The sequence below is a fragment of the Catellatospora paridis genome, assembly GCF_009720365.1.
Classification (GTDB): Bacteria; Actinomycetota; Actinomycetes; order Mycobacteriales; family Micromonosporaceae; genus Catellatospora; species Catellatospora paridis.
The window spans coordinates 1-55737 of the sequence record NZ_ML769322.1 but is presented as its reverse complement, the minus strand read 5'-3'; the positions used below and the strand labels follow the sequence as shown (position 1 = coordinate 55737).

The 55737-nt window shown below is 72.2% G+C and carries 53 protein-coding genes and 3 pseudogenes (1 of these 56 only partly in view); 27 read left to right on the top strand and 29 right to left on the bottom strand.

What is annotated here, in order from left to right; genetic code table 11:
• Together F9C41_RS25120 and F9C41_RS25115 are read left to right on the top strand one after the other, a co-directional pair.
• Positions 1 to 220, top strand: the final stretch of a protein-coding gene (locus F9C41_RS25120; RefSeq protein ID WP_230689997.1) for an alkaline phosphatase PhoX. Its footprint begins 1187 nt before the window's first position; only the last 220 of its 1407 coding nucleotides appear in the window; its start codon lies off the left edge, out of view; it ends in the stop codon at positions 218 to 220.
• A 137-nt stretch (positions 221 to 357) separates the two neighbouring features.
• Positions 358 to 1203 carry an NAD-dependent epimerase/dehydratase family protein gene (locus F9C41_RS25115; RefSeq protein ID WP_155389305.1) on the top strand — a complete coding sequence of 282 codons (846 nt, stop codon included), beginning with the start codon at positions 358 to 360 and terminating at the stop codon, positions 1201 to 1203.
• 121 nt (positions 1204 to 1324) lie between these two features.
• Here F9C41_RS25115 and F9C41_RS25110 read toward each other — a convergent pair whose 3' ends face one another.
• Positions 1325 to 2722, bottom strand: a complete 1398-nt coding sequence (locus F9C41_RS25110; RefSeq protein WP_155389304.1) for a glycosyl hydrolase family 18 protein — start codon at positions 2720 to 2722, stop codon at positions 1325 to 1327.
• 299 nt (positions 2723 to 3021) lie between these two features.
• Here F9C41_RS25110 and F9C41_RS25105 point away from each other — a divergent pair, with 299 nt between their 5' ends.
• Genes F9C41_RS25105 through F9C41_RS25085 form a run of 5 tightly spaced genes read left to right on the top strand, consistent with a single transcriptional unit; the run spans position 3022 to position 8133 of the window.
• Complete coding sequence (locus F9C41_RS25105; protein ID WP_155389303.1) at positions 3022 to 3945, top strand: STM4015 family protein; 924 nt, start codon at positions 3022 to 3024, stop codon at positions 3943 to 3945.
• Positions 3946 to 5022, top strand: coding sequence for an STM4014 family protein (locus tag F9C41_RS25100; RefSeq protein ID WP_155389302.1), 1077 nt, complete (start codon positions 3946 to 3948; stop codon positions 5020 to 5022).
• On the top strand, positions 5019 to 5834 hold the full coding sequence (locus tag F9C41_RS25095; RefSeq protein ID WP_230689996.1) for an STM4013/SEN3800 family hydrolase: 816 nt from the start codon (positions 5019 to 5021) through the stop codon (positions 5832 to 5834). The genes F9C41_RS25100 and F9C41_RS25095 overlap by 4 nt, the downstream gene beginning before the upstream one ends.
• A complete protein-coding gene (locus tag F9C41_RS25090; protein ID WP_230689995.1) occupies positions 5831 to 7222 on the top strand; it encodes an STM4012 family radical SAM protein in 1392 nt (463 codons plus the stop codon). Before F9C41_RS25095 ends, F9C41_RS25090 begins: the two co-directional genes overlap by 4 nt.
• On the top strand, positions 7219 to 8133 hold the full coding sequence (locus F9C41_RS25085) for an STM4011 family radical SAM protein (RefSeq protein WP_155389300.1): 915 nt from the start codon (positions 7219 to 7221) through the stop codon (positions 8131 to 8133). The genes F9C41_RS25090 and F9C41_RS25085 overlap by 4 nt, the downstream gene beginning before the upstream one ends.
• Here F9C41_RS25085 and F9C41_RS25080 read toward each other — a convergent pair.
• Genes F9C41_RS25080 through F9C41_RS25070 form a run of 3 tightly spaced genes read right to left on the bottom strand, consistent with a single transcriptional unit; the run spans position 8096 to position 10460 of the window.
• On the bottom strand, positions 8096 to 9274 hold the full coding sequence (locus F9C41_RS25080; RefSeq protein ID WP_230689994.1) for a DUF6745 domain-containing protein: 1179 nt from the start codon (positions 9272 to 9274) through the stop codon (positions 8096 to 8098). The two genes, F9C41_RS25085 and F9C41_RS25080, sit on opposite strands and share 38 nt — an antisense overlap.
• A gap of 7 nt (positions 9275 to 9281) precedes the next feature.
• Entirely contained in the window at positions 9282 to 9602 is a 321-nt protein-coding gene (locus tag F9C41_RS25075) for a hypothetical protein (protein WP_155389299.1), read from the bottom strand.
• 39 nt (positions 9603 to 9641) lie between these two features.
• Positions 9642 to 10460 carry an HAD family hydrolase gene (locus F9C41_RS25070; RefSeq protein WP_196279934.1) on the bottom strand — a complete coding sequence of 273 codons (819 nt, stop codon included), beginning with the start codon at positions 10458 to 10460 and terminating at the stop codon, positions 9642 to 9644.
• A gap of 115 nt (positions 10461 to 10575) precedes the next feature.
• Here F9C41_RS25070 and F9C41_RS25065 point away from each other — a divergent pair, with 115 nt between their 5' ends.
• Positions 10576 to 11115: a hypothetical protein gene (locus F9C41_RS25065; RefSeq protein ID WP_155389298.1), complete on the top strand. Its 540-nt coding sequence runs from the start codon at positions 10576 to 10578 to the stop codon at positions 11113 to 11115.
• Positions 11116 to 11146: 31 nt separating this feature from the next.
• Here F9C41_RS25065 and F9C41_RS25060 read toward each other — a convergent pair whose 3' ends face one another.
• Both F9C41_RS25060 and tnpA read right to left on the bottom strand, forming a co-directional pair.
• Positions 11147 to 12484: a hypothetical protein gene (locus F9C41_RS25060; protein WP_155389297.1), complete on the bottom strand. Its 1338-nt coding sequence runs from the start codon at positions 12482 to 12484 to the stop codon at positions 11147 to 11149.
• Between the two features lie 106 nt (positions 12485 to 12590).
• A pseudogene (gene tnpA, locus F9C41_RS25055) lies at positions 12591 to 12824 on the bottom strand (IS200/IS605 family transposase); the annotation flags it as partial.
• A gap of 13 nt (positions 12825 to 12837) precedes the next feature.
• Between tnpA and F9C41_RS25050 the strand changes: the two are divergent.
• Positions 12838 to 14046, top strand: coding sequence for an RNA-guided endonuclease InsQ/TnpB family protein (locus tag F9C41_RS25050; RefSeq protein WP_155389295.1), 1209 nt, complete (start codon positions 12838 to 12840; stop codon positions 14044 to 14046).
• 9 nt (positions 14047 to 14055) lie between these two features.
• Here the strand turns inward: F9C41_RS25050 and F9C41_RS25045 are convergent.
• Positions 14056 to 15578 (bottom strand): annotated as a pseudogene (locus tag F9C41_RS25045) (alkaline phosphatase D family protein).
• Positions 15579 to 15747: 169 nt separating this feature from the next.
• On the opposite strand from F9C41_RS25045, the gene F9C41_RS25040 reads away from it, so the two are divergent.
• Positions 15748 to 16155 (top strand): VOC family protein, encoded by a 408-nt coding sequence (locus F9C41_RS25040; protein WP_155389294.1) that lies wholly within the window; start codon positions 15748 to 15750, stop codon positions 16153 to 16155.
• Between the two features lie 76 nt (positions 16156 to 16231).
• Here F9C41_RS25040 and F9C41_RS25035 read toward each other — a convergent pair whose 3' ends face one another.
• From F9C41_RS25035 to F9C41_RS25020, 4 genes are read right to left on the bottom strand one after another with little or no spacing between them, the layout of a single operon-like run.
• Positions 16232 to 16945, bottom strand: a complete 714-nt coding sequence (locus F9C41_RS25035) for an ABC transporter permease (RefSeq protein WP_155389293.1) — start codon at positions 16943 to 16945, stop codon at positions 16232 to 16234.
• A gap of 11 nt (positions 16946 to 16956) precedes the next feature.
• The gene (locus tag F9C41_RS25030) at positions 16957 to 17868 is read right to left on the bottom strand and encodes an ABC transporter ATP-binding protein (protein WP_196279932.1); all 912 of its coding nucleotides are present in this window, start codon (positions 17866 to 17868) and stop codon (positions 16957 to 16959) included.
• Between the two features lie 55 nt (positions 17869 to 17923).
• Positions 17924 to 18775 carry an ABC transporter permease gene (locus F9C41_RS25025; protein ID WP_155389291.1) on the bottom strand — a complete coding sequence of 284 codons (852 nt, stop codon included), beginning with the start codon at positions 18773 to 18775 and terminating at the stop codon, positions 17924 to 17926.
• Entirely contained in the window at positions 18768 to 19700 is a 933-nt protein-coding gene (locus F9C41_RS25020; protein ID WP_155389290.1) for an ABC transporter ATP-binding protein, read from the bottom strand. The genes F9C41_RS25025 and F9C41_RS25020 overlap by 8 nt, the downstream gene beginning before the upstream one ends.
• Positions 19701 to 19886: 186 nt before the next feature.
• Here F9C41_RS25020 and F9C41_RS25015 point away from each other — a divergent pair, with 186 nt between their 5' ends.
• Both F9C41_RS25015 and F9C41_RS25010 read left to right on the top strand, forming a co-directional pair.
• Positions 19887 to 20849, top strand: a complete 963-nt coding sequence (locus tag F9C41_RS25015; protein ID WP_196279931.1) for an ATP-binding cassette domain-containing protein — start codon at positions 19887 to 19889, stop codon at positions 20847 to 20849.
• Positions 20846 to 21601, top strand: coding sequence for an ABC transporter permease (locus F9C41_RS25010; protein ID WP_155389289.1), 756 nt, complete (start codon positions 20846 to 20848; stop codon positions 21599 to 21601). The genes F9C41_RS25015 and F9C41_RS25010 overlap by 4 nt, the downstream gene beginning before the upstream one ends.
• Before the next feature lie 65 nt (positions 21602 to 21666).
• On the opposite strand, the gene F9C41_RS25005 is transcribed toward F9C41_RS25010, so the two are convergent.
• From F9C41_RS25005 to F9C41_RS24995, 3 genes are all read right to left on the bottom strand, one after another.
• Positions 21667 to 22842, bottom strand: coding sequence for a phosphotransferase (locus F9C41_RS25005; RefSeq protein ID WP_155389288.1), 1176 nt, complete (start codon positions 22840 to 22842; stop codon positions 21667 to 21669).
• Between the two features lie 185 nt (positions 22843 to 23027).
• On the bottom strand, positions 23028 to 23468 hold the full coding sequence (locus F9C41_RS25000) for a hypothetical protein (RefSeq protein WP_155389287.1): 441 nt from the start codon (positions 23466 to 23468) through the stop codon (positions 23028 to 23030).
• 70 nt (positions 23469 to 23538) lie between these two features.
• Positions 23539 to 23952, bottom strand: a complete 414-nt coding sequence (locus F9C41_RS24995) for a group III truncated hemoglobin (protein ID WP_230689993.1) — start codon at positions 23950 to 23952, stop codon at positions 23539 to 23541.
• A gap of 43 nt (positions 23953 to 23995) precedes the next feature.
• On the opposite strand from F9C41_RS24995, the gene F9C41_RS24990 reads away from it, so the two are divergent.
• From F9C41_RS24990 to F9C41_RS24975, 4 genes are all read left to right on the top strand, one after another.
• Positions 23996 to 24709 (top strand): helix-turn-helix transcriptional regulator, encoded by a 714-nt coding sequence (locus tag F9C41_RS24990; RefSeq protein WP_196279930.1) that lies wholly within the window; start codon positions 23996 to 23998, stop codon positions 24707 to 24709.
• Positions 24706 to 25167, top strand: a complete 462-nt coding sequence (locus tag F9C41_RS24985) for a hypothetical protein (RefSeq protein WP_230689992.1) — start codon at positions 24706 to 24708, stop codon at positions 25165 to 25167. Before F9C41_RS24990 ends, F9C41_RS24985 begins: the two co-directional genes overlap by 4 nt.
• 27 nt (positions 25168 to 25194) lie before the next feature.
• On the top strand, positions 25195 to 25995 hold the full coding sequence (locus F9C41_RS24980; RefSeq protein WP_155389284.1) for a RibD family protein: 801 nt from the start codon (positions 25195 to 25197) through the stop codon (positions 25993 to 25995).
• Positions 25996 to 26104: 109 nt separating this feature from the next.
• Complete coding sequence (locus F9C41_RS24975) at positions 26105 to 26842, top strand: class I SAM-dependent methyltransferase (protein ID WP_155389283.1); 738 nt, start codon at positions 26105 to 26107, stop codon at positions 26840 to 26842.
• A gap of 66 nt (positions 26843 to 26908) precedes the next feature.
• On the opposite strand, the gene F9C41_RS24970 is transcribed toward F9C41_RS24975, so the two are convergent.
• Positions 26909 to 27244, bottom strand: a complete 336-nt coding sequence (locus tag F9C41_RS24970) for a winged helix-turn-helix domain-containing protein (RefSeq protein ID WP_155389282.1) — start codon at positions 27242 to 27244, stop codon at positions 26909 to 26911.
• The gene (locus F9C41_RS24965) at positions 27241 to 27897 is read right to left on the bottom strand and encodes a hypothetical protein (protein WP_155389281.1); all 657 of its coding nucleotides are present in this window, start codon (positions 27895 to 27897) and stop codon (positions 27241 to 27243) included. Before F9C41_RS24965 ends, F9C41_RS24970 begins: the two co-directional genes overlap by 4 nt.
• A 189-nt stretch (positions 27898 to 28086) precedes the next feature.
• Between F9C41_RS24965 and F9C41_RS24960 the strand changes: the two genes are divergently transcribed.
• A complete protein-coding gene (locus F9C41_RS24960) occupies positions 28087 to 29352 on the top strand; it encodes a hypothetical protein (RefSeq protein ID WP_155389280.1) in 1266 nt (421 codons plus the stop codon).
• 36 nt (positions 29353 to 29388) lie between these two features.
• On the opposite strand, the gene F9C41_RS24955 is transcribed toward F9C41_RS24960, so the two are convergent.
• From F9C41_RS24955 to F9C41_RS24930, 6 genes are all read right to left on the bottom strand, one after another.
• Positions 29389 to 31284 (bottom strand): ABC transporter ATP-binding protein, encoded by a 1896-nt coding sequence (locus tag F9C41_RS24955; protein ID WP_155389463.1) that lies wholly within the window; start codon positions 31282 to 31284, stop codon positions 29389 to 29391.
• A gap of 121 nt (positions 31285 to 31405) precedes the next feature.
• Positions 31406 to 33139, bottom strand: coding sequence for an ABC transporter ATP-binding protein (locus F9C41_RS24950; protein WP_155389279.1), 1734 nt, complete (start codon positions 33137 to 33139; stop codon positions 31406 to 31408).
• Positions 33133 to 33738 carry a TetR/AcrR family transcriptional regulator gene (locus F9C41_RS24945; RefSeq protein ID WP_230689991.1) on the bottom strand — a complete coding sequence of 202 codons (606 nt, stop codon included), beginning with the start codon at positions 33736 to 33738 and terminating at the stop codon, positions 33133 to 33135. The genes F9C41_RS24950 and F9C41_RS24945 overlap by 7 nt, the downstream gene beginning before the upstream one ends.
• A gap of 161 nt (positions 33739 to 33899) precedes the next feature.
• Positions 33900 to 35159 carry a hypothetical protein gene (locus F9C41_RS24940; protein WP_155389278.1) on the bottom strand — a complete coding sequence of 420 codons (1260 nt, stop codon included), beginning with the start codon at positions 35157 to 35159 and terminating at the stop codon, positions 33900 to 33902.
• Between the two features lie 90 nt (positions 35160 to 35249).
• The gene (locus tag F9C41_RS24935; RefSeq protein ID WP_196279929.1) at positions 35250 to 36923 is read right to left on the bottom strand and encodes an NAD-binding protein; all 1674 of its coding nucleotides are present in this window, start codon (positions 36921 to 36923) and stop codon (positions 35250 to 35252) included.
• Positions 36924 to 36993: 70 nt separating this feature from the next.
• Positions 36994 to 37458, bottom strand: coding sequence for a hypothetical protein (locus tag F9C41_RS24930; RefSeq protein WP_155389276.1), 465 nt, complete (start codon positions 37456 to 37458; stop codon positions 36994 to 36996).
• 149 nt (positions 37459 to 37607) lie between these two features.
• Here F9C41_RS24930 and F9C41_RS24925 point away from each other — a divergent pair, with 149 nt between their 5' ends.
• From F9C41_RS24925 to F9C41_RS24915, 3 genes are all read left to right on the top strand, one after another.
• Complete coding sequence (locus F9C41_RS24925; protein ID WP_155389275.1) at positions 37608 to 38252, top strand: M15 family metallopeptidase; 645 nt, start codon at positions 37608 to 37610, stop codon at positions 38250 to 38252.
• Positions 38253 to 38325: 73 nt separating this feature from the next.
• Entirely contained in the window at positions 38326 to 39117 is a 792-nt protein-coding gene (locus tag F9C41_RS24920) for a maleylpyruvate isomerase family mycothiol-dependent enzyme (protein ID WP_155389274.1), read from the top strand.
• Between the two features lie 107 nt (positions 39118 to 39224).
• The gene (locus F9C41_RS24915; protein WP_155389273.1) at positions 39225 to 41051 is read left to right on the top strand and encodes a hypothetical protein; all 1827 of its coding nucleotides are present in this window, start codon (positions 39225 to 39227) and stop codon (positions 41049 to 41051) included.
• A 35-nt stretch (positions 41052 to 41086) separates the two neighbouring features.
• On the opposite strand, the gene F9C41_RS24910 is transcribed toward F9C41_RS24915, so the two are convergent.
• From F9C41_RS24910 to F9C41_RS24900, 3 genes are read right to left on the bottom strand one after another with little or no spacing between them, the layout of a single operon-like run.
• Positions 41087 to 41953: an alpha/beta hydrolase gene (locus F9C41_RS24910; protein WP_155389272.1), complete on the bottom strand. Its 867-nt coding sequence runs from the start codon at positions 41951 to 41953 to the stop codon at positions 41087 to 41089.
• 11 nt (positions 41954 to 41964) lie between these two features.
• The gene (locus F9C41_RS24905) at positions 41965 to 42462 is read right to left on the bottom strand and encodes a cupin domain-containing protein (RefSeq protein ID WP_155389271.1); all 498 of its coding nucleotides are present in this window, start codon (positions 42460 to 42462) and stop codon (positions 41965 to 41967) included.
• Positions 42463 to 42489: 27 nt separating this feature from the next.
• Positions 42490 to 42861: a DUF4267 domain-containing protein gene (locus F9C41_RS24900; protein WP_155389270.1), complete on the bottom strand. Its 372-nt coding sequence runs from the start codon at positions 42859 to 42861 to the stop codon at positions 42490 to 42492.
• 89 nt (positions 42862 to 42950) lie between these two features.
• Here F9C41_RS24900 and F9C41_RS24895 point away from each other — a divergent pair, with 89 nt between their 5' ends.
• Positions 42951 to 43523, top strand: coding sequence for a TetR/AcrR family transcriptional regulator (locus F9C41_RS24895; protein ID WP_155389269.1), 573 nt, complete (start codon positions 42951 to 42953; stop codon positions 43521 to 43523).
• A gap of 61 nt (positions 43524 to 43584) precedes the next feature.
• Here the strand turns inward: F9C41_RS24895 and F9C41_RS24890 are convergent, their stop codons facing one another.
• Entirely contained in the window at positions 43585 to 44760 is a 1176-nt protein-coding gene (locus F9C41_RS24890) for a damage-control phosphatase ARMT1 family protein (RefSeq protein ID WP_230689990.1), read from the bottom strand.
• Between the two features lie 131 nt (positions 44761 to 44891).
• On the opposite strand from F9C41_RS24890, the gene F9C41_RS24885 reads away from it, so the two are divergent.
• Complete coding sequence (locus F9C41_RS24885) at positions 44892 to 45326, top strand: GNAT family N-acetyltransferase (RefSeq protein WP_155389268.1); 435 nt, start codon at positions 44892 to 44894, stop codon at positions 45324 to 45326.
• Between the two features lie 17 nt (positions 45327 to 45343).
• Here the strand turns inward: F9C41_RS24885 and F9C41_RS24880 are convergent, their stop codons facing one another.
• Positions 45344 to 46204: a hypothetical protein gene (locus F9C41_RS24880; protein ID WP_155389267.1), complete on the bottom strand. Its 861-nt coding sequence runs from the start codon at positions 46202 to 46204 to the stop codon at positions 45344 to 45346.
• A gap of 127 nt (positions 46205 to 46331) precedes the next feature.
• Between F9C41_RS24880 and F9C41_RS24875 the strand changes: the two genes are divergently transcribed.
• Positions 46332 to 47300 carry a hypothetical protein gene (locus F9C41_RS24875; RefSeq protein WP_155389266.1) on the top strand — a complete coding sequence of 323 codons (969 nt, stop codon included), beginning with the start codon at positions 46332 to 46334 and terminating at the stop codon, positions 47298 to 47300.
• Between the two features lie 13 nt (positions 47301 to 47313).
• On the opposite strand, the gene F9C41_RS24870 is transcribed toward F9C41_RS24875, so the two are convergent.
• Both F9C41_RS24870 and F9C41_RS24865 read right to left on the bottom strand, forming a co-directional pair.
• Positions 47314 to 49089: an ABC transporter ATP-binding protein gene (locus F9C41_RS24870; RefSeq protein WP_155389265.1), complete on the bottom strand. Its 1776-nt coding sequence runs from the start codon at positions 49087 to 49089 to the stop codon at positions 47314 to 47316.
• Positions 49086 to 50885 (bottom strand): ABC transporter ATP-binding protein, encoded by a 1800-nt coding sequence (locus F9C41_RS24865; RefSeq protein ID WP_155389264.1) that lies wholly within the window; start codon positions 50883 to 50885, stop codon positions 49086 to 49088. The genes F9C41_RS24870 and F9C41_RS24865 overlap by 4 nt, the downstream gene beginning before the upstream one ends.
• 57 nt (positions 50886 to 50942) lie before the next feature.
• Between F9C41_RS24865 and F9C41_RS24860 the strand changes: the two genes are divergently transcribed.
• From F9C41_RS24860 to F9C41_RS24845, 4 genes and pseudogenes are all read left to right on the top strand, one after another.
• Positions 50943 to 52043, top strand: a complete 1101-nt coding sequence (locus F9C41_RS24860) for a hypothetical protein (RefSeq protein WP_155389263.1) — start codon at positions 50943 to 50945, stop codon at positions 52041 to 52043.
• 161 nt (positions 52044 to 52204) lie between these two features.
• Positions 52205 to 53518, top strand: a complete 1314-nt coding sequence (locus tag F9C41_RS24855; RefSeq protein WP_155389262.1) for a condensation domain-containing protein — start codon at positions 52205 to 52207, stop codon at positions 53516 to 53518.
• Entirely contained in the window at positions 53511 to 54746 is a 1236-nt protein-coding gene (locus tag F9C41_RS24850; protein ID WP_155389261.1) for a macrolide family glycosyltransferase, read from the top strand. Before F9C41_RS24855 ends, F9C41_RS24850 begins: the two co-directional genes overlap by 8 nt.
• A gap of 195 nt (positions 54747 to 54941) precedes the next feature.
• A pseudogene (locus F9C41_RS24845) lies at positions 54942 to 55737 on the top strand (SGNH/GDSL hydrolase family protein); the annotation flags it as partial.

Genomic DNA, 55737 nt, shown 5'->3' with positions numbered 1-55737 from the left:
CGCCGAGGACGGCGAGGGCCTGTCGCACCTGGTCGGCGTCAGCGACAAGGGGGTCACCTACCCGCTGGCCCGCAACGAGATCAGCGACAGCGAGTTCACCGGCCCGACGTTCAGCCAGGACGGCCGGATCCTGTTCGCCGGCATCCAGGCCGACGGCCTGGTCGTCGCGATCACCGGCCCGTGGGGCCGCCGGGGCCGCGACCACGGCCACGGCCACTGACCCCTCCCCAGCCGCGCCCGCTCCGGATGTGCCACCGGGGCGGGCGCACCCGTGTTCGGCGAACCCGGCCTTGCCGCGCCGGCGGTCGCGGTGCGGTCGGATACGTTGGCAGCGGATCTTCGGGAGAGGTGTGGGCGATGACATTGGTGGCAGTGACCGGCGGCAGCGGCAAGCTGGGCCGGGCGGTGGTGCGCGACCTGCTCGACAACGGATACGACGTGGTGAACCTGGACGTGGCCCCGCCGCGCGAGCAGCTGTGCCCGTACACCCGGATCGACTTCACCGACTACGGCCAGGCGGTGGAGGCGTTCAGCGCGATCGACAGCCGGTACGCGAAGGTGGACGCGGTGGTGCACCTGGCGGCGATCCCCGGGCCGGGGGTGACCGGCAACGCGGCGACGTTCGCCAACAACATCACGGTCAGCTACAACGTGTTCGCCGCGGCGCGGGCGGCGGGCGTGCGCAACGTGGTGTGGGCGTCCAGTGAGACGGTGCTCGGGCTGCCGTTCGACACCCCGCCGCCGTACCTGCCGGTGGACGAGGAGTACGCGGGGCGGCCGGAGACGGCGTACTCCCTGGCCAAGCACCTTGACGAGCAGATGGCGGCACAGTTCTGCCGGTGGGACCCGCAGCTGAAGATGATCGGGCTGCGCTTCTCGAACGTGATGGAGCCCGGCGACTACGCGAAGTTCGCCTCGTGGCAGGACGATCCGCGGGCGCGCATGTGGAACCTGTGGTCCTACATCGACTGCCGCGACGGCGCGCAGGCGGTGCGCCGCGCCCTGGAATACCCCCAGCCCGGCCTGGAGGTCTTCATCATCGCCAACGCCGACACCGTGATGCACCGCGAGACGGCGGACCTGGCCGCCGAGGTCTTCCCCGACCTGCCCTGGCAGCGCCCCGTCTCCGGCAACGAGACCCTGCTCTCCATCGACAAGGCCCGCCGCCTCCTCGGCTACGACCCCACCCACGGCTGGCGCTGACCCACCCACGACAGCAGGCCCGCACCTGTCCGGTGCGGGCCCGCTGCGTATTCAGTGGTCGATCATGAAGTTATGGCGGGGACACGCCGGTGAACCGTGCCATAAGTTCATGATCGACCGGCTAGGGGAGGGTCCAGATCTGGTTGCCGGAGGCGGCGCAGGTCCAGATCTGGAGGCGGGTGCCGTCGGCGGTGCCGAGGTCCTTGGCGTCGAGGCACTTGGCGGACGCGGGGTTGCGGAGGTTGCCGTTGGACTGGGGTTGCCAGACCTGGGCGCCGGAACCGTTGCAGTCCCAGAGCTGGATCAGGGCGCCATTGGCGGTGGAGGCGCTGGTCACGTCCATGCACTTGCCGAGGGCGCGGACGGTGCCGTCGGTGCCGATGGTCCAGGTCTGGGCGTTGGTGCCGTTGCAGGTGTAGAGCTGGATCGCGGCGCCGTTGGCGGTGCTGGCGGCGGCGACGTCGACACACTTGCCCGAGGCCTGGCCGACGATCCGGCCGGTGCGGCCGCCCGGGGGCGGCGACGACGGCGGCGTGGTGCCGCCGATGGCGACCTCGTAGATCGCGCTGACCAGCGACCTGGAGTCGTTCTTGTCCTGGGACAGCTCCCAGTTCATGATGCCGCCGGCGTTGGCCTTGGCCCACGCGGTCTTGCTGCGGATGGTCGGCAGGCCGTTGTAGCACTGCTGCACCCCGCCGACCGTGGTGCAGTCGCGGTTGGCGTTGGCCGGGTCCATGTCGACGAGCTGGCTGTACGTGTAGTACGTCGGGCGGCTGTAGAACGGCACGCCCAGCACGGCCTTGCTCGCGGGCAGGCCGCGGGACTTCCACGAGTTGACCGCGTTGATCGACCAGTTGTAGTTGGCGTGCGGGCTGCCGCCGTCGTACGCCATGATGTTCAGCCAGTCGACGGCGCTGAAGACCGCGGGCTGCACGAAGTTGGCGGTGCTGCCCTCGGACACCACGGCGGCGGTGAGCAGCTTGCCGCGGGTATGCATGGCGGTGCTGAGCTGGTTCATCAGCGCCGTGAAGTTGTTGCTCTCGGCGGTGGTGTCCGGGTATTCCCAGTCGATGTCGACGCCGTCGAGGTTGTACTGGTTGACGAGATTCACCAGGTTGTTGACGAACGCGGTGCGGGCCGTGGCGTTGGCGGCCAGGTCCTCGAAGGCCTGGTCGTTGCCGTCGTTCCAGCCGCCGACGGCGATGGAGACCTTGGTGTTGTTGGCGTGGCCCAGTGAGACCAGCGAGGACAGCTTGGACGGGTTGTCCAGGCCCTGCAGGCTGCCGTTGGAGTTCGGCAGGATGAAGGCGTAGTTGATATGCGTCAGCTTGCTGTACTGGACGGCGTTGACGTCGCCTGCCCACGAGGGCATGTAGCCCACGCTCTTGAAGCCGTTGGGCAGCACGACCGCCTGGGCCGTCGCCGGGGCCAGCGCGACGGCGATGCCGACGGCCGCGGTGGCCAGGGCGATGCCGGCCGCGGCCCAGCGGGCTCGGCGGGATGTGGGGGTGTCGGACATGGGGATCCCTTCGGTGTCCGGTGCCGTGGCGGCGCATCGTCACGGCACATCGACTGACCGGCTGGCGGGTGCGCCCCTCCCCGGCGCGGCCTGGGGGCAGGCGGCGGCCGGGGGCACGCGACGGTCCGGTCGGGTGCGGTTTCGGACGAGGAAGCGGCTCGCTCCGAGTGGTGCGGATGGAGTTTAGTAAACTTAACTATCTAATGCAATGAATGACAGTCGAGCGCTTGGCGGGAGCGTCGGTGGCGGGTGTTAATCTCCCTCGTCCCAGACCCGATGCGGCCCGGCGGAGGCAGCGCATGACGATCGGCTCCCACATCACGACGTTCGCCGGCCGACCTGTCGCGGAATACCCCGCCGACCTGGGCGAGGCTTCCCGCGCCGGCACCGCGTGGCGGCTGGAGGACCCGGACTACGAGGGCGGCGACGAGTTCCTGGCGCGGCTGGACGCGCTGGCCGCCGAGGACTGGGTGGACCGGGTCGGCGCGCTGATCATCGGCAACTGGGGCAGCGCCTACGAGAGCGCCCCGCCGATCGGCCGCATCGCCGAGGTGCTGCCGCGGTTCACCGGCCTGACGGCGCTGTTCCTGGGTGAGATGACGTTCGACGAGTGCGAGATCTCCTGGATCCAGCACACCGACGTCACCCCGCTGCTGGAGGCGCTGCCGCGGCTGGAGGTGCTGACCGTGCGCGGCGCGACGGATCTGAGCCTCAAACCGGTGCGGCACACGTCGCTGCGCGAGCTGACCATCGAGTCCGGCGGCCTGCCCGCCGACGTGGTGCGCGCCGTCGCCGAGTGCGACCTGCCCGCGCTGACCCACCTGGAGCTGTGGCTCGGCACCGAGAACTACGGCGGCGACGCCGACGTCGACGACCTCGCCCCGATCCTGGCGGGCACCCGGCTGCCCGCGCTGACCTCGCTGGGCCTGCGCGACGCCGAGATCGCCGACCTGGTCGCGGTGGCGCTGGCGGGCGCGCCGGTCGTGGCCCGGCTGCGGGAGCTGGACCTGTCCCTGGGCATGCTCAGCGACGAGGGCGCGGCCGCGCTGCTGGCCGGCCAGCCGCTCACCCACCTGCGCAAACTGGACCTGCACCACCACTTCATCGGCGCGGCGGTGCTGGAGCGGCTCACCGCCGAACTCGGCGCGGCCGGTGTGGAGCTGGACGTCTCCGGGGCCGACGAGCGCGACTGGGCCGACCGCTACATCGCGGTGTCCGAGTAGATGCACGTCACCGTCGTCGGCAATCCCGGCAGCCGCCGCGTCACCCTGTTCGCGGCGGCGGCGGTGCGCGCCGGGCTGGCCGAACCCGAGATCGTGTCCTGGCGGGACGTGCTGTCCGGCGTCCCGCTGCGGTTGCGCCCCGGCACCGCCGTGCGCGTCGAGTCCCCGGGCGAGGACGCCGAGGTGGACCGGTTGCTGCGCGGTGCCGCCGTGGCGGCCGAGCCGGGCGAGATCGTCGGCGGGCGGGCCTGGTACGCGGGCTTCGCCGCAGCCCTGGACCGGATCGCCGCCGCCGCCCGTGACCAGGGCGCGCACCTGCTCGCCGACCCGGCCGAGATCCTGGTGATGTTCGACAAGGCGGCCTGCCACGCCCGGCTGCTCGCGGCCGGGATCCCCGTTCCGGCGGCGCTGCCCGGTGCCCCGGCGGACTGGGCGCAGCTGCGGTCGTGGCTGGACGAGGCGGGCTGGCGGCGGGTGTTCGTCAAGCCGTGCCACGGCTCGTCGGCGTCCGGGGTGATCGCGCTGCAGCTCGGCAGCGGCGGCCGGATCCTGGCCACCACCTCGGTCGAGCTGTCCGGCGAACGGCTGTTCAACTCGCTGCGGGTGCGGCACTACCGCGACGAGCGCGATGTCGCCGCGATCGTGGACCAGTTGGCTCCGGACGGGCTGCAGGTGCAGCGCTGGCTGCCCAAGGCCGGTCTGGACGGTCGTGTCGTGGATCTGCGCGTGGTGACCGTGGCAGGCGAGCCGTCGCATGTGGTGGTGCGCGGCAGCCGCTCGCCGATGACGAACCTGCACCTGGGCGGCGTACGCGGCGACCTGCGCGCGCTGCGGGCCGCCGCCGGACGGCACTACGCCGAAGGCCTGGCGACCTGCCGAGCCGTGGCCGCCTGCTTCCCCGGCAGCCTGCACACCGGTGTCGACCTGATGTTCGCGGCGGGCTGGCGCTCGCACGCCGTCGCCGAGGTCAACGCCTTCGGCGACCTGCTCCCGGGCCTGCACGTCGACGGCCGTGACACCTACGACGCCGAGGTCGCGGCCCTGCTCGCCTGCGAACGCACCGGAGCCCCGGCGTGAGCGTCGACATGGCGTCCATGGTCGGGACGTATGACATCGCGCTGGTCACGGTCGACACGTTGCGATACGACGTCGCCGCGGCGGAGGCGGCGGCCGGGCGCACGCCGAACGCGGCGCGGGTGCTGCCCGGCGGGCAGTGGGAGGCACGGCACACCCCGGCGAGCTTCACGTACGCGGCGCACCACGCGTTCTTCGCGGGGTTCCTGCCGACGCCGGTGACGCCGGGACCGCATGAGCGGCTGTTCGCGGCGCGCTTTCCCGGCAGCGAGACCACCGCCGAAGGCACCTGGGTCTTCGACGCGCCCGACCTGGTCACCGGGCTGGCCCGAGCCGGCTACCACACGCTGTGCCTGGGCGGCGTCGGCTTCTTCAACCGGCTCTCGCCGCTGGGCAGCGTGCTGCCGGACCTGTTCGCCGAGGACCACTGGCGGCCCGAGTTCGGGGTGACCGAACCGGACTCGCTGGGACACCAGCTCGACCAGCTCGAAGTGAGCGTGGTCGCCGCACCCGCGGCCCGGCCGCTGTTCACGTTCCTCAACATCTCGGCCCTGCACCAGCCCAACCGGCACTACCTGCCCGGCGCGGCGCAGGACGGCCCGGACAGCCACGCGGCCGCGCTGCGGTATGTCGACACCCTGCTGCCGCGCCTGTTCACGCTGCTCACCTGGCGTCGGCGGCCGTGCTTCGTCGTGCTCTGCGCCGACCACGGCACCGCGTACGGCGAGGACGGGCACCAGGGGCACCGGGTCGGGCACGACGTGGTGTGGACGGTGCCGTACGCCGAGTTCACGCTGTCGCCCGGGGAGTGGTGACGGTGCTGGACGGTTCGCCGTACCAGGGTTACCTGTACGCGTACCCGCACAAGACGGCATACCAGCCGCTGCGCCCGCGTCCGGCGCTGCGCGACGTGTGGGCCGGGCAGCCGCGCGACGCCCTGTTCCTGTACCTGCACATCCCGTTCTGCGAGATGCGGTGCGGTTTCTGCAACCTGTTCACCCGCGCCCAGCCGCCCGCCGAGCAGGTCGGCGCGTACCTGCGGCAGCTGCGGGTGCAGGCCGAGCAGGTCTCGGCGGCGCTCGGCCCGGCCCGCTACGCGCGCGCCGCGATCGGCGGCGGCACCCCCACCCACCTGACCGCCGACGAGCTGGCCGAGCTGTTCGCGATCACCACCGGTGTGCTCGGCCTGGACCCGGCCGCGGCGCAGCTGTCCGTGGAGACCTCGCCCGCCACGGCGACCCCGGACCGGCTGGCGGTGCTCGCCGCGCACGGCACCCACCGGGTCAGCATGGGCGTGCAGAGCTTCCTCGACGCCGAGGCCCACGCAGCCGGGCGGCCGCAGCGCCGCGCCGAGGTCGACCGGGCCCTGACCGAGCTGCGCGACGCGGCGTTCCCGCTACTCAACGTCGACCTGATCTACGGCATCCCGGGCCAGACCCGCGACACCTGGACCTACTCGCTGCGCGAGGCGCTGACCTGGCAACCCGAGGAGATCTACCTCTACCCGCTGTACGTGCGCCCGCTGACCGGCCTGGGCCGCCGGGAGGGCGTGCTGCCGCCGTTCGGCCCGGCCGCCGCCGTGCGGGATCACGACCTGCCGCCAGAGCTGGCTCCCGTGCCGGATCGCGACGCGCCCTGGGACGCCCAGCGCCTCGACCTCTACCGGCACGGCCGCGACCTGCTGCGCGAGGCCGGTTACCGGCAGCTGTCCATGCGCCAGTTCCGCCGCGCCGACGTGCCCGACCCCGACGGCGCCGACTACTGCTGCCAGGACGACGGCATGGTCGGCGTCGGCTGCGGGGCCCGGTCCTACACCGCCGACCTGCACTACTCGTTCGACTACGCGGTCAGCGTGCGCGAGGTGCGCGCCATCATCGACGACTACCTGTCCCGGCCCGCGGCCGACTTCGCGTACGCCGAGTTCGGGTTCGCGCTGGACGGGGGCGAGCAGCGGCTGCGCTGGCTGGTTAAGTCGCTGCTGCGGGCCGAGGGCGTCGACCTGCCCGGCTACACGAAGCGGTTCGCGTCCACGGTGGACGAAGACTTTCCACACCTGGCCGAGCTGGCCGTGCGCGGCTGGGCGGTCGGTGACGGCGACCGGCTGGCGCTGACCGAAGAGGGCCTGGCGCACGGCGACGCGATCGGGCCGTGGCTGGTGTCGGGGCCGGTGCGGGCGGCGATGGCGCGGGCGGTGCTGCGGTGAACCTGCTGCTGCTGTATCGCGGCCCGCTCGCCAGCTGCAACTACGACTGCCCGTACTGCCCGTTCGCGAAGCGGCGCGACAGCCGGGCGCAGCTGACCGCCGACCGGGCCGCCCTGGCCCGGTTCACCGACTGGGTGACCGCCAACCCCGCCGGCGACACGCTGTCGGTGCTGTTCACGCCGTGGGGAGAGGGCCTGACCCGATCCTGGTATCGCGACGCGCTGGTGCGGTTGTCGCACCTGCCGCATGTCGCCAAGGTCGCCATCCAGACCAACCTGGCCGGACGGCTGGGCTGGCTGGCCGACGCCGACCCGGCCCGGCTCGCGTTGTGGGCCACCTACCATCCGGGCCAGGTCAGCCGCGAACGTTTCCTCGCCGCCTGCGCCACGCTGCGCGGGCACGGGATCCGGCACTCGGTCGGCATGGTGGGATTGCCGGAGCACCACGCCGAGGCGGTCGCGCTGCGGGCCGAGCTGCCGGAGGCGACGTATCTGTGGATCAACGCCGCCGACGGGCACTCCTACGACGCGCCCGCCGAGGCGGCGTGGACGGCGATCGACCCGCTGTTCGGCTACAGCGTGCGCCCGCACGTCTCCGCCGGGCACGAGTGCGGCGCGGGCGAGACGTCGCTGTCGGTGCTCGGCGACGGCACGGTGCGGCGCTGCCACTTCCTGCCCGAGCCGCTGGGCAACCTCTACGACGGCAGCTACCGCACCGCGCTGCGGCCACGCCCGTGCGGCAAGCCAACCTGCGACTGCCACATCGGGTACGTGCACCTCAAGCGCCTCGGCCTGCACCAGGTCTTCGCCGGCGGGGTGCCCGAACGCATCCCCGCCGGGCCCCCGCCGACCTGGGGCGTGCCGCCGTCTGTGCTCAGGTCTGCTGCTCCGGCCGGTACTCCCGCGAGGTGAGCCCGAACGACCAGGCCACGCCCTGCCGGGCGGTCTGCGTGTCCGGCGGCACGCGCAGGAAGTAGGTCCGGAAGCTGCCGTCGGGTTCGGCGGTGGCGTTGACCACCTCCACCATCACCAGCGGCTCGTCGCCGGGCAGCTCGACCCGCCACAGCTTGCCGAAGGTGTCGGACTGCGTCTCGACCGCCCCGGACTCGCGCAGGTAGCGGTCGAATCCGAAGTGCTCCAGCATCACCCGGCGCATCTCGGCGTTGGACTCACGGCGGATCCGCTCGACGGTCAGCGTCGGCAGCTCGGCGGCGATCTCCGCGGGCATCGGCATGCCGCTCCACGCGTGCAGGCCGAACCCGTCCGGGTAGGACAGCGCCGGGCCGTCGCCATGGTGCAGCCGGCCCAGGTTGTCCCGGTGCACCGCGCGCGGGCGCTCGGTCAGGATCGCGACGTGCTCGAACGCCCACCACCAGCCCGCGCTGCCCGCCACCCTGGCCAGGCCGTCCACGTCAGGGTGGCTGTCGAACGCGCCCAGCCACGCCGCATCGTGCTGGCCGTAGACCACGTCGAGCAGCGCGTCCTGCTGCGCCTGGGCGAACTCGCCGCTGCCGGTGCGGAACTGCTCCGTCAGCCTGGTGCGCAGCGGCGTCGCGAGCTGGTCCACGAGTTGCTGCCAGGGCCGCCGGGCGGTGGCGGCCCAGTGCCGGGCGAAGCCGACCGCGCCGCGCTGCTCGGCCAGCGCGGCCCGCGCCTGTGCCCAGGGCCTGGTGCGCACCTGCGGGCGCACGCTGCGGCCGAGCTGAAGGTCGCCGGGCCGCACGCCCTGCGCGGCCAGTGCCTCGCGGACCTCCGGATCGTCCGCGAGGCCCGTGCGCAGCATCGCCACGGCCGTCGCGCCCGCCGCGGGCGAGCCCAGCCACAGCATCCGCTGCGGCGCGGGCAGTCCCGCCAGGGCGTACGCGATCCGCACGCCCGCCTCGGCGCCCGCGCGGTCGGCTGGTTCGGTGCTCAGGCCGGTCGCCATCCAGCGCTCGGCCCGCGCGGCCAGGGCCATGTCCTCGTTCCTGCGGGCCTCGCGCCGGTTCGGCCGCTGGTCGCCGCTCGCGGCCGGGGCCTGCGTGGTCGCCGTCATCTCCGTGCTCCCGTCCATGCCGCGCTCAGTCCGCGACCGGGCGGATCGCGCCGGGGAAGTACTCGCGCTGGCGGACCACCCGGTAGGCCCCGGCGGTCAGCGAGATCGGCCCGTGCTCCTCGTGCACGAGGCGGCCGTAGCCCTCGATCAGCAGGAACAGCCGGCCCGGGTCGTCGGGCGGGCACAGCATCGCCACGCGCTCGCCGGTCACCACGTGCGCGTGCCCGGTCGCCTCGCCCAGCGCCAGCACCATCCGGTTGCGCCGGTCCCGCGGCGCGGGCATCAGATCCGGCGGCAACTCCTCCCGCGCGATCGGGACCACCAGCACATCACCCTGCCGAAACATCGCCACACTCCACAGCCGACCGTCGTGTCGCGGGCGACGCTAGCGGGCGGGTACGACACCGCCTTCGGCGCCGAACAGCTCCTCCAGCACCACGGCCACGCCGTCGTCGTCGTTGCCGGCGGTGACCCGGTCGGCCCCGGCGAGGGCCTGCGGGTGGGCGTTGGCGACGGCGACACCGGTGCCCGCCCAGCGCAGCACCGGTACGTCGTTGGGCATGTCCCCGAACGCGATCACCTGCTCGGCGGCCACGCCCCAGCTCGCGCACAGCCGGGCCAGCGTGTCCGCCTTGGACACCGCCGCGGCGCTGATCTCCAGCATGCCCCGGCCGCCGGAGTAGGTGACCGTCACGTCCGGCACGAGCGCCTGCAGCCGGGCCATCAGCTCGTCGGTGACCGGGGCGGGTGACCAGACCAGCAGCTTCACGCAGCTCTCCGCCTCGGCCCACAGCGCGGCCAGGCTCGCTACCGTCACCCGGACGATGTTGCGCGAGCTGACGTGGTCGAAGCCGGGGCCGATCAGCGCGCGGTGCCCGGTCTCCACCGCGAACCCCACGCCGTCCAGCGCCGGGGCGAGCACGGCCGCGACGCGTTCGGCCACCTCCAGCGGCAGCGGGCCGACGATGCTGATCTCGCCGGTGGCCAGGTCGTACGTGACCGCCCCGTTGGAGCACACCGCGACTCCCGTGATGCCCGCTGCCACCGCGAGCTCGTGGACCTCCCGCGGCGGCCGCGCGGTGCAGATGACGACCCGCGCACCGGCCGCGGTGGCCCGGCGCAGGGCGGCCGACGTGCGGGCCGAGACGGTGCCGTCCGAGCGGAGCAGGGTGCCGTCAAGGTCGACGGCGACGACGCGGATCACCGCAAGAGGCTACCGCCCACCCTCGTGCCCGCCGCCGACGGACGGGTCCGGATCCGACAGCAGCGCGGTCCGTCCAGGGCCTGGCGCGCGTGGCCGTTCGTGGGAGACTCGGGGCATGTCGATGTCCGGGCTGCGCATGGTCGTGTTCCTGTGCGCCGGTGTGGCCAGTGCGGCGATCGGACTGCTCGCCCTGGTCACGAGCGTAGGGGTCGCCTATTACACGATCTTCGGGATGGTGCTCGGCTGCGCCGGCGCGGTGCTGGCCTGGCTCGGGCTGGCCGACCTGCGCCCCGGCCCGATCGTGTGGGCCGCGGTGGCGGTGCTGGCAGTGGCCGGTCTGCTGGCGAGTCTGCTGGTGGTACGCGAGGACATCTGCTGCATGTTCGGCTACCACCGCGGGCTCGGTTACCCCTGGGGGTGGCTGGACAGCGGGGCCGACGCCGCGACCCTGGACGAGATCGAGGAGATCGCCGCCGCCCCCGAGCGCCTGCCGCTGCACCTCGATCCGTTGAAGCTGCTGCTCGACGCCCTGTTCTGGACCCAGGCCGCGGTCCTGGCGGTGATCCCCGCGGTGCTGGTGCTGCGCGGGGCCCGGCCCGACCGCCCGGATGACCATGAGGTTGTGCCGCCGACACGCCGTCGAGCCGTGCCATAGGTTCATGATCACCCGGGTGGGTGGGGCAGGGTCACCAGTCGGAGTTGGCGGCGCCCAGGCCGAGGCGGATCTGGTCGAACTGGTTGCCGTCGTTGTCGTCGGTGAAGGTGAGGGCGATCTCGCCCCAGGGCGAGACGGCCACGGCGGGTTGTTCCTGGCGGCCGGCGGTGACGTCGGTGTAGAACTGGGCGGGCAGGCGACCGGCGGTGGTGCCGTCGGGGTTGAAGCCGCGGGCCCAGACGTCGAGGCCGTTGGCGGGGATCGACCAGCCGACGACCACGTTGGCCTGGTCGTCGATGCCGGTGGTGGGCGCGGTCGCGCCCGGTTGCGGGGACACCTCGACGTCGGCGTGGCGCGGTGCGCCGGCCGACGTGAACGAGCGGGTCCAGACCGTCGGGGCCGCGGTGTGGTCGGACTCCCAGGCGACGGTGAACTCGCCCGTCATGTTGGCCGCCACGGACGCGTTGCGCTGCTGGCCGTCGGCGGTGGCGTTGGCGGTGCGCCGGGACAGGGTCACCGCGCCGTTGGCCTTGGCCAGCCGCACCAGGCCGATGTTGTCGAAGCCGTTGCCGTCGCCGTCCTCGTTCCACACGATGGTCGCGTCGCCGGCGGCGGACACCGCGACGTCGGGCCGGTGGTGTGCGCCGGTGGTCTGGCTCGCGGTCACCTCGTACGCCTTGGTGGTGACGTTGGTGAACCCCGCGGCCTTGACCGTGGCCGGGTTCGGGTCCTGGATGTCCTCCCAGACCACGGTGAACGCCACCGCGCTGGGGCTGCCCGGCGTGCCGTCGGGGTCGACCGCGACCGCGGGCTGGATCTGCTGGCCGGTGGCGGAGGCGTTGGCGTTGCCGGAGCCCAGCACCGTGCCGGTCGGGGAGACCACCCGGTAGGGGATGTTGTAGAAGCCGTTGCCGTCCGGGTCGTCGGCCCAGACCACCACGGCGTTGCCCTTGTCGTCGAGGCCGACGTCGGGCGACAGGTGCCGCCAGGCGGTGCCGGCCGTGCCGCCCGCGGAGAGCTTCAGCTCGTACACGGCGACGCCGTCGCGGAACAGGCGCAGGAAGATCTCGGAGTGGGCCGCGTCCTCCGGGCCGGTGCTGTCGCGGTCGTCCTCCCAGACCACGGCGACGTGGCCGGAGCGGTTCGCGGCCACGGCCGAGACGTCCTGGTCACCGGTGGCGGTGCTGTTGGCGGTGGTCCAGGTGACCGAGGTGGGCGTCAACGCGGCCGCGGCGCGCACAGCGGAGGCGGGCACGGCCGAGGGCGCGGCGACCCTGCCGGGGGGCGCGGCGGCTGCCGCCGGGGTGGCGGCGGCGACGGCGGCCAGTGCCGCAGTCGCGGACAGGGCCAGGGTGGTGAGGGACTTCATCAAGAGCCTTCCGTGAAACCCCCGGCTTTGGCCGGGGGATGAGGTGGAACACCTGCGGAGCAGGTCAGGGATAGCCGATCCGCCGTCAGGGCGGATGGGCGTCGGGTTAGGCGTCGCGCTGGTGCTCGGCATACCTGTTTACGATCTCCTGTGTTGCGCCGCCGACGGTGGCGACGAAGCACGAGTTGGTCCACAGGGTCGGCATTCGGGACTTGGGGTGCGGGAAATCGGTGCGCAGCAGGCGCGACAATCGGCTCTTGATCTGCTCGACCAGCCGGTGGATGCCGTACCTGAGGTTGCAGGTGACCAGCAGGTGCACGTGGTCGGGCTGGGTCTCCACAGCTTTGGCATATATGGTGATCGACGTGTTCGAGACGGTGCGCTACACCTACCGTTTGCGGCCCGGCCGCACGGCAGAGGCGGCACTGCTCGACGAGTGGGGCCGCTGCCGGTGGCTGTGGAACGAAGCGGTCCACCAGCAGAGGACCGGCCGCAAGCCGACGTTCGTCAGACTGTCGAAGTTGCTGACCGAGGCCCGGGGTCGTAACGCCTGGCTGCGGGCCGGTTCCCAGGTCGCCCAGCAGCAGAGCCTGCGTACCTATGCCATCGCTCTGGACCACTCGTTCAAGGTCAAGGGACGGGGTCGGCCGAAGGTCAAGCGTCTCAAGGACGCGCGGGCGAGCCTGGAGTACACCACCCGGGGCTTTCGGATCAAGGCCGGGGTCCTGTGCCTTCCCGGCAGGGTCACCGTTCCGGTCGTCTGGTCCAGGGATCTGCCGTCCGAGCCGACCAGCGTCCGCGTCTACCGGGACAACCTCGGGCACTGGTACGCCTCGTTCGTGGTCCGCCGCGGCCGTGCCGACGCCACCGAAGCGGACCTGCCTGCCATCGGCGTGGACTGGGGCGTGAAGACCACCGCCGTGACCACCGACCCCGCCTTTGACCTGCCGTACCTCGGGCACCGCAAGCGCTGCGCCGCCGAACGTGGCAAGGCTCAGCGCAAGATGGCTCGCCGTCGCCGGGCGAAGGGGCAGGTCCCGTCGAAGGGCTACCTGAGGGCCAAGCGGCTGGCCGCCCGGATCGAGAAGAAAGCTGCCCGGCAGAACACCCACGACGCCCGTGTCTGGGCCAAGAGTGTCACCGACCGCCACGCCCTGATCGCCGTCGAGGACTTCAAGCCGAAGTTCCTGGCCAAGACCCGGATGGCCCGTAAGGCCGCCGATGCCGCGATCGGCGCGTGCAAACGAGAACTGATCGACCGTGGTACGCGGGCGGGCCGGAAGGTGGTGCTGGTGCCGCCCGCGTACACCACGATGACCTGTTCCGAGTGCGGCGCGAGAGCCAAGCTCCGCCTCGGCTTGGGTGTCCGCATCTTCGAGTGCGCGGCCTGCGGGTATATCGCCGACCGCGATCTCAACGCCGCGAGGACGATCCTCGCCACGGCTGAGCGCAACCGTGCCAGTGCCGACGACATCAGACATGCGATCGCCTCCTTCCGGGACGGTGGATCGGATGCGGTCCGAGCTGGGAATCCCCCGGATTCATCCGTGGGGAGCCGTTAAGTGGATCTCCTAGACCTGCTGGAGGCCGGGCAGGCCGTCCTGGATGACATACGAGCGCAGCGTGGACACCGCGGCCCCGTGCTCGGTGACCGCGCCGACCGCGCGGAAGTCGGCCCGCACCTGGGCCTGGCTGATGGTGGTGCGCACGTAGCCGCGCCGGTCGGAGTAGAACTTCAGGTGCGGGTTGGTGGCGGCGTTCGGGACGGTCGTGGTGGTGCTGCCGTCACCGCCGGAGCTGATCGAGGTGCAGACCAGCTCGGTGCCGATGGTCGCCGAGTTCGGGTTGGCGTAGTCGGCCTTGAGCTCGTTGGCCCAGGACTTGTGCACGTCACCGGTGAGCACCAGCGGGTTGCGCACGGCGCGGTCGCGCCAGCCCTGCTGGATGCGGGCGCGCGAACCCCGGTAGCCGTCCCAGGAGTCCATGCTGGCGGCCCCGGCCGCGTCGAACTGGCGGGCGAAGAACACCTGCTGGCCGAGGATGTCCCAGGTGCCGTAGTGCTGGGCGAGGCCGTCGAGCAGCCACGCCTCCTGCGCCGGGCCGGTGAGGCTGCGGGCGGGCAGGTCGGCGTCGGCGCACACCTTCCAGCCGTCGCCGCAGGCCTGGTCGTCACGGAACTGGCGGGTGTCGAGCATGTGGAAGGTGGCCAGTCGGCCCCAGCGGATGCGCCGGTACAGCGGGATGCTGTTGCCGTTGGGCAGGGAGGCCGGGCGCAGCGGCAGGTTCTCGTAGTAGGCCTTGTACGCGGCGGTGCGGCGCGCGGTCCACTGGGCGGCGGTCAGCGCGGGGGAGCTGTCGGCGCGCACGTTGGTGGCGTAGTTGTTCTCGACCTCGTGGTCGTCGGGCACCACCAGCCAGGTGCGGCGGCGTGCGCGGCCTGCAGGTCGGGATCGGACTTGTACAGGGCGTACCGGCGGCGGTAGTCGGCCAGCGAGACGATCTCGGCGCCCACGTGCTCGCGCACCGAGCCGGCCGTCGCGCCGCCCTCGTAGATGTAGTCGCCCAGGTGCAGCACCAGGCCGGGGTTGTCCTCGGCCAGGCGGCGGTAGGCGGTGAAGTAGCCGGCCTGCCAGTTCGAGCAGGACGCGAACGCCATCACCAGGTCGCGGCCGAACGTGGTCGGCGCCGGGGCGGTGCGGGTGCGCCCGACCGGCGAGATGTGGCCCTGCGCCCGGAAGCGGTAGTAGTAGTCCGCGTCGGCGGCCAGCCCGCCCGCGATCACGTGCACCGAGTGCGCGTCGGCGTAGCGGGCGGTGACCTGGCCGGAGGCGACCAGCGTGCTGAACGAGCTGCTGGTGGAGACCTGCCAGTCGACGACGACGTCGGCGTTGGCCATGCCGCCCTGCCCGTCGGCGTTGAGCGGGGTCGGGGCCAGGCGGGTCCACAGCACGACGCTGTCGGACTCGGGGTCGCCCGAGGCCACGCCGAGCTTGAACGGGTACGGGGCGGCGGCGAAGGCGCTCACGCCGCTCAGGGCGGTTCCCGCTATCGCGAGTCCGCCGAGGACGAACGTACGGCGATGGAGTGATCTCATGCGCCGGACATTCACGGACGATGATGAACGTGATCCGTTGTGCCGTTGAATGGCGGATTACGGGCGGCCGTCACTCCGTCGTGTCATGTCGTCATGTCCGACCGTTCTGCGAGGATGCAGCGTGGACCGGCGCGACCCGGGCGAACCATGACGATCAAGGAGGATTCAAATGGCTTCCCGACTCAACCCGTACATCAGCTTCAACGGCAACGCCCGTGAGGCGATGGAGTTCTACCAGGGCATTCTCGGCGGCAACCTGACGATGAGCACGTTCGGCGAGTTCGGCGACAAGGACGCGCCATACGCCGACCAGATCATGCACGCGATGCTGGAGTCCGACGCCGGCTACACGCTGATGGCCTCGGACACCCCGCCCGGCATGGCCTACCACCCCGGCGACAACATCACGGTCAGCCTCAGCGGCGACGACGGCGACAGGCTGCGCGGCTACTGGGAGAAGCTGGCCGCGGGCGGCACCGTGGGCGTGCCGCTGGAGAAGCAGATGTGGGGCGACGAGTTCGGCGCCCTGAAGGACCGCTTCGGCATCAACTGGATGGTCAACATCGCGGGTTCCTGAACCCCCTTCCGCGGCGCCCCGCAACGACGCAGGCCGACCAGGCGGGCTCGCCGGGTCGGCCTGCGTCGTGTGCAGGTCAGCTGGTCTCGCCCGCGACCGAGAACGAGCGCAGCCGCTGCGTGGCCAGCCAGGTGCCCAGCACCGTGAAGACGACCGTCATGACGGCCGCGACGGCCGTCGAGACCGTGGTCGTGAACAGCTGCGACCCGGACAGCTCGGCGGCGAACTTGATGACGAAATGCTGCACCGACACGGTGCGGGTGCCCGCCACCAGGTTGCTCAGCAGGCCCTCCCAGATCACCACGTAGAGCAGGCCGACCAGCACCGGCCGCCGGGTCACCACGCTCAGCGCCAGGAACAGCGCGCTGTACGCGATCGCACCGGCCACGCAGGCCAGCGCGAATCCGAGCCCGAGCTCGGCGCCGCCGATCATGGTGGCCGCGACGAACATCGGCACCGCGATCGTCACCGCGCTCACCGTCGCGGCCACCACCAGCTTGGCCAGGATGATCCGGCTGCGCGGGATGGGCTTGGTGAGGATGTGCACCACGGTGCCGTCGTCGATCTCCGAGCCGAGCACGCCGGTGCCGACGATCAGTGACACCAGCGGCAGGATCACGGCGACCCCGAGGCCGATCAGGACACCGTCGATGAGATCTGCGGCCGGGGCGTCGAAGCCGAGCCCGACCGCGGTGACGCCGATCAGGATGATCGGCATGGGGAGCAGCAGCCAGGACCGGCGGCGGCCGAGCAGGCCCCGGGTGGTGATCCAGGCAATGGTCATGTTCATCGCGGTGCTCCCTATGCCGAGACCAGGTAGGAGAAGACGCTTTCCAGCGACTCGTCCGAGGGGATGAGCTGGCGCACCCGCACACCCTCGTCCAGGGCGATGCGCGGCAGCGCCCTGGTGAACGTGCCGTAGTCGCCGGCGTGCACGGTCAGGCCGTCCTTGCCCAGCGTCACGCCGGCCACCGAGTCCGAGGCCATCAGCGCGACGGCGAGCCGCCGGTCGTCGCTGGAGCGGATCGCGAACACGTGCGGGCGGTGCGTCATCAGGCGGCGGATGGTCCGGTAGTCGCCGGATGCGGCCAGTCGGCCCGCGACGATCACCTGCACGGTGCCGGAGACCTGCTCGACCTCCTCCAGGATGTGCGAGCTGAACAGCACCGTGCGGCCCTGCGCGCCGAGCCGGTGCAGCAGGTCCATCATGTGCATGCGCTGGCGCGGGTCCATGCCGTTGAACGGCTCGTCGAGCAGCAGCACCGCCGGGTCGTGCACCAGCGCCGCGGCCACCCGCATCCGCTGGCGCATGCCCTTGGAGTACGTGTCCATCCGGCGGTCCTGCGCGTCGGCCATCTCGACCAGCTCGATCGCGCGCCGGGTCGCCGCGTCGGCGTCGGGCAGCCCGTGCAGCTTGGCGCTGGCCCGGACGAACTCCTTGCCGGACAGGAAGCCGTACACCGCCTCGCGCTCGTTGACCAGGCCGAGCTTGCGGTAGATCGCCGGGTTGCGCCAGGTGGCGTCGCCGTCGATCAGCACCTCGCCGCGCGACGGGGCGAGGAAGCCCGCCATCATGTGCAGCAGGGTGGTCTTGCCGGCGCCGTTCGGGCCGAGCAGGCCGGTCACGCCCGGCCCGAGGGTCATCGTCACGTCGTTGACGGCGACGACGTTGCCGTACCAGCGGGACACCCCGCGCAGGTCGAGGTCGCTCACAGGGCTGCCTTTCGTTCGCGGCTTGCGGTGCTCCACTTCGTTGCGCTCCTCGCGCTCACAGGGAAACCTTCCGGTAGCGCAGCACGAGCAGCGAGGTGCAGCCGGCCACGAGCAGCAACGTCACCAGGCCGTACACCGGCCCGTACGGCCCCACGTCGAACGAGGTGCCGAACAGCCACTGGCGGACGCCCTCGGGCAGCAGGAACGGGCTGAACATCGGCGCGATCTGGGACATCGCCCGGCCCTCGCCCAGCGCGATCAGCAGGCCGACGACCGGCGAGGTGACCATGAAGACGACCACGATCGCACCCGCGGCGAACGCGCGCCGGCTGGCGATCGAGGCGATCAGCACCGCGAGGCTGGCGAAGACCATCGCGTACACCGCGGAGATGAGCCAGCCGCCGAGCAGCCCGCGGGCCTCGGCGCCGACGCCGGACGCGTCCGCCGCGGTGAACGCCGAGCCCAGGAAGATCAGCGTCTGCGGCCCGGCCAGCAGCAGCCACACCGCCACGATCAGCGCGGCGAGCTTGGCCAGCGCGTAGTCCGAGCGCCGGATCGGGCGCGAGAAGTACAGCGGCAGGGTCTGGTTGCGCAGGTCCCGGGAGACGAGTTCCGGCGCGACGACGGCGAGGAACACCATCGCCACCACGCTGATCGTCGCGGGCAGATCCTGGTAGCTCAGCACCATCTCCCCGGTCTGCGCCTTGATCGCGACCACAATGACGGCCAGCGCGGAGACCATGCCGATCACGATCCACGGGAAGATCTTGGCCTTGGCGCTGCGGCCGAGCCCGAACGAGATGCGCAGGCCGTGCTCGAACAGCGAGCGGGCGGCGTAACCGCGGCCCAGTCGGGTGCCGGTGTAGCGCTGGTAGCCGATGTCGTGGATGACGCTCTGGTCAGACATGGCTCACCTCCAGGGACGGGGTCGGGGTGGCGGTGGAGAACAGCTCGGCCACCCGGTGGCGGCGCTGGTCGAGGCGGTGCAGCGGCAGGTCCAGTTCCGCGACGGTACGCAGGACCAGGTCGTAGGTGGCTTCCTCGGTCAGCGGCACGAGCAGCATGCGGCCCTCCGCAGTGGCGGTCAGCCCCCGCTGCGCCAGCGCCGCCGACAGCTCCGCGGTCCCCTCGGCGACCTCGATGGCCAGCACGTCGGTGCCGGTGGTCATCGCGTCGATCCGGTCGGCGCGCAGCAGCCGGCCGCCCTCGATGGCGATCAGCGAGTCGCAGATCCGCTCGATCTCGCCGAGCAGGTGCGAGCAGACCACCACGGAGATGCCGAACTCGGTGCCGATGCGGTGGATCAGCGTCAGCATCGCGTCGCGCCCGGCCGGGTCCAGGCCGTTGGTGGGCTCGTCGAGCAGCAGCAGGTCCGGGTCGTGCACCAGCGCCTGGGCCAGCTTCACGCGCTGCTTCATGCCGGTGGAGTAGCCGCCGATCTGGCGGTAGCGCTCCTCGTACAGTCCGACGTGGCGCAGCGCCTCGGAGGCGCGCTCGCGGGCGACGGTGCGCGGCAGGCCGGTCATCCGGCCCATGTGCGTGACGAACTCCGCGGCGATCATGTCCGGCGGCAGGCAGTCGTGCTCGGGCATGTAGCCGACGCGGGCGCGCACCTGCCCGCCGGCGGTGGTCGGGTCGAGGCCGAGCACCTCCGCCCGGCCGCTGGTCGGCGTCAGCAGCCCGAGCAGGGTTTTTATCATCGTGGACTTGCCGGCGCCGTTGGCGCCGACCAGGCCGATGATGCCCGGCTCGACGGACAGGGTCAGGTCGGACAGGGCGGTCACCCCGCCCGGATATGTCTTGGTCAGCGACTGGGTCGCGATGAGGGCCACGCCGTCAACCTAGACCCCGTGCCACCACCGGCAGATCAGGTGTCAACCCTGGTCTCGACCCTGAGGCTCACCTCAGGCGGCGGTCGCGGCTGGTCGCGTCGCCTGGGCCCGGCGGGACCCCGCTTGTCGACAATCGCGTACGCCGTACGGTACGGTGTACGCCGAACGAGCGGGAGGAGCCTGCACATGGCAGAGCCGGCGATATCGGCGGACGGGATCCGCAAGACCTATCGAGGAGCGCAGACCCCGGCACTCAACGGATTCGATCTCGAAGTGCCCGGGGGCATGGTGTACGGCCTGCTCGGCCCGAACGGGGCCGGCAAGACCACCGCCGTGCGCATCCTGGCCACGCTGATGCGCCTCGACGCGGGGCGCGCGGTGGTGGCCGGGCACGACGTGAGCACCGAGGCGGCCCGGGTGCGGCAGCGCATCGGACTGGTCGGGCAGTACGCCGCGGTCGACGAGATCCTCAGCGGCCGGCAGAACCTGGTCCTGTTCGGCCGCCTCAACCACCTCGGCCAGGCCCGCGCCGTCAGCCGCGCCGACGAGCTGCTGGAGCGGTTCGGCCTGGCCGAAGCAGGCGGCAAGCCGGTCGCGAAGTACTCCGGCGGCATGCGCCGCCGGCTCGACCTCGCGGCCAGCCTGATCGTCTCGCCCGAGGTGCTGTTCGTGGACGAGCCGACCACCGGCCTGGATCCGCAGGGCCGCCAGGAGGTCTGGTCAGCGCTGCGCGAGCTGGTCGCGGGCGGCACCACCATCCTGCTGACCACGCAGTACCTGGAGGAGGCCGACCAGCTGGCGCACCGGATCGCCATGCTGTGGCACGGCCGGGTGGTCAGCGAGGGCACCCCCGACGAGCTCAAGGCCACCATCGGCGGCGACTGGATCGACCTGGCGTTCGCCGACGCGGACCAGGCAAGGCAGGCACTGCCCACGGTGGCGGCGCACGCCGACGGCGAGCCGCGCACCGAGGAGCACCGGATCAGCGTGCCGGTGCGGCAGCGCACCAGGGCGCTGATCGCCATCAGCACGGCGCTGGCCGCCGACGGAGTGGAACCGGTCGAGGTCAACCTGCGCCGGCCCACGCTCGACGAGGTGTTCCTCGACCTTCACCGCAAGCAGGGCGACAAGCAGGAGGTGGCGGCGTGACGGCCGTGCTGGGGGAGACGTGGGTGCTCGCGCGCCGGGAGCTGACGCACTGGCGGCAGCAGCCCGCCGGGGTGATCGTCAACTGGCTGTTCACCGTGATGATCGCGCTGATGTTCGGCGGGCTGTTCGGCGGGGCGATCGGTGAGGACTACTTCGACTACCTGATGCCGGGCATGTTCGCCCTCACCATGTTCTTCGGTGTGGAGGCGACCATGACCGCGGTGTCCACGGACGCCGCCAAGGGGGTCACCGACCGCTTCCGGTCGCTGCCGATCCACTCGGCGTCGGTCGTGCTCGGGCGCTGCCTCGCCGACCTGATGAACTCGGCGGTCGGCCTGGTCGTGCTGGTCGGCGCGGCCGCGGCGCTGGGCTGGCGCTGGCAGGAGGGCCTGGGCCGGGCGCTCGCCGCGTTCGGGCTGCTCCTGCTGCTGCGCTTCGCGCTGCTGTGGGTAGGCATCTTCCTCGGCCTGGTCGTGAAGGGACCCGAGTCGGTGACCATGGTGCAGATCCTGGTCTGGCCGGTGGGTTTCCTGTCCGGCGTCTTCGTCGACCCGGCGACCATGCCGTCGTGGCTGGGCACGATCGCCCAGTGGAACCCGCTGTCGGCCACCGCCGCCGCGTCCCGCGACCTGTTCGGCAACCCCGGCCTGATCCCCGACCACGCCATGCTGCTGGCCGCGCTCTGGCCACTCCTGCTCACCGCGATCTTCCTTCCCCTCTCCGTCCACCGCCACCGCCGTCTCGGCTCCTGACGAAGGAAGGGCACCTTCCTATCGGTTTCCGATGTAGAAGGTGCCCTTCCCAACAGCCGCGTACGTCAGGCCGTGGCCAGCGCGGCGTCGAGGACCCGCTCGTACGTCGTCCGGGACGGCAGGTGGGTCAGCAGGTGCCGCATGTTGCGGTCCGCGTACCGGACGTCCTGCTCACCGTGGGCGGTCAGGGCCACGTCGACCTGCCCGGCGACGTAGTTCAGCAGGCCCGTCGCCGCGCCGCGGAACGTGTCGAGGCTCAACGGCGGCAGCGCACCGGCCCGGGCGCGATACCCGGCCAGCAGGGCACGGGCCCCGGCGGCGTTGACACCGCCGTTGGGGTCGACCGCCCAGGAGGCCAGCGCCGCGGACAGCTCCCAGGCCGGTGGCAGCCCAGCCGCGTGTTCCCACCCGGTGAGGATGAGGCTCCCGCCCGTGCCGAGCCGTACGTTGCCGGGGCTGACGTTGTTGTGGCACTGCACCGGCTCCGGCACCGTCGCGCCCTGCCCGACGGCCGCCAACCCGGACAGCACGGGCACCGCCGCGGCCAGCGCCGGAGCCCAGTCGACGCCCTTCGCGGCGACGACATCGGCGAGGTCCGCCCAGCTCGCGGTCCACAGCCGCACCGAACTCCACGGGCAGACGCCGCTCGCCGGGAAGCGCAGGCCGTGGATCACGGCGAGCGTGTCGCCGACCACCCGGGTGATCGACGCACTGACCGGCGCGGCCAGCGGCGGCCCCGAGTGCCGCCACTCGTAGACGCGCCACAGGCTGCCCTCCACCAGCTCGACCGCGGCACCGGAGACGCTGCGGACCGGGGCGGGCAACGTCACGCCCGCCCGTGCCGCGGCCTCCTGGAACCGGGTGTTCTGCTCGCCGTCGGTCACCGGGAACACGTCGTCGACGGTGCGCGGAGCCCACCTGCCGCGATCGGTCTCCAGCGTCCAGCGGCGGCCCATCTCGTCGGGACGCGACACCGAGCGCATCGGACTGGTCACCTCGCCCAGCCCGAACCGGGCCGCGAGCTGCCTGGCCAGCGCGGGATCGGCGACGTCGGCCTGTCCGCGCCGGTGGTCGACCTCGGCCTTGAGCTCGGCCCAGGTGCGGAACCCGTACTGCTCGGCCAGGGATGCCTGCGCGTCGGCCAGCGCCGCCCGCGGATTGCCGTCGCGCAGCCCGGCGAGCAGGTCTTTGGCCTGCCGGCGCAGGTGGTCGAGGTCGGGGTTGTCGGGCAGAGTCTTCATCTGAGCACCCTCCACGCCCGGACTCGCACAGGCGGATGAGAGCGTCGGCAAGCGTCGCCCAACCTGATGTCAGGCGGGGTGGCTTCGAGCCTTCCGGCGAGTCTCGGCGCGTACCCGAACGCGCTGGATCGAGGCTAGCCGAACCCACCGCGGCATTGTCAAGTGAAACGACGGCGTCGGTGCGGTCACGGCAGCACCTCGACGACGTCCCGGGGCAGCCGGGGCCGCACGTCGTCCAGGATGGCGCGGTAGTACGTACCGGTCGGGTCGGCGAGTTTCCGGTAGGCGCCGTCGCGGACCGCGTACACCGTGTCCTGGGTGACGCGGAGCACGGGGTGGGGACCGGGACCGCTACCCGGCGTGACGACGAATCCGCGGAAGCCGAGCGGGGCGGCCGGCTCGGGCACGTCCTGGAACTCGGCGGCCCGGCTGTCCAGGTCCCGGTGGATCCGCTCGGCGACGGGGGAGCTCAGCGAGGTTTCGGGGTTCTCCCGGCCGGAGAACAGATCCACCGACACCTGGTACGCGGTCGGCTCCGGTGGGCTTGTCGCCGGTGAGCACGCGGTCGTGCCGGCCGCCAGGGCCAGCGCGAGCAGGCCTACGGTGATCGTCTTCGAGCCTGACATGGGCCGGGTTCCCCTCACTGCGCTCCTGCCGACTCCGTCCAGTATGGGAGTTCGGTGCCGCGAACGCAGGTCACGGTCTGACGGTCGCGATGGTGACGTGCTCGCTGCCGGTCGCCCCGGCCAGGCGTCGCCCGATCGCCCCGGCGATCCGGCCGGCCTGCGTCTTCGCCAGCTCGGCGACAGGGCCCGCGTGACGGTCGTCGACGGTCGCCCGCCACAGCAGCAGCCAGCGGTCGAAGTGGACCTGCTCCAGCCGCACCAGCCGGTTGAGGTCGAAGTGCACCTGCAGGGCGTTGCGACGGTAGCTGCCGGTCCGCAGCAGCACCGTCTCCCAGAAGTCGGACATGATCGGCAGGTGCGCAGGGAGGTCCATCCGGGCGATGTCGATGAAGATCGGGCCGAGCAGGTCGTCGGCGTACACCCGGGTGTAGAAGTCGGTCACGACGCCGGTGACGTCGGCGCGGTCGGTGATGTCGGTGCGCACGGGCTCCTCCTTTTTTACTATGGCCATCGTATATATTCGGATCGTGGGTGACGATATGACCTACGGCGCACTCGCGGTGGCCAGCCGCCGGCGCGTGCTGGACATGCTGCGCCAGGCTGACGCGCCGCAGGACGCGGTCGCGCTGGCGCAGGCCACCGGGTTGCACCCGAATACGGTGCGTTTCCACCTGAAAGTCCTGATCGAGGCCGGTTATGTGGTGCAGGCCAGCGTGCCGCGCGGCGGTCCCGGCCGCCCGCAGGCGGTGTACGCCGGTGTGACGCCCGCCGCCGGGGCAGGCGGCTACGCGCTGCTGGCGGAGATGCTCGCCGGTCAGCTCGACGACCGCGACGGCTCCGCGCTGGCCCAGCGTGCCGGCCGCCGCTGGCTGCACCGCGCGGCCCCCGCCGGCGCGGGACCCGCAGACACGGCGGCCGCGCCGACCCGCGCGGTGGACCCGGCCACCACGGGCGCGACGGCCACGCTCGACGAAGCCGCGGTACGGGCCACCGCCTTGTTCGCCGAACTCGGCTTCGATCCCGTGCGCACGCCGCACGACGAGGCCGCCCGGATCGAGCTGCATGCCTGTCCGTTCCTCGACGTGGCACGGCGGCACCCCGACGTGGTGTGCGGCGTGCACCTGGGGCTGCTGCGCGGCACCGTCGACGGGCTGGCGCCGCAGGCGTTCGACGCGGAGCTGTATCCGTTCGTGCGGCCGGGCGTGTGCGCCGCCGAGATCAGGCACAGGGAGTCGCGGTGAGCAGGGTCCGTGCCGTCGCGCAGGTGGCGGTGCCGTTCGTGTGGTTCGGGATGGTCGCCGCCATCTCATTGCTGGAGGCGCCGCTGAAGTTCCGCGTTCCCGGCGTCACGACCGCGCTCGGACTGGGCATCGGCCGGCTGGTCTTCCAGGCGCTCAACATCGCCGAGTTCGTGCTGCTCGTCGTGCTCACCGTGGCGCTGCTGGGGGTCGCGATCGGACGTTGGCGGTGGGCCGTCACCGGTGGACTATGGGCGCTGCTGGTCACGCAGGCGCTGGTGCTGCGCCCGCTGCTCGATCAGCGCGCCCAGCTGATCATCGACGGCGGCCAACCGCCGGAGTCGATGCTGGACCTGGTCTACATCGCACTGGAGGGGATCAAGCTGATCGCGCTGCCGGTGCTGGGCGTCGGGATTCTCCTGCGGATCATGCCGACGGCAGGTCGAAGCATCGCCGAATGAGTCGGTGGTGCTTGGTAGAACGCCGGAATGGATGTCACGAGAGGTGAACCGGCACGACCGCGCGTGGTGGTGTCGTCGGTGGTGTCGGTGGACGGCCGGCTTGCGCTCAGCGGCGATCAGCTGCTCCTGCACGAGGGGGCGGGTCGCGTGTGGCGTTCGCTGCAGCCACCGAGCACTCCTATGGTCGAGCAGTCCCGTGCGGCGCTGCTGGAGCGGCTGTACCAGCCACAGGTCGTGCTCGAAGGCAGCGGCACCTTCGTCACCCCCGACACCGGTCCGGTGACCGGGCTGCCCGCCGCCGACCCGGCGCTGGACCTGCACACGGACTTCCTCCCGGACGACGTGGCCGGCGATCCGGCCGGTGGCAGGTGGTTCGCCGTCGTGGACAGCCGGGGACGCGTGCGCTGGAGCGTGAAGAGCAGCGGCGGTCACCGGCTCCTGATCCTGGTGGCCATGACGACGCCCGCGGACTACCTGGCCTTCCTGCGGCGGGAGGAGATCCCGTACCTCGTCGTGGGCGAGGACCGGGTCGATCCCGCCACCGCGCTCGGCCACCTGGCCGCCAAGCTCGGCGTCACCTGCGTCGTGTCCAACGCGGGCGGCGAACTCAACGGCGCACTGCTGCGTGCCGAACTCGTCGACGAGTTGCACGTCGTCATGCTCCCCGCCCTGGTCGGCGGGAAGGGCACGCCTGCCCTGTTCGACGGAGCTCAGCTGATGCCCGGCGAATTGCCGACGTCGCTGCGGCTGCTGTCGGTCCAAGCCGAGACCGACGGCCTGATCTGGCTGCGTTACGAGGTCGACCGGGCGGCCAGGTCAGCAGACTGAGCGCCGGGCCGCTCGCGTCGGACCGGGGGGGGTGGCGTCGCGTCGGACGCTGCCGTCCGCCCTGCTTAATTCCGTTGGCCGCACCAGGTGAAGCGCCGATACTGTCGCGATGTTCTCCGATGCCGACGCCGCTGCCCTGTATGACCTGCTGAACCCATGGGACGGAACGAGGTTCGCCAGCGACGCGTTCTACGACGACCTGGTGATGTCCGCGGACGCGGTGCTGGACGTGGGCTGCGGCACGGGCGGCATGCTGCACCGGGCCCGCGAGGCCGGCCATCGCGGCCGCCTGGTCGGGCTCGACCCGGACCTCGCGGCGCTGGACCGGGCCCGGCGGCGTACCGACATCGAGTGGGTGGCTCGGGTGGCCGCCGAGGCGCGGTGGGACCGCGAGTTCGAGCTGGCGACGATGGTCAGCCACGCGTTCCAGTTCCTCGTCGGTGACGACGAGCTGCGCGCGTCGCTGCTCGCCATCCGGGCGGCGTTGCGCGACGGCGGCCGGTTCGCCTTCGAGACGCGCCATCCGCAGGCGCGGGCGTGGGACGACTGGAACCCGTCGAACGCGTCGGAGGTCGTGGACGCGCGGGGTCGTACCTTGCGGGTGTGGCACCAGGTTGAGCAGGTCGGCGACGTGGTGCACCTGGTCGAGACGACCAGCGGGGCAGACGGCGACGTGCTGCGGGTCGACCGGTCGAGCCTGCGCTTCCTCGACGCGCCGGCGCTGGCGGCGTTCCTGACCGAGGCCGGTTTCGCGATCGAGGCCCAGTACGGCGACTGGCAGCGGGGACCTGTCACCGACTCCAGCAGCGAGATCATTACGATCGCACGCCGGATCGGGAGGCCGTGAGAAGCGATCTGCCCTGCTGGGTGAGCCCGGCACTCGGGACTCACCCAGCAGCGCGTATCCGCCCGATCAGCGGTCGCCGGTCGTCTCCGCCGTCTCGGCCTGCTCGACCTCCTGGATCAGCCGTTTGAGGTGGGCGATCTCCTCGCGCAGGGCGGTCTGCCCGGCGGGCGTGAGGGTGACCCAGGTTCGGGGGCGCTTGCCCTCGTACCCCTTCTCGATCTGGATCAGCTCGGCCTTCTCCAGCACGGTCAGGTGCTGTCCGAGGTTGCCGGCGGTCAGCTGCAGGGTCGTGCGCAGGAAACCGAACTCCACCTGTCGGGCCTGGTGCGCGATGGCCATGATGCCCAATCGGACGCGCTGGTGGACCACGTCGTCGAGGCCGTTGGCGGGATGGTCGGTCATCGGGGCTGTGCCTCGCCGACCGGCCGGAACAGGGCGAAGGCGGCACTGCCCAGTAGCAGCACCACCGCCGGGACGAGCAGGTACGGCAGGAAGAACCACCGCGACGACGACTGGATGACCTGACCGCCCTGCACGAGCCCGATGACCAGGTAGACGGCGGTGTAAGCGAGCAGCGCCCAGTGGCGTTCCACCCACGCCAGCACGAGCAGGGCAAAGCCGATCACCGTGAGTGGCGAAGCCAGCCAGGAGACCGCGTGCATGGTCGGGGTGAACTCGCTCGGGGCGGCAGAGAAGGGCGCGAGCGGGTGATACGCCAGCCACAGCGACGCGCCCGCCAACAGGACGGCGAGGACGACGCCGACGACGACGTAGGGGCGGATGGGGGTGCCCAGACCGCGCTGCCTGGACTGGCGGACGTAGAAGACGGCGATCGCCGCATAGGCGAGCATCAGGGCGACCGGCCAGTACACGGCCGTGGAGGCGACCGAGGCGGCGCAGACGAGGGTGCCCTCCTCGGGGCCTGCCTGGCACGGGCCGAGCTGGGGGGCGTATCGCTCGACGGGGATCGCGACCAGGGTGATCACGGCGAAGACCAGCAGCGGGAACCAGGTGCCGCGTTGGGCGACACGGACGCGGCGGGTCAGGTCACTCACGGCTGTCAGCAGCTCGCGAGGGCTGTTTGCCGATGGCACAGAGTCGTGTGTCATGCAGTTAGCTTTGCATTACAGACCTTTCTGCGCAAGAGATTCGACACGACAAAGCCGTTAGGCTTGCCGCCGTGGCTGTGCAGCTGATCGCCGGATACGGGGTGCGCCTCCAAGTTGCCGGATGTCACCTTCGGCATGAGCCGCCAGGAGGTGCTGGCGGCGTGGTCGGGCGAACGCCTGTACCGTCCCTTCGTCTGCGGCATGAGCTGGTCGGGCGGCATCAATCTGACCGGGGTCGACATCGGGGTGTTCGGCGACGACGAGCACCGGCTGGGCCTGGCGCAGATCTCGCGGATGACCAGGTTCTATGAGAACTGCCGCGAAGGTCTGCTGCCGCACGAGCCGGTCGTCTTCGTCGCTAGGGTGAGCCCGGTGAGCAGCAGCGTCAATTACGTCGTCGTGCGCGACGGCGAGTTCACCGTGTACGCGCAGGGCGGTGGTGCGGGCGACGGGATCGACTACCTCTTCGCGCCCGGCCCGGAGGTCGTGCTGCGCTGGCTGGCCCATGCCGGTGACTATGTGGACGATCACTGGTTCGACGACGTCCTGTGCAAGGGCGGTGTGCTGATCGACGTCGACAGGCGGATTCTCCTGCTGTTCAACACCACGTTCAACGGGGTGGCCTATCGGGCGGCGATGCTGCAGGCGTACGCGGCGACCTGGTCCGGCTGGGAGATCCGATGGGCGTACGACGGTATCGGAAACCTGATGGCGTATGTGGGACTCGATCCGGAGTCCGCGCGTGACGAAGGTCGGCCGGAGCTGGTCGGGTGCAGCGACTTCGAGCCGGGCGACACTCTCCAGTCCGTGGTCACGATCCGGGGCACCGACGGGCTGGTGCGCCGCTACGGGTTGAGCGCCGATCTGGTGAGGCAGTGCTGGCTCATGGGGCCGGACCTGGTCGAGTTGGTCGCCGCCGGACCCGAGCTTCGGCAGGCCGCCTCCGGTGACGAGCTGACAGCCGGCCTGCACCTTGATGCGGCCACCCGGCAGGCCGGGCTGTGGAGCGTGGAGCCGTTGTGCGGCCTGCGGGAACAGTGGGCAGAGCTGTGGCCGGGGTGGACGCTCGAGTTCTGGGGAGACGACCTGGCTCGCCAAGCGGTCCATGACCCCGATCGGCGCTACGGCTCGATCGCGCCGCACGCCATCACCCGACACCGCCGCGAGCTCGCCGAACGGGTGCGGAGGTACTGGCCCGTCCGCTCCACGATGCTGGCGCATGGGGTCGACGTGGACTTCCTGTACAAACACAACTTCGCCGGCTTCCGCAGCCACCTCGACGCGAACGTCAGCGCGGAAGAGATCAAGCACATCGCGAAGCTGCTCCGGGGTCCGAAGACAACCGCACGACAGCCGGTGGCAGCGCCCAGGGCAGCCGCAGAAGGAGGGGCACTTTCTTAACGGCCGGCCGTTAAGAAGTGCCCCGCCTTCTGCCGTTCACTCGGTGGCGGCGCCCGCGAACTGGGCCTCGTAGAGGCGCGCGTACGCGCCGCCGGAGGCGATCAGCTTGTCGTGCGAGCCGTGCTCGACGATCGAGCCGTGCTCCATCACCAGGATGACGTCGGCGTTGCGGATGGTGGACAGCCGGTGCGCGATGACGAAGCTGGTCCGGCCGCTGCGCAGCGAGTTCAGCGCCCGCTGGATGAGCACCTCGGTGCGGGTGTCGACCGAGCTGGTCGCCTCGTCGAGGATGAGGATGCTCGGCTCGGCGAGGAACGCCCGCGCGATGGTGATCAGCTGCCGCTCGCCGGTGCTGAGGTTGGTGCCGTCCTCGTCCAGCACCGTCTCGTAGCCGTCGGGCAGCGTGCGCACGAAGCGGTCGACGTGCGCGGCCTTCGCCGCCTCGATGATCCGCTCCCGGGTGGGGGAGTCCGCACCGTACGCGATGTTGTCGGCGATGGTGCCGCCGAACAGCCAGGTGTCCTGCAGCACCATGCCGGTCTTGGACCGCAGGTCCTCGCGGTCCATCGCGGCGATGTCGACGCCGTCCAGGGTGATCCGCCCGCCGGTCACCTCGTAGAAGCGCATCAGCAGGTTGACCAGCGTGGTCTTGCCCGCGCCGGTGGGGCCGACGATGGCCACGGTCTGCCCCGGCTCGACGACCAGCGACAGGTCCTCGATCAGCGGCTTGTCCTCGGTGTACCGGAACGCCACGTGTTCGAAGCTGACCTGGCCGCGCAGGTCCTGCACCCGGGCCGCGGGGACCGGCTCGGGGCTCTGCTCGGTCGCGTCCAGCAGTTCGAACACCCGCTCCGCCGAGGCGACGCCGGACTGCACCAGGTTGGACATCGCGGCGACCTGGCTCAGCGGCTGGCTGAACTGGCGGGAGTACTGGATGAACGCCTGCACGTCGCCCAGTGACAGCGTGCCGGACGCCACCCGCAGCGCGCCGACGACCGCGACCAGCACGTAGTTCAGGTTGCCGATGAAGAACATGGCCGGCTGGATCATGCCGGAGATGAACTGCGCCTTGAACCCGGCCGTGTAGAGCGCCTCGTTGTGCTCCCGGAACTGCTCGGCGGCCTCCTGCTGCCGCCCGAACACCTTGACCAGCGAGTGGCCGGTGTACATCTCCTCGATGTGGGCGTTGAGCTTGCCGGTGGTGGCCCACTGCGCGATGAACTGCGGCTGCGCCTTCTTGCCGATGCGCATCGTCACCCACACCGAGATCGGCACGGTGACCAGCGCGATCAGCGCCAGCAAAGGCGAGATCCAGAACATCATCGCGAGTACGCCGACGATGGTGAGCACCGAGTTCATCAGCTGGCTCAGCGACTGCTGCATCGTCTGCGCGACGTTGTCGATGTCGTTGGTGGCCCGGCTCAGCACCTCGCCGCGCTGCTGGCCGTCGAAGTAGCTCAGCGGCAGCCGGGACAGCTTCGTCTCGACCTGCTCACGCAGCGCGTAGACGGCGCGCTGCACGACGGTGGTGATGATCCGGAACTGCATCAGCGAGAACAGCGACGCGGCGACGTACACGCCGAGCGCGATCAGCAGCACCCGGCCCAGCGCGTCGAAGTCGACGCCCCGCCCGGGGACCAGGTCCATCGCGGCGAGCATGTCGGCGAGCGTGCCGTTGCCCTGGGCGCGGACCGAGTCGACGGCCTGCGCCTTGGTGACACCCTCCGGGATGTCGCCGCTGATGATGCCGGTGAACAGCACGTCGGTGGCGTGGCCGAGGATGCGTGGGCCGATCACCGACAGGCCCACGCCGATGACGCCGAGCGCCACGGCCAGCCACACGGCGGCGCGGTGCGGCGCCAGCAGTTTCAGCAGGCGGCGGGTGGACTGCTTGAAGTTGAGCGACTTGCCCTGCGGCGGGCCGGCCATCATCGCGCCGGGTCCGAAGCGAGGGCCCGAATCACGGCGTACGGGGGTCGAAGTCACGCCGTCACCTCGCTGCGCTCGGCTCCGTCGTGATAGCCGGGGCTCATGATTCGCTCGCTACGCTCGCTCATGCCGCCTCCTCCTCGGTGAGCTGGGACAGCACGATCTCGCGGTAGGTCACGTTGCTGTTCATGAGTTCGCTGTGCGTGCCGGTGCCGACGACCTGCCCGTCGTCCAGGACGAGGATGCGGTCGGCGTCGCGGATGGTGTTGACGCGCTGGGCGACGATCACGACCGTCGCGTCGGCGGTCTCCTGGGACAGCTCCCGGCGCAGCGCGGCGTCGGTGGCGTAGTCCAGGGCCGAGAACGAGTCGTCGAACAGGTAGATCTCGGGCCGGCTGACCAGCGCGCGGGCGATGGCCAGGCGCTGGCGCTGCCCGCCGGAGACGTTGGTGCCGCCCTGGGCGATCGGCGCGTCGAGGCCTTCGGGCATGGCCTGCACGAAGTCCTTGGCCTGTGCCACCTCGAGGGCCCGCCACAGCTCCTCGTCGGTGGCGTCGGCCTTGCCGTAGCGCAGGTTCGAGGCGACGGTGCCGGAGAACAGGTACGGCTTCTGCGGGACGAAGCCGATCGCCCGGGACAGCGCCTGCGGTTCCATGTCGCGCACGTCGACCTCGTCGACCAGCACCCGGCCGCCGGTGGCGTCGAACAGGCGCGGCACCAGGTGCAGCAGCGTGGACTTGCCGCTGCCGGTACTGCCGATGATCGCGGTGGTCTCGCCCGGCCGCGCGCTGAAGGCGATGCTGCGCAGCACCGGTTCCTCCGCGCCGGGGTAGCTGAACTCGACGTCGCGCAGCTCCAGGTGGCCGCGCAGCCCGGCCGGCACGATCGGCGCGGACGGCGGGACGACGCTGGAGTCGGTGCCGAGCACCTCCTCGATGCGCTCGGCGCACACCTCGGCCCGCGGCAACATTACAAACATGAAAGTTGCCATCATCACGGCCATCAGGATCTGCATCAGGTAGCTCAGGAACGCGGTCAGCGCGCCGATCTCCATGCCGCCGCTGTCGATGCGGTGCGCGCCGAACCACAGCACGGCCACGGTCGAGATGTTGATGACGAGCATGACGAACGGGAACATCGAGGCCATCAGCTTGCCGACGGCCAGCGCGACGTTGGTGAGCTCTGTGTTCGCCCCGGCGAAGCGCTCCTGCTCGTGCCGGTCGCGGACGAACGCGCGGATCACCCGGATGCCGGTGATCTGCTCGCGCATCACCCGGTTGACCTCGTCGATGTTGGTCTGCATGGCCCGGAACAGCGGCCGCATCCGGTACACGATGAAGCCGATGCCGAGGACCAGCACCGGGATGACCGCCAGCAGCAGCCCGGACAGCTGCACGTCCAGCTGCAGCGCGAGCACGATGCCGCCGACCATCATGATCGGCGCGCTGACCATCATGGTGAAGGTCATCAGCGCCAGCATCTGGACCTGCTGCACGTCGTTGGTGGTCCGCGTGATGAGCGAGGGCGCGCCGAAGTGGCCCACCTCGCGGGCGGAGAACGACTGCACCCGGTCGAAGATCGCGGCCCGGACGTCGCGGCCCAGCGCGCTGGCGACCTGCGCGCCGACGTACACCGCGCCGATCGAGCAGATGATCTGCACCAGCGAGACGCCGATCATGGCGGCGCCGATGCGCATGATGTAGCCGGTGTCGCCCTTGACGACGCCCTGGTCGATGATGTCGGCGTTCAGGGTGGGCAGGTAGAGGTTGGCGATCGTCTGCACCAGTTGCAGGAGCACGACGAGGGATATCTGCCGCCCGTAGGGCCGCAGCTGGCGGCGTACGAGTGTGATCAGCATGCGGGCTCTTTCTTCGCCTCGGGGGAGAGCACGCCGTCCAGGACGACGTCGACGATCTGGTCTTCGGGGAGGATCTCGCTGCGGTTGTTGAAGAACACCATCGAGATGAGCAGGGACGCGACGGTCGTCGTCGGCAGCCGGAACCGGTCGGCATCATCCTTGATCAGCTCGGCGACCGCATCCGAGATTCCGGTCAGCGCCTCGCGGGGATCGAACACGGGCGTGGTGGTGACCACGGCCAGGCCGCTGCCGCGCAGCGACATCATCAGCGGGGCGTTGTCGCGGAAGCGGCGGGTCAGGATCCGCACCGCGGTCTTGAGCCGGAACCTGAGGTCGGGGTCGCCCGCCACTGCTTTGATCGACTCGATGGTGGGCGCCGGGTCGAAGGCGTGGGAGAGCGTGGCCGAGATCAGGGCGGCCTTGTCGGGAAAGGCGCGGAAGATGGTTCCCTCCGCGACGCCCGCGCACTCGGCGATCCGCTTGCTGCTGACGTGCACGCCTTCGGCACGCAGCAGGGGCAGGGTCGCCGCGATGATCGCGGCGCGCCGGTCCTCGGGGGTCAACGGGGAAACCCGGCGCCTGGGGGAGGCGTCAGTCACGCCGGCGACTCTAAATGAGTGAGCACTCACTCCGCAACGCCATTTTCCGACTGCTTCCGGACCTGCCCACCCCGCGATAGACGTTGGCCTATCTGGATGAGAAAAAAAGATCAAACTCAGCCAGATAGGCCAACGTCTATGGGAAAAGGGAGGCGTCCGGGTTAGGAGGCGACGAAGATCAGGGACGTGTGGTCGTTGAGGGCCTTGCCGAGCGTCGGGTGGTCGCCCGCCGTGAACAGGTGGCACGCGCCGACCTCGCCCGGCGTCGCCTCGTCGTGCTCGCACAGCACCGCCCGGGCGCCCTCGGCCAGGCGCAACGAGCTGATCGCGTCGTTGCCGACCCCGCCGAGGTCGGCGGCGGCGAACATGCCCGGCCCGAACGCGCCCGACGGCCCGGTCAGCCCGCCGTCGGCGTACGCGGTGAGCACCTGGCCGGTCGCGGGGCCGGCCGACACGGCCAGCAGGGAGACACCGTCGTCGAGGCCCGTCCCCGCCAGCTCGTGCACCCCGGAGCCGAACAGCGTGCACTCGCCGAGCGCGGCGGGTGCGGCCTGGTCGTCGGCGCAGGCCAGCGCCCGGTGGCCGGCCGCGACGTGCAGGGAGCTGATCGCGTCGTTGCCCACCTGCGCCAGGTGACCGGCCGCGGCCTGGTGCACGCCGGGGCCGAACGACTGGACCGCCCCGGCGAGGGCGGGCCCGTCGGCCGCGGTCACCGCCGGGCCGCCGACGGCGATCAGGGAGACCGTCCCGTCCAGGCCGACGCCGACCGACGGGTGCTCGCCGGGCCTGAAGACCCGGCACAGGCCGGGGTTGCCGCCGGCGGTGGCCGTGACGCGGTCGCTGTCGCAGAGCACGGCCTGGTGGCCGTCGGCCACCGCCAGCGAGCGGACCGCGTCGAGCCGGTCCAGGTCGCCCGCGGCCGCCTCGTACCGGCCGGGGCCGAAGCGCAGCTTGCCGCCGGACAGCGCCGGTTCGCCGTACACGGTGACGCCCTGGCCGGTCTCCTTCGCGGCGACGACGGTCAGCAGCGAGATGTGGTCGTCGAGGCCGCCGCCGACCCGGCCGTACCAGCCGGCGTCGAAGTAGCGGCAGGAGCCCAGGCCGTCGACGGCGTCCGCGCTCTGCGCCGCGGTGCGGTCGCAGGCCAGCACCCGGAAGCCCACGGCCACCCGCAGCGAGGAGACGGCGTCGTCGCCGACCGCGCCCAGGCCGCCGGAGTCGGCGTCGAACACACCCGCGCCGAACGTCTGCGAAGCCCCGTCCAGTTCCGGGTCGGCGTACGCGACCAGCGGGTACAGCGCGTCCGGCACCGCCGGTTCCGGTGCGCCGGGCACCGGAATCGGCGCGCCCGCGGCGGCGGTCAACGGCAGCAGCGCGTACGCCGTGCCCGCGGCAGCCAGCAGCGACCTGCGAATCCACATCTCAAGCTCCCCGTGTCACCCCGATGTGCAGCACCACCGGTACCAACTGACGGCGGGCCCGCTGGTGATGGACGTGACCCGATCGGGCGGTCAGCGGCGGCGGTTGCGCATGGTCAGCTCGGTGAGCCCGTCGCGGGTGGCGACCACGGTGAGCTTGTCGCGCTCGTGTACCCGCCGGGTCGGGCTCGGTTTCCACAGCGGCCGGGGCTCGCCGAACTCGGTCACCGCGACCACCCGCATCGAGCCCGCCCGGTTCACGTTCGCGGTGGTCGTGCCGGCCAGCGGCGAGCCGGTGGGCACGAACATCTCGGCGATGAGCAGCACCCGCCGGTCGACGGCGATGGTGCCGATCACCTCCCGGCCCATCAACGCCTCCGCGAACGCGGGCACCGCCATGCTGGACACGCTGCGCGACAGCGGCAGGTCGAAGGTCGTGCGCACCCGGTCGGCGAGGTCGGGGTCGAACAGGCGCAGCACCACCCGCACCCGCTGCTGCAGCTTGCGGGCGTACAGGCCGGTCTGCAGGTTGGCCATGTCGGAGCGGTCCACCGCGAGCAGCGCCTTGCACCGGTCCACGCCCGCCTGGCGCAGCGTCGTCTCCCGGCTCGGATCGCCGATGAGCAGCGGGATGTCCAATTCCCGGGCCAGCGGGACGCCCCGGGCGTTCTCGTCCTGGGCGACGGCGACCATGGTGATGCCGCGGTCGTGCAGCAGCCGCATGACGCGGGTGCCGACGCCGCCCAGGCCGACCACCACGACGTGACCGGAGCGCGGCTGGATGAGCCGCAGCTGCGCCACGGCCAGGCGCGCCCGCACCGTGCCCTCCACCACCAGCGCCGTGACCAGCGGGATGAACGCCAGCCCGGCGAGCCCGAGCAGCAGTTGCAGGGCCTGCTGCCGGGGCCGGTAGCCGGCTTCCGGCTGGGGTCCGCCGAGCACCGTGGCCGCGGCCTCGTAGAACGCCTCCCACGGCCGCAGATCCAGGCTGAGGGCCAGGGCGACACCGGCCGCGATGATGATCGCCAGCACGGCGGTGACGGCGATGCGGGTCTTGCGGGAGAACAGTGCGCCCAGGAACGACAGCACCAGGCCGGCCCAGGAGGGCCGCTTCGGCGTGAGCCGGCTCAGGCCGAGCGAGGTCTCCCACAGCGAGGCCGGACCGCGGTCCTCGGCGAGGACCAGGTCGGCGGTGCGCTCGTCGGACGGGAGCACCTGCGGCGCGTCCTCGTCGGACGTGTCGGCGAGCCCGCACACCACGTCCTGGGGCAGCACGTCGGCGCGCGGGGCGACGACCAGGGTGCGCCGGGCCACCTGCACCGGCGTCGCCGCCACCTCGCCGAGCGCGGTGGCGACCAGCTCCGGTCCGGCGATCTCGGCATCGGACAGCACCCGCGCGTTGCCGAGCAGGGACTCGACGTCCTGGCCCAGCGCGGTGTGGTACATCCGCAGCACCAGCCGCAGCCGGGGGGCGACGTCGCGGGCGAGCAAGGCCAGCGAGAGGTTGCCGACGTCGTCCTGCACGGTGAGCGCCAGCCCGGCCGCGGTGCCGACGTCGACCCCGCGCAGCGCCTGCTCGTCGATGCGCTCGGCCACCACCAGCGCGACCTCGGCCAGATCGGTGAAGTCGCGTGCCGTGGCCTGTTCCGCCTCGGTCATCAGCACCACCACCTCGGCGCGGTAGCGTTCCGAGAGCTGTTGCGCCAGGCGATAGGTCAGGTCGTCCGATCCATTGAGGACGAAGTGGTTCGTGCGGGCTGCGGGCATGCCGGAATGGTCGGCCCGTCGCATCGACGGCGGGTGACGTCCAGGTGGCTTCGAGGTGAACTGAGCCGTCTCAGCCGCGGCGCAACGTCATGAGCATCGCCGGGTACGGCCCGGCGGCTACCTCGGCCGTGGCGTGCTCGGCGGGGATCACGTTGTCCATGCGCAGCTGCAGCGTGGCGCCCGTGGCGTCGATGATGATCCGCCACAGCCACCCGCCGCCGTAGTCGGCTTCCAACTCGACCAGGTTGTCGTCGCGAAGAGTGCCCGGCATGATCCGCGCCGCGGGCTGCTGGTGCCACGAGTCGCTCCACAGTCCGGTCACGGCGCCCGGCTCCTCGCCCGCGCCGAGGGCGAGCAGGCCCTGCTGCGGGCCGTCGGTCGGGTGCGCCCAGGTGTAGGCGACGGTGGTCAGGTGGCCGCCCGCCGCGGTGGCCAGCGCCAGCGTGGCCGCAGACTCGGCGAACTGGTCCTGGGGCATCAGCCGGAAGCCGTTGGCCCCGGTCCAGGCCCCGACCGCGCCCGAGAGAATCGTCATTCGCGGATGCTAGCCGGTCGGTGCGTCATCGGCCGGTGACGCGCCTGCGGCGTCGTGTGAGCGGGGTGTGAGGACTTCCGCTCACGTCCACGTCGCAGCCGGTCGGGTGGACTGTGCGCCGTGACCGACCTGACAAGCGAGGCGGCGGCATGATCCTGCTGTCCGACCGCCGGATCTCCGCCATCGCCCTCGGCGACACCGGTGAACCCATGATCGACCTGCGCGAGGTTCCGGAGCTGCGGATCGACTCCCGGCTCGCCGACCCGGCCGGGGCGTACGCCCACCTGCGCGAGGGGGTCGCCCAGCGGCTGCTGGACGCGCAGCGGGCGCTGCCGGACGGGCTGCGGCTGCTGGTCGTCGAGGCATACCGGCCGCTGCGCCTGCAGACGACGTACTTCGAGGACTACAAGGCCGAGCTGCGGGCCGCCCACCCGGGATGGGACGACGACCGGCTGCACACCGAGGCGAGCAAGTACGTCTCGCCGCCCGACGTCGCGCCGCACAGCACCGGCGGCACGGTCGACCTGACCCTGTGCACCGAGCAGGGCCTGGAGCTGGACATGGGCACCGCCGTCAACGCGAGCCCGCTGGCCAGCGCCGACGCCTGCTTCACCGGCTCGCCGCACATCTCGCCGACGGCCCGCGAGCACCGGGACCTGCTGTCGCTCGCGCTGTCGGGGGTGGGCCTGGTCAACTACCCGACCGAGTGGTGGCACTGGTCCTATGGCGACCGCTACTGGGCCCTGCAGACGCGTTCGGCGCAGACGCGGTACGGCCCGGTCGCGTCGGTCTGAGCGAGGGCGGAACAAGCGGAGCGGGTGTGTGGTTGACCCAGCGGACGACTTTCGCCATCACCGAGGAGTACCCATGACCAGCTCCGCCGACGCCGTCATCGCCGCGCTGCGGTCCGGCCACGACACGCTCGCCGGGCACGTACGCGGCCTGCCGGAATCGGACCTGACCGGCGCGTCGGGCGCGTCCGAGTGGGACGTGTCCCAGGTGCTCAGCCACCTGGGCAGCGGCGCCGAGATCAACCTCGCGACGGTCGAGGCGGCACTGGACGGCCGGCCCAACCCGGGCTTCGAGTTCAACAAGGGCGTGTGGGCGCGCTGGGACGCGATGGAGCCCGCCGCCCGGGCCGAGGGTTTCCTCGCCGCAAACGATGCGCTGCTGGCGAAGTACGAGTCGCTCGACGCCGCCACCCGGGAGGAGCTGCGGGTCGACATGGGATTCCTGCCCGCGCCGGTCGACGTCGCCACGGCGGCGAGCCTGCGGCTGAGCGAGTACACCTTCCACTCCTGGGACGTGCGGGTCGGCGGGGACCCGCAGGCCGAGCTCGCCGGCGAGGCGGTGCCGCTGCTGACGGGCACGCTCGGCGGCATGTTCGGCTGGCTGGCCAAGTCCGACGCGCTCGACGGCCGGGAACTGACCCTGCGCGTCGAGACCACCGACCCCGACGCCGTGCACGGGCTGCGGCTGGCGGACAAGGTGGAACTGGTCGACGCGCCGGGCGACGACGACGGGGTGCTGCGGCTGCCCGCCGAGGCCTGGCTGCGCCTGATCGCCGGCCGGTTGTCGCCGCAGCACACCCCGTCCGCCGTCGAGACGGCGGGCGCGGCCGACCTGGCGCTGCTCCGACAGGTGTTCCGGGGCTTCTGACCGGGCCTGCGCAGGCCGTCCCGCCTGGTCACCGCACGGGCGGGGCGGCCTGCCGGCATGAGCCGGTTCCGGCGCTTTCCTCGCGTCCGAGCTGTGACACTACGGTGGTGACCGGCGTAGACGACCGTGCGGGACTGCTCGAGGGCGTCGACCTGCGCGCGCTGGTGCAGCGCTACGAGCCGGTGCTGTGCTTCACCGCGGGGGAGATGTTCTTCCCCATGCCGGTCGACACGTACCTGGCCGGAGCGGCGCTGTGGGCCTCGCACCACACCTCGCGGGGCGCCCCGACGCTGCTGGTCGACCACGGCGAGCTGAACCCCGAACGGCTGGCCGACACGGCCCGCGCCCATCCCGAGGCCGCGCTGTTCCTGCGCTACGCCCCGCGTGGCCTGCAACGCCGGGAGCTGCGGGAATGGCGGCGAAGGCCGGACCGGCCGAAGTTCACCGGAGTGTCCCGGCTGGCCGCGGTCGGGCTGCTCGGCCGGCTCATCGACTCGCTGCTGCGCCTGTCGCTGACGCTGCGGGGGCGGGTGCCCGGCGGGCTCACGGCCGCGGTGCAGCGCCAGTACACCGCCGCCGGTACGCAGACCGACACCTATCACGCCCACGTCAGCTCGGACGGCGGCTACGTCGTCATCCAGTTCTGGTTCCTGTACGCGATGAACGACTGGCGGTCGAGCTTCAGCGGCGTCAACGACCACGAGTCCGACTGGGAGCAGCTCACCCTCTACCTGGTGCCGTCGCCCGACGGGCCGGACGGGTTCGAGCTCGCCTGGGTGGCGCTGTCCTCGCACGACGAGGTCGGCGACGAGCTGCGCCGACGGCCCGACGACCCCGACCTGACCTGGGTCGACGGCACACACCTGGTGGCCAACGCGGGCGCGGGCTCGCACTCGGGGGCATACCTGCCCGGCGACTACCTGGTGCGGGTGCAGCCGCCGTCGCTGGAGAGCGTGCTCAACACGGTGGTCCGGATCCGGGCGCTGCTGTTCCCGTGGACCCGCGGCGCGATCGCCGAAGGCCTGGGCATCCCGTACGTCGACTACCGCCGCGGCGACGGGACGCGCATCGGACCCGGCACCGGCCGCCCCTGGACCCCGATCCTGATCGACTCCGCCACGCCGTGGGTTCGCGACTACCGGGGGCTGTGGGGCTTGGACACCGCCGACCCGTTCGGCGGCGAGCGCGCGCCCGCCGGTCCCCGCTACGAACGCAGCGGCGCGATCCGGGCCTCGTGGGGCGACCCGGTCGGCTGGGCGGGCCTCGACAAGGTGCCGCCGACACCCGCGCGGGCGCTGCGGGCCGGGGCCGACCGGGCCCGCGAGCTGGCGGAGACGATCGCCGAGCTCGACGGCCGCATCGCCGACGGGCAGGACGAGCTGCGACGCATGTCGGCCGGGCTGGAGGTGCTGCCGCCGACGGTGACCGCGAGCCGCCGCGGCGGGGACGGCGCGGCCGCCGCGCTGATCGCCCAGGAACAGGCCATGGCGCAGCTGCGGGCCCGCCGCCGCGCGGCAGTGAACGAGCGCGACCAGCTCCGGGCGGTGGGTGGCGTGCCGCCGCTGCCGCCGCCGCACGCGCACCTGCGCAACCGGGTCGTGCCCGACGTTGCCGCACCCGCGGGCGCGCTGCTGCGGTTCTGGGCCGGGGCGTCACTGTCGGTGCTGCTGCTCCTGCTCGGCTTCGCGCTGCTGCTGGAGCAGGGTTCGCTGCTGCTCGCGTGCACGCTCGCCGTGCTGGCGGTGATGGCGGTCGAGGCGGTGCTGCGCCACCGCCTGCTGCTGTTCCTGCTGAGCCTGGTCATCCTCGTCGGCGTCGGCTGGCTCACCTGGCTGCTGGTCACCAACCTGCGGATCGCGTTCGGTGTGCTCGCCGTGGCCGCGGCCGTCGCGATCGGGGTGGCGAACCTGCGCAACCTGTTCGGCCGCCGCTGACCGCCGCGCCGCCCGGCCGCGGCCGCGGGCAGCTGCTACGGGTGGGCTTCGAGCACGGGGCGGGCGAGGTCGTCGGGGCCGATCCCGGCGGCGATGCGCCGGATGTCGTCGAAGATCCGTTCGTGGGCGGCCGCCGCGTCGGCCGAGGTGAGGTCCATGTTCTGGATGAACCCGTGGACGAGGCCGGGCTCCACCCGGTGCCGGACGCGCAGTCCGGCCGCGGCCAGCCGCCGGGCGTACTCGTCACCCTCGTCCCGCAGGGCGTCGTGCTCGGCCGTGACGACGACGGCCTCCGGGAGCCCGGCGAGGTCCTCGGCGAACAGCGGGCTGGCCGCCACCCGCTGCGCCGGATCGGGAGTCCACCGCTGCACGGCCCAGCTCAGGAAGTCGGCGTCCAGACCGAATCCGGTGCCCTTCTCGGCGACACTGGGCCGGCTCAGGGTCAGATCGGTGTTCGGGCACAGCAGGATCTGCGCGCGCGGCAACGGCCGTCCGGCGTCACGCAGGCGGCTGCAGGCCATCGTGGCCAGGTAGCCGCCCGCGCTGTCACCGGCGACGAGGTGCGGACGGACCCATTCCAGGACGCTGGTCACATCGTCGATCGCCGCCGGATACGGATGTTCGGGTGCCCGGCGGTAGTCGACGGCCAGCACCTCGACGTCGCCGCCGGCGGCGATGCGGCGGCAGGTCCGGTCGTGGGTGTCGAGGTCGCCGATCACCCAGCCGCCGCCGTGCACGTAGACGAGCAGCGGCCGGTCGGCGTCGACGGGGCGGTAGTGGCGCAGGGCCAGCCCGCCGGGGCCGACGAGGTCGCGTACCCGGGCCAGCGGCGGGCCGGCCGGCCGGGTGCCGGCCCGCAGGCGGATCTGTTCGCGCAGTTCGGTGAGGTCGGGGACGGCCATAGCAGATGATCTTAGACGCGCCGCGCGTTGTCCCAGGCCGGGCTGGCCCTGAAGTAGGTGTCGTAGAGCTCCTGCACCTCCAGCAGGCTCTCCGGCGGCAGCTTGCCGAAGGCGATCCGCTCCAGGTGGCGGAAGTACTCGAACCGCTCGATGCCGGGGGTGATGACGATGAGGATGTCCGCGTCCTCACCGGACGCGGCGGCGAACGCGTGGTTCAGGCCGGGAGGCACGACGACCAGGTCGCCCCGCTCGGCGGTGACCACCTGGTCGCCGGAGAGCAGTTGCGCGACGCCGTCGAGCACGTAGAAGAGTTCGGCCGAGTTGCCGTGGTGGTGCGGTCGCGCGCCGTCGGCGCCGTCGAGGAGGGTCACGCGCTGGGTCGACAGGGCGCCGCCGGTGGCGCTGCTGTCGGCCAGCAGCCGGATGGTCGTCGGGGCCCGCCCGATCACCTCGGCTTCGGCGGAGCGGACGACGACCGACTCGGTGAACTGCGGGATGAACAGGGACATGGCGTACTCCTGACGTTGCGGGCGGGATCAGACGGCGAAGAGCAGCGCGGCGCTGAGCAGGACGATGACGGCGGTGGCGAAGTGGATGCCGAACGCGGCCGCCCTGGTGCCGCCGTTGCGCAGCACGATCAGCGTGTCGGCCAGCGGGACGAGGGCGACGGCGAGCATGAACCAGGCCTCGGCACGAGCGCCGACGAAGGCGATGAGGGCCAGTCCGATGATCCCGTAGGTGAGGTCGCGTACGCCTTTGACGGTCAGATAGGCGCGGTCTCCGTCGGGTTTGGCCAGCACTCCGTATCCGGCCGCGGCGGTGCGCGGGGCGAGGAGGAAGCGCACGCCGATGAAGGCGACGAACAGGTCGAGCACGATGGCGAGGCCGTAGGCGAGGGGGGTGAGCACGACGATTCCTCCAGAGTCTAGCGGTGCTAGGAATACGAGCGACACTAACATAGCTTTGACAGCGGTGCTAGCGGCGCTAGAATCAAGCCATGCCTCCGACGAAGCGCCGCGAGCGTGAACTGGCCGAACGCGAGCGGCTCATCGTCACCGCCGCCCGTGACCTCGCCGAAGCCCAAGGCTGGGACGCGGTCACCACCCGCCGACTCGCCGAGCTGATCGAGTACAGCCAGCCCGTGCTCTACAGCCACTTCAAGGGCAAGGACGCCATCATGGCGGCGGTCGCCGTCGAGGGCTTCGCCGAAGTGGCCGAAATCCTGCGCACCAGCCGCACCGCAGCCGCCGATGCGAGCGCCGCGCTCGACGCGGTGGCGCACGCGTACACGGACTTCGCCGACCAGCGTCCCGCGACCTACGACGCGATGTTCACCCTCGCCGTCGGGCTGCCCTTCGCCACCCCGGCCGCCCCGCCGGCGCTGCGCGAGGCGTTCGGCGAACTGCGTGAGGCGGTGCGCCCGCTCATCGGCGACGACGACCTGGACGTGCGCACCGAGGTGTTCTGGGCGAGCTTGCATGGGCTCACGACGCTCATGCGGGGCGGCCGGCTGCGCCGCGACGGCCACGAGCAGCGGCTCGCGCTGCTGCTTGAGGGTTTCGGCGGCTGAGTGCGCGACCGGCACCGGGCGGCGGCGAGTCCTCCGGCGCTGATTGCGCCGAACGAGGGGCTCAGGCCCGGACCTGGATCAGCCCGTGCGTGCCGTCCAGGCGCCAGCCGACCCCGGCGGCGTCCAGGGCCGCGACGTCCGGTGCGCCGACCAGGACCTCGGACTTGAGCGTACGCAGCGCCGCGACCGCCCCGGGGAAGTACGCGGTCACCGCGTCGAACGGCGTGGGCGCGGGCCAGTGGCGGTCCCCGACGAGCCGGCGGTAGTTCAGGTCGCCCTTCACGATCGTCAGTTTCGCCGCCCGGAACCGTGCGGCGAGGTCACCGGGCAGGTCGTGATAGCTCAGCGGTTCGCAGTAGAACGGATGGGTCACCACCTCCAGCGACCCGTCGTCCAGCGCCGTCCACAGGCGTTCGCGCAGCGCCGGCTCCGCATCGGCCAGGCGTCGCAGGCAGGACAGCAGGTCGTGGAGCATGGCGTCGGAGACGAAGTAGGGCTGGGGTTTGAGGTGCAGCTCGACCCGGTCGGCCACGCCGTTGCGCAGCAGCACGTCGACCAGCACCAGGTCGGGGATGAGTTCCCGCCCGGCGTTGTCGGCGACCAGGCAGACCGTGCCACCGGTGCCGGGCGCGAGCATGCGCCGCAGCACGGCGCTGTCGTCGGCGACCAGGTCGGAGGCCTGCTTGCGGTGCTCGGCCTCCGGGTCGGACACCCGGGTGGCCAGGTCGGCCCGGTTGCCCCAGAGCGCGGCGTCCACGGCCGCGGTCAGCTGTTCCTCGGCGAGCCGGCCGGTCAGGTCGGCCAGCGCGGCGAGGTCGGCGTCGAGCGCGGGGTCGGCCAGCTCCGCCGACTTCTGCGGGGTGAACGGGTCCAGCCCGCGCCACGGACCGGGCCGGAAGTACTCCACGGCTTCCAGCAGCCGCCGGTAGAAGTAGTTCTCCGCCCACAGGAACGGCACGTCGTACCAGCTCATGCCCAGGTAGGGCGCGCTCCAGCGGGCCCAGTCGGCGGCGTCGTGCGCGTCGGCGGGCAGCGGGTCCACCACGCCGGAGACGGCGTCCTGCGCCAGCTGCGCCAGGGCCCGGCGGATGCGCGGCGGGTACGGGAACGCCCCGGACACCTGCTTGATGATCGCCGGATGCCGGTCGTGCAGCACCCGCCAGGTGAACGAGCCGGGCACGTGGCTCAGGATCGGCGCGGCGTCGGGCAGCGCCCGCGCGTGGTCAGCCTCGGACACTCGTCCCCCCGGGTCACCCGTCAACCGATCACGGCCAGTCTAGGCGGACGCCTCGGGCCGCTCGTGGTGCAGGTGCTGCCGTCCTGCCGAATCGCGTTGACCGTGCCGGACCGATGCGGTTCGCTGCCCTCATGTCTGATCTTCACGTCCGTCCGGTGCGGAGCGACAACGAGCTCGCGGACTGGCGGCACGTCCACAACGTGATCATCCCGGGCGATCCGCTCAGCCTGGACGAGGTGCGCGAGCGCCTGGGTCGCAACCGGCTTGAGGTGGCATACCAGGGTGAGCTGCTCGTGGGATGCACCACGGTGCGGCCTCCGGGCGATAACGGGGCCGTCGTGATCGTCCGGGTGCTGCCGGAGCACCGCGGGCACGGGATCGGGCAGCGGCTCTACACCCGCGCGCTGGAGCAGGCACGGCAACTCGGCGGGGACCGGATCGAGACGATCGTGTGGGCGGCGAACACCGGCGGGCTGCGGTTCGCGCAAGCCGCCGGGTTCGTCGAGGTGTCCCGCTACCTGCCGCCGGGCGAGGATGTCCCATACCTCACCCTGCGCCTGGCTTGAAGCCCGCCGGACCGACGTCAGTCGATCTTGGCTGCGGTGATCGCGTTGCCGCCGCCGAGCTTGCTGCCGTTGACGGTGAACGTCCAGCTCCCTGAGCCCACCGGCAGGCCGCTCACCTGTACGGTCCAGGTGCTCCCGTTCTGGGTGGCGTTGGTCTGGCTGCCGGTCGGCGGGGTCTTGCCGGTGAACATGTTCGCGATCGACGAGCTGGCGTAGCGGGTCATCCGCTGCTTGTTGCCGTCGCCCCAGGCGGCCATGAAGTAGCTGACGTAAACGGCCGCGTCCGTCGGGTACTGCGTGCGGTTGAGGAACACGTCGACGGTCGCCGTCGGGTGGCCCAGCTGGGCGTCCTCCATGGTCAGCCGGGCGTCGTCGCCGTGCGCGTTGCGGTAGTTGCAGGCGGTGCGCCCGCTGCTGGACGGCTCGCAGTTGAGCGTGGTCCACTGGCTGTTGGGCTTGCCGTGGCCCATGAACTGCGCCACCGCGGCCTGCACGGCGTACTGGTCGAGTTTGGACTTGCTGCCGGTCGCCCAGGCGGCCAGCGCGGCCAGGCCGTAGTCCTTGGCCGACTTCGGGAACGTCGGCGCCTGGTTGCCGTTGCCGCTGCCACCGGTCGACGACGGCTGCGGCGTCGCGGCGGCCGAGCCGGACGGCAGGGCGCTCGCACTGGTCCCGGGGCTCTCCGTGATCACGGTGTTAGCGCTGGCACTGGCCTGCGGGTCACCCTCCTTGCCGCAGGCGGCGGTGCCCAGCAGGGCCAAGGCGAGCACGCCGGCGACGGCGACGGCGGTGCGGGTGCGGTGGGTACGGCCGAGCCGGTTATGGGTACGCGTGCCGTCGTTGCCGGGGGCGGCGTGGCGCAGCGGAGAGGCGGTCATGGCCGACACGGTAAGTTGATCGACCAGCGTTGCCTAGGACCCGTCACAAATCCGACCTCGCCCTCCGATCACCGCCGGCACCCGGGACCACCGGTCGCCGCCCGCGATGGCCGGGCAGAATGACCGGGTGGAAGACCAGCTTTTGGGGCGGGTGACCCGTGCCGCCGGGGTGCCGGACCTGGTGTCCGTGCTGGCCGAGCGGCTGACGCCGACCGACCTGCAGTCGCTGATGCTCGCGGTGTACGGCGCGCGTGCCGGCCGGGTGACGCCCGCCGAGCTGCTGGCCTCCTACGAGCGCAACCGGTTCGCCGGCCCGTCGCCCGCGGACCCGCGCCTGCTGGCCGTGTTCGACGCCGCCGCGTTCGCGCTGCTCGGCGGGCTGGGCTTCGCCGGGGTCGAACTGTCGCCGCTGAGCCCGCTCGGCACCGTCGCCGCGGTGACCGACGTCAGCCAGCACAAGGTGCTCACCACCAGCCGCAACAGCGAAGTGCTCGCCGACTCCACCAACGTCCTCGCGTTGGAGTCCGCGGCGCGCCGCCGGGATCTGCTGCGCCGCGACCCGCGCAGTCGCGACCGGGTCCGGCTGTGCGCCTCGCACCGGCTGGTGCGCGGCCAGTTCTTCGACCGGCCCGGGACGCTGCCGCACTTCCGGTTGCTCGCGCTGACGACCGCGGGCCGCGACGAGGGCTCCTTCCGTTTCGAGACCACGGCGCTGACCGAGCAGCTGGACGCGCACCTGCGGCTGCTGGACGAGGGACGGCGGCAGGGCCTGCTGATCGACCGGGTCCGGGTCTCGATCACCGACCTGAGCCAGGGCGTACGCCGGGACGCGCTGGCCTCGGTCCTGGACCCGCTCGCCGCGCGGCACCCGGCGGTGGCCTTCGGCTTCGACGACGAGCGCGAGCAGGGCCGCGGCTACTACCGCGACGCGTGCTTCTTCGTCCACGCGACGACGGCCGGCGGCGACGAGCTGCTGATCACCGACGGCGGGTTCACGGACTGGACCGGGCAGCTGCTGAGCAACGCCAAGGAGCGCCTGCTGATCAGCGGCGCGGGCACCGAACGGCTGTGCACCCGGTTCGCACCGCAGGCCTGAGCTCGGCCGCCGGTCAGGCGTACGCCTTGGCCTGAAGGGTGAACAGGTCGTGGTAGAGGCCGCCGCGGGCCATCAGCTCGTCGTGGCTGCCCAGCTCGGCGACGGTGCCGTCGTGCAGCACCACGATCAGGTCGGCGGCGCGCACGGTGGAGAAGCGGTGCGAGACGAACAGGGTGATCGCCCCGGTGCCCCGCGCGGCGCGGCGGGCCGCCGTCGCGAACCGGGTGAACAGCGCGTTCTCGGCGTGGGCATCGAGCGCGGCGGCGGGCTCGTCCAGGGCCAGCAGCAGTGGGCGGGGCCGCAGCAACGACCGGGCGAGGCCGAGGGACTGCCACTGGCCGCCGGACAGTTCGGTGCCGTCGGCATATCCCCGGCCGAGCATCCCGTCCAGGCCGCCGGCCTGGTCGACCGCGCGTCCGGCGCGGGCGCGGTGGATCGCGGCCTGCAGCGCCGCGTCGTCGTCGTGGTGGGTCAGCTCGCCGACGCCGACGTTGTCGCGGACGGTCCAGTGCAGCCGGGCGAAGTCCTGGAACAGCATGGCGATCCGGCGGTGCCAGGACTCGGCCGGGAACCGGCGCAGGTCCACGCCGTCCACGGTGAGCGTGCCGCTGGTCGGGGCGTACAGGCCGCAGAGCAGTTTGACCAGGGTGCTCTTGCCCGCGCCGTTCTCGCCGACCAGCGCGACGGTGGCCCCGGCGGGCAGGGTCAGGTCGACGTCGCGCAGCGTCGGCTCGGCGGCGCCGGGATAGGCGAAGGTGACGCCGTGCAGGCCGATGCCGTGCCGCAGCCGCCGAGGGGCGGGTGAGGTGGCCGGATCCGGCTCGGGTGCGGCGGCGGCCAGCTCGGCGAAGCGGCCCGCGGTGCGGGCGGCGGCGGCGACCGTCGCGTGATACCCGATCGCACCGGCCACCTGCACGCTGATCTGCACGGCGAGCGTCACCACCAGGATGACCTCGCCGACGGTCGCGGTGCCGTCCACGGCTCGGCCGAGCACCAGCAGGATCGCCCCGCCGTACGCGAACGCGAACAGCAGCTGCCCGCACCCGCGCAGCAGCGCGGCACGCCATTGCGCAGCCCAGCGCACGTCGGTCGCGTGCGCCCAGGAGGCGGCTTGCCGGGCCAGCAGGAACTCGTCCGCCCCGCAGAGCCGGATCTCCTTGACCGCGTCGGCGTCGGCGGCCAGGGACAGCAGGTGGCTCGACAGCCGCCCGGCTTCGGCGGTGCGTTCGCGGGCGCTCTCGTTCAGCTTCGCGGCCCGGCGGGCGACCAGCACCGGTGGCACCGCGGCCAGCGGCAGCAGGGCCAGCCACGGGTCGACGGTGGCCAGGATGACCGTGGTCACCGCGGCCCGCAGCAGGAGCCCGCCCAGGTGCAGCAGGCCTTCCAGGGACTGCCGGGTCTGTGCGGCGTCCTGGGCGGCCAGCGCGAGCGTGTCGGCGAAGCCGGGGTCGTCCAGGTGGGCCAGGGTCGGCTGCCCGTTGGCCAGGGCCAGCAGCCGCCGGTCGAGCACGGTGCCGGCCTGCTCGCCGACCTCGAAGTAGTACAGGTGCGCGAAGTGCCCGAGCATCAGCTCCACGACCAGCAGTGCCGCGACGCCGACGGCCAGCGCGGTGGCGGGGCCGGTCGCCCCGGCGAGCGCGGCGTCGGTGAAGTCGCGCAGCAGGAACCCGATGAACGGGGTGGCCAGGTAGCCGCCGGTGATCAGGCCGACGCCGATGGTGAGTTTGCTCCGGTCGGCGGCCCAGGCCAGGCCGAACACGAAGGCGAGCGCGGTGCGCAGCGTCCTCATGCGACGGCCGCCACGTCGTCGCGGAACCGGCTGGCCTGCAACGCGAACATCTCGGCGTAGTGGCCGCCCGCGGCGATCAGCGCGTCGTGGTCGCCGCGCTCGACCACATGGCCGTCGGACAGCACCAGGATCTGGTCGGCGCGGCGCACCGTGGAGAAGCGGTGCGAGATGATGACGCTGGTCAGGCCCTCGGTCTGGGTGAGGAAGCGGTCGAAGAACTCGACCTCGGCGCGCACGTCGAGGGCGGCGGTGGGCTCGTCGAGCACCAGCAGGCGCGCGCCGCGGTCGACGGCGTGCAGGGCGCGGGCCAGGGCGATGCGCTGCCACTGGCCGCCGGACAGGTCCTGGCCGCCGGTGTAGCGGGCATGCACCGGCGTGTCCAGGCCCGCGGGCAGGCCGTCGAGCAGGTCCTGGGCTCCGGCGCGGGCCGCGGCGGCATGCCAGTCGGCGGGCACGCCGACGCCGAGGCCGATGTTGTCGCCCGCGCTCAGCTCGTAGCGGTTGAAGTCCTGGAAGATGACCGCCAGTCGGCGCTGCCAGGAGGCGGGGTCGAGTCCGCGCAGGTCGAGGCCGTCGACGGTGACCGCGCCGCGGTCGGGGTCGTAGCAGCGGGTGAGCAGCTTGACCAGGGTGGTCTTGCCGGCCCCGTTGAGCCCGACGATCGCGGTGCAGCGCCCGGCGGGGATGCTCAGGTCGAGGTCGGTGAACACGCGCCGCCCGCCCGCGTACGCGAAGCCGACCTGGTGGAACCGGATCTCGTGCTGCGGGGCGGGCGCGGGCTCGGTGCCGGGCAGGGGCTCGCCGCGTGCCGCGTGCTCGAAGCCGGTCAGGGCGGCCAGGGCGCGCCCGCCGAACTGGGTCTGCACGTCGGCCTCGGGAAAGTAGACGCCGAACCGGATCGGCACCAGCACCGCCTGCACGGCCACCGCGTACCCGAGCAGGTCCAGCTCGCCGCTCGCGGTGGCCTGGGCGACCGTGGCCAGCGCCAGGGTCGCGCCGACGAGCCCGGCCAGGGCGAAGCCGAGAAACGGGCGCAGCAGCAGCCGTCGCCGCATACTCCAGATCGGATCGAGGTAGCCGCGGTGCTCGGTGTCCAGGCGCGAGGTGAGGAAGCCGAGCAGGCCGAGCACCCGGATCTCCTTGGCCGCGGCGGTGCCGGTGGTCAGGGTGCGGGTGTACGCGAGCCGCCGCCGCTGGGGCGAGAGCGCGTCCCAGGCCGCCGCGAAGCGGCCGAGCGAGCCGCGCTGCCCGAACCGGATGACCAGCGCGGTCGCCGCGACGACGAGGCCGGCGAGCGGGGACAGCACGACCGCGATGAGCACGACCGCCCCGGTGAGCCCGGTGTAGCGGGCCAGCAGCGCGGGCAGCGCCGCGGCGGCGTCGCCGGGCGACGGGCTGGCCCGGTCGATCGCGGTGCGCACGTCGGCGAGCAGGTCGAGCGTGCCGGGCCGTTCCAGGGTCGCCACCGGCGCGTCGGTGTACGCCGCCCGCAGCGCCCGCTGCACGCAGTGCCCGTCGACGCGGCGCGAGACCAGCTCGGTCAGCGCGGTCTGCATCGGACCGAGCAGCTGCTGCGCGACGAGCGCGGCCAGGCTGAGCGCGACGGCGGTGCCGAGCGCGGCCTCGCCGCGGGCGACCGCGGGCACCCGGGCCAGCAGCAGCGCCATGCTGACCATGAACACGATCGGGGCCAGCCCGAACGCGGCACTGACGAGCAGGGCGATCGCCACGGGCAGGCCGCCCGTGTGCCGGAGCAGGCCGGCGAGGTCCAGCCACCGGCGCAGTCGGGGCCTCATCGTGACGTCCTCTCGACAGCCGGTAACATCAACAAACTTAACAGTTAAGATACTTAAATGCACGCGTCGATTTCCGCCGCGGTGACCGCGCATCCGCGCCGCCGCCCGGAGGCCGAAGCCCTGGCGGCGAGCCAGCCGGGGCTGGACTTCGAGGTGGTCGAGGATCCGGAGCCCGACGGGCCGCGCAGCGCGCTGCGCACCGCGCGGCTGGCCTGGCGGACCGCCGATCCCGGGCGCACGCACCGGCTGCTGGTGCAGGACGACATGCGGCTCGCGCCCGGGTTCGCCCGGCTGGTGCGGGCGGCGGTGGCGGCGCAGCCGGACCGCATCCTGTGCCTGTTCACCGAGTGGGGTTCACGCACCTCGCCGGCGGTGCGGCTGGCGGCGCTGGCGGGCGCGGGCTGGGTGCCGCTGCTCGACCCGTACGTGCCGACGACCGCCGTGGTCCTGCCGACCGCGGTCGCGCACGCCCTCGCCGAGTTCCCGGCCGAGCCCGGCGAGCCCGACGACGTGCTGCTGCTGCGCTTCGCCCGCGCGCACGGGATGACGCCGCTGGTCAGCTGCCCGAACCTGGCTGAGCACGAGCAGGGCGAATCACTGGTCGGCAACGACGTGCTGCAGGGCCCGCGCCGCGCCGCGCTGTTCGGCGCCCCGCCCGGCGACTGGGCCCGGGTGCTGGTCCCGCCGGTGGTGCCGCATCTGCTGCTGTTCGACGGGGTGGTGGTGTGCCAGGTGCCCGACGGCGACGGGTGGCGGGCGGTGCTCGCCGACGTCTTCCTCGCCCCGTCCGGTTTGACCCTGCCCGACCTGCTCGCGCGGTATGCCGCGGCGGTCGGGGCGTGCGATCCGACGGGGCGGATGCGCCGGGTGGTCGCGGACTCGCTGCTGCTGCAGCTGTGGCTGGCCGCGTTCTGCTACGGCGTGGCGGCGTACGCGGTGACGGGTGACGTCGCGGCAGTGGACCGTGCCCTGCGGACGGTGCGCGGGGCGGCCGCGCTGCGCACCGTCGCGCCGGGCGCGCTGCGCCGTTTCGTGCCCGGTCATCGGCTCGCCGGGCTGCCCGCGCTCGTCGCCCCGCTGCTGCGGCATGCCATATCGGACGGATGCGTACACGCTGGTCAGGCCGGAGATCAGTTCTGGAAGGAATATTTACAGTAAGTGTTAACTGTGCTATCAGTTATATGCCCATGTGTGGATGACCTCCGGTGCTGGGCCGTCCCGTGCGCCCACCCCGGCGCGCCGCGTCACCCGGTTTCACGGCAGACAGGCAGGCGTCGATGGATCACCAAGCACCGCGCGGCGGCGAGGAGGTGGGCTGAGTGCAGGTCATCCCGCGTCGCGCCACACCGTCCGGCACCGCGCCGCTGTCCCTGCTGCAGCAGCGGTGGTGGCACCTGTGCACCGCGTACGAGGGCGACGCGTCGCCGATCGTGGTGATCGCCGACCGCATCACCGCGCCGCTGGACGTGCCCGCGTTCACGGCGGCCGTCGACGCGCTCGCCGACCGGCACGACGTCCTGCGCACCACGTTCGCCGTCGGTTCCGACGGGCCGCGGCAGGTGATCGCACCACCCGGCGGCCTGGTGACGGAGCTGCTCGACGTGTCCGGCGAGGCTGACCCGCCCGCGCGGGCACGGGAACTGGTCGCGGAACTGGCCAGGGCGCTGCTCGACCTGGCCGGCGGCACACTGGTGCGCTCCCGGCTGATCCGCCTCGGCCCGGCCGACCACGTCTGGTGCCTGGCGGTGCACCACATCCTGGCCGACGGCGAGTCGGCGATGATCCTGCAACGCGAGGCCGTGGCGCTCTACCGGGGCGAGCCGCTGCCCGAGCCGTTCATCGGCTATGCCGACTTCGCCGCCTGGCAGTGCGCCGACACCACCGGAGACGAGGATCTGGCCTGGTGGACCGAGCGCCTGCGCGGCGTGCCGCCGCTGGAGCTGCCCACCGACCTGCCCCGGCCACCGGCCAAGACGCTGCGGGGCGGCCAGGTCGACGTGCGCGTCGCCGCGCCGGACGCGGACGCGCTGGACCGCTTCGCCCGGCAGCGGCGGGCCACGCCGTACATGGTGCTGGCCACGGCACTGCTGGTGGTGCTCGCGCGGCGCTCCGGGCAGACCGACCTGTGCGTGGGCATGCCGGTGTCCGGCCGCCTGCTGGAGGAGACCGAACGCACGGTGGGCCTGTTCGCCAACACGATCGCGCTGCGGGTCGACCTGTCCGGCGAGCCGGATCTCGGCGAGCTGCTGGGCCGGGTGCGTGCCGCGACCATCGACGGGCTGGCCCGGCAGGCGGTGCCGTTCGGGCAGGTCGTCGCCGCGGTCGACCCGGACGCCGACCGCTCCCGCACTCCGGTCTTCCAGGTGACGGCGGCGCTGCACACGCACACCGCCGGTGGGCCGGCCGATCCGCACTGGCGGCCGTTCGCCCAGGCCGCCCCGCAGATCCTGCACGACCTCGGGGTGGATGCCTGGCGCGAGCCCGCCGGACTGGAGCTGACGCTGCGTTACGACACGGGCCTGTTCAGCGCCGACACCGCGGCCGCGCTGGCCGACGAGATCGTCGCGGTGCTGCGGGACCTGGCCGAGGGCGCGACGCCGCCGGTGTTCGCGGTGGAGGTCCGGCATGGGTAGCCACGTCGCGTTCTTCAACATCCCGGCGCTCGGGCACCTGTTCCCGACCCTGGGCGTGGTCGCCGAGCTGGTGCGGCGCGGGCACCGGGTCAGCTACGCCGCCACCGCCGACCGGGCCGCGTACGTGGCCGCGGCGGGCGCGCGGGCGATCCCGTACACCTCGACCCGGCCGGGCGACACCGACCCGCAGGCGCGCACCCCGGCCCGCGCCGAGCACATCGGACGCAGCCTGCTCAATTTCCTCGCCGAGACCGAGCACACCCTGCCGCAGCTGGAGCCGGCCCTGCTGGCCGACCCGCCGGACCTGGTGCTGTTCGACCGGATGGCGTTCGCCGGGCACGTGTTCGCGCACACCCACGGCATCCCCGCGATCCAGCTCTGGCCGATGATCGTCTCAGCGGGACCGTGGTCGCTGAACGAGGCCGTCCCGGTCGACTTCGGACACCCGACGCTGGCCGAATACACGCTGCGCCTGGAGCGGTTCCTGGCCGGTCGCGGGCTGACCGAACTGCCCGCGGAGGACTTCCTCGCGCCACGGGTGGTGCGCCACCTGGCCTTCCTGCCGCGGGCGTTCCAGTACGCGGGCGCGGCCTTCGGGGAGGAGTTCTCCTTCGTCGGGCCGTGCACGACCCCGCGCGCCGGTGATGTGCCCTGGTCGCCGCCTGCCGACGGCGCGCCGGTGGCGCTGGTGTCGCTGGGCACGCTCAACAACCACTGGCCCGACTTCTACCGCCTGGTGTTCGAGGCGTTCGCGGGCACACCGTGGCACGTGGTGCTGGCCGTGGGCCGCCGCCTCGACCCGCGCTCGCTGGGCACGCCGCCGCCGAACGTGCAGGTGATGCCGGTGGTGCCGCAGTTGGCGGTGCTGGCGCACGCGCGGGTGTTCGTCTCCCACGGCGGGCTGGGCGGGGTGATGGAGGGCGTGCAGGCCGGCGTCCCGCACGTGGCCGTGGCCCGCACGCTGGAGCAGGACCTCAACGCCGCCCGCATCGTCGACACCGGCATCGGCGCGTCGCTGCACCTGGACGGGCTCACCCCGGCCCGCCTGCGCGAGGCGGTGCACCGGGTGGCCGCGGACCCCCGCATCGCGGCGGGCGTCGCCGCGATGCGGGCCGAGGTGCTGGCCGCGGGCGGTGCGGCCCGGGCCGTGGACGTCATCGAGTCGTGCCTGCGAGAGCCCGCCGAGCGCGGCGTCGCAGGCGTACGAACCCTGGCCCCTCAGGGATAGACGGCGGGCCGCCCGGCGCCCCCCGGGCGGCCCGCCGCCTAGATGCCATCGATAGATGGGGCCATTTAAATCATCCGAACCGGCAGCCTTGATCACAGCTTTGTACCTAAGAAACTTAACTATTTATTGGCATCGTGGTCGCGTCGGCGGGACAGCCCGCCACATCCCCCTCAGGAATCGACGGAGGTTCCACAAGTGATCACAGAATCGACGCGCGGTACATCGCGTGCCGGGTCGCGCCGGGTCGGCCGGCGCGTCGCCGCCGGTCTCGCCGGTCTCGGCCTGCTCGCGACCACGCTGGTCGCCGCGGCCGGCCCGGCCTCCGGCAGTCTGCCCGGCCGCTGGGTGGGGACCTGGGGGACCGCACTCACCGCACCGAGCCTGGCCAACACGGGCAGCTCGCTCAACGGCTTCACCGACCAGTCGATCCGCCAGCTCGTCCGGGTCTCCCTCGGCGGGGAGAAGGTCCGCCTGCGGATCACCAACGCGTACGGCACCGGCCCGCTGACCATCGGCCACGCCAGCGTCGGCCTGCCCGCCGCGCCCGGCTCGCCCACCCTGCAGCCCGGCAGCATCCGGGAGATCACCTTCAACGGCAGCGAGTCCGCGACCGTCTACAAGGGTGCGGAGCTGCTGACCGACCCGATCGACCTGCCGGTGTCCGCGATCGGGGAACTCGCGGTGACGCTCTACCTGCCGACCCCGACCGGAGCCACGTCCTGGCACTGGACCGCCCGGCAGACCTCCTACATCTACGCCGGCGACAAGGCCGAGACCGCCGACGGCACCGGGCAGACCGCCGCTTACAACCACTTCTACTACCTGGCCGGCATCGAGGTCCTCACCAAGACCGGCCTGGGCACGGTGGTCGTGCTCGGTGACTCGATCAGCGACGGGTCGGGCGCCACGCTCGGCGCGAACACCCGCTGGCCCGACTACCTCGCCGGCCGCGTGACCAGCACCTGGCCCGCACTGGGCGACCCCGGCGTGC

What these genes read in the sequence shown, in the direction of transcription:
- F9C41_RS25115 (WP_155389305.1), top strand. Translation starts at nt 358, where the DNA reads ATGACATTGGTGGCAGTGACCGGCGGCAGCGGCAAGCTGGGCCGGGCG.
- F9C41_RS25110 (WP_155389304.1), bottom strand. Translation starts at nt 2,722, where the DNA reads ATGTCCGACACCCCCACATCCCGCCGAGCCCGCTGGGCCGCGGCCGGC.
- F9C41_RS25105 (WP_155389303.1), top strand. Translation starts at nt 3,022, where the DNA reads ATGACGATCGGCTCCCACATCACGACGTTCGCCGGCCGACCTGTCGCG.
- F9C41_RS25100 (WP_155389302.1), top strand. Translation starts at nt 3,946, where the DNA reads ATGCACGTCACCGTCGTCGGCAATCCCGGCAGCCGCCGCGTCACCCTG.
- F9C41_RS25080 (WP_230689994.1), bottom strand. Translation starts at nt 9,274, where the DNA reads ATGGACGGGAGCACGGAGATGACGGCGACCACGCAGGCCCCGGCCGCG.
- F9C41_RS25075 (WP_155389299.1), bottom strand. Translation starts at nt 9,602, where the DNA reads ATGTTTCGGCAGGGTGATGTGCTGGTGGTCCCGATCGCGCGGGAGGAG.
- F9C41_RS25065 (WP_155389298.1), top strand. Translation starts at nt 10,576, where the DNA reads ATGTCGATGTCCGGGCTGCGCATGGTCGTGTTCCTGTGCGCCGGTGTG.
- F9C41_RS25060 (WP_155389297.1), bottom strand. Translation starts at nt 12,484, where the DNA reads ATGAAGTCCCTCACCACCCTGGCCCTGTCCGCGACTGCGGCACTGGCC.
- F9C41_RS25050 (WP_155389295.1), top strand. Translation starts at nt 12,838, where the DNA reads ATGGTGATCGACGTGTTCGAGACGGTGCGCTACACCTACCGTTTGCGG.
- F9C41_RS25040 (WP_155389294.1), top strand. Translation starts at nt 15,748, where the DNA reads ATGGCTTCCCGACTCAACCCGTACATCAGCTTCAACGGCAACGCCCGT.
- F9C41_RS25035 (WP_155389293.1), bottom strand. Translation starts at nt 16,945, where the DNA reads ATGAACATGACCATTGCCTGGATCACCACCCGGGGCCTGCTCGGCCGC.
- F9C41_RS25025 (WP_155389291.1), bottom strand. Translation starts at nt 18,775, where the DNA reads ATGTCTGACCAGAGCGTCATCCACGACATCGGCTACCAGCGCTACACC.
- F9C41_RS25015 (WP_196279931.1), top strand. Translation starts at nt 19,887, where the DNA reads ATGGCAGAGCCGGCGATATCGGCGGACGGGATCCGCAAGACCTATCGA.
- F9C41_RS25005 (WP_155389288.1), bottom strand. Translation starts at nt 22,842, where the DNA reads ATGAAGACTCTGCCCGACAACCCCGACCTCGACCACCTGCGCCGGCAG.
- F9C41_RS25000 (WP_155389287.1), bottom strand. Translation starts at nt 23,468, where the DNA reads ATGTCAGGCTCGAAGACGATCACCGTAGGCCTGCTCGCGCTGGCCCTG.
- F9C41_RS24980 (WP_155389284.1), top strand. Translation starts at nt 25,195, where the DNA reads ATGGATGTCACGAGAGGTGAACCGGCACGACCGCGCGTGGTGGTGTCG.
- F9C41_RS24975 (WP_155389283.1), top strand. Translation starts at nt 26,105, where the DNA reads ATGTTCTCCGATGCCGACGCCGCTGCCCTGTATGACCTGCTGAACCCA.
- F9C41_RS24970 (WP_155389282.1), bottom strand. Translation starts at nt 27,244, where the DNA reads ATGACCGACCATCCCGCCAACGGCCTCGACGACGTGGTCCACCAGCGC.
- F9C41_RS24960 (WP_155389280.1), top strand. Translation starts at nt 28,087, where the DNA reads ATGAGCCGCCAGGAGGTGCTGGCGGCGTGGTCGGGCGAACGCCTGTAC.
- F9C41_RS24955 (WP_155389463.1), bottom strand. Translation starts at nt 31,284, where the DNA reads ATGATGGCCGGCCCGCCGCAGGGCAAGTCGCTCAACTTCAAGCAGTCC.
- F9C41_RS24950 (WP_155389279.1), bottom strand. Translation starts at nt 33,139, where the DNA reads ATGCTGATCACACTCGTACGCCGCCAGCTGCGGCCCTACGGGCGGCAG.
- F9C41_RS24940 (WP_155389278.1), bottom strand. Translation starts at nt 35,159, where the DNA reads ATGTGGATTCGCAGGTCGCTGCTGGCTGCCGCGGGCACGGCGTACGCG.
- F9C41_RS24935 (WP_196279929.1), bottom strand. Translation starts at nt 36,923, where the DNA reads ATGCCCGCAGCCCGCACGAACCACTTCGTCCTCAATGGATCGGACGAC.
- F9C41_RS24930 (WP_155389276.1), bottom strand. Translation starts at nt 37,458, where the DNA reads ATGACGATTCTCTCGGGCGCGGTCGGGGCCTGGACCGGGGCCAACGGC.
- F9C41_RS24925 (WP_155389275.1), top strand. Translation starts at nt 37,608, where the DNA reads ATGATCCTGCTGTCCGACCGCCGGATCTCCGCCATCGCCCTCGGCGAC.
- F9C41_RS24920 (WP_155389274.1), top strand. Translation starts at nt 38,326, where the DNA reads ATGACCAGCTCCGCCGACGCCGTCATCGCCGCGCTGCGGTCCGGCCAC.
- F9C41_RS24910 (WP_155389272.1), bottom strand. Translation starts at nt 41,953, where the DNA reads ATGGCCGTCCCCGACCTCACCGAACTGCGCGAACAGATCCGCCTGCGG.
- F9C41_RS24905 (WP_155389271.1), bottom strand. Translation starts at nt 42,462, where the DNA reads ATGTCCCTGTTCATCCCGCAGTTCACCGAGTCGGTCGTCGTCCGCTCC.
- F9C41_RS24895 (WP_155389269.1), top strand. Translation starts at nt 42,951, where the DNA reads ATGCCTCCGACGAAGCGCCGCGAGCGTGAACTGGCCGAACGCGAGCGG.
- F9C41_RS24885 (WP_155389268.1), top strand. Translation starts at nt 44,892, where the DNA reads ATGTCTGATCTTCACGTCCGTCCGGTGCGGAGCGACAACGAGCTCGCG.
- F9C41_RS24880 (WP_155389267.1), bottom strand. Translation starts at nt 46,204, where the DNA reads ATGACCGCCTCTCCGCTGCGCCACGCCGCCCCCGGCAACGACGGCACG.
- F9C41_RS24870 (WP_155389265.1), bottom strand. Translation starts at nt 49,089, where the DNA reads ATGAGGACGCTGCGCACCGCGCTCGCCTTCGTGTTCGGCCTGGCCTGG.
- F9C41_RS24865 (WP_155389264.1), bottom strand. Translation starts at nt 50,885, where the DNA reads ATGAGGCCCCGACTGCGCCGGTGGCTGGACCTCGCCGGCCTGCTCCGG.
- F9C41_RS24860 (WP_155389263.1), top strand. Translation starts at nt 50,943, where the DNA reads ATGCACGCGTCGATTTCCGCCGCGGTGACCGCGCATCCGCGCCGCCGC.
- F9C41_RS24850 (WP_155389261.1), top strand. Translation starts at nt 53,511, where the DNA reads ATGGGTAGCCACGTCGCGTTCTTCAACATCCCGGCGCTCGGGCACCTG.